The 57,671-nt window shown below is 33.0% G+C and carries 54 protein-coding genes (1 of these 54 running past the window's edge); 24 read left to right on the top strand and 30 right to left on the bottom strand.

The window, feature by feature from the left end; translation table 11 throughout:
* Positions 1-806, bottom strand: the 5' portion of a protein-coding gene (locus tag B0A65_RS22070) for a Na+/H+ antiporter (RefSeq protein ID WP_074657394.1). Its footprint begins 460 nt before the window's first position; only the first 806 of its 1,266 coding nucleotides appear in the window; it begins with the start codon at positions 804-806; the stop codon falls past the left edge of the window.
* Between the two features lie 382 nt (positions 807-1,188).
* Between B0A65_RS22070 and dnaK the strand changes: the two genes are divergently transcribed.
* The 13 genes from dnaK to B0A65_RS22005 all read left to right on the top strand — a co-directional run bounded on the left by dnaK (position 1,189) and on the right by B0A65_RS22005 (position 24,494).
* Positions 1,189-3,072 (top strand): molecular chaperone DnaK, encoded by a 1,884-nt coding sequence (gene dnaK, locus B0A65_RS22065; RefSeq protein ID WP_026982239.1) that lies wholly within the window; start codon positions 1,189-1,191, stop codon positions 3,070-3,072.
* 195 nt (positions 3,073-3,267) lie between these two features.
* Positions 3,268-4,338, top strand: coding sequence for a magnesium/cobalt transporter CorA (corA, locus tag B0A65_RS22060; protein ID WP_074657396.1), 1,071 nt, complete (start codon positions 3,268-3,270; stop codon positions 4,336-4,338).
* A 32-nt stretch (positions 4,339-4,370) separates the two neighbouring features.
* A complete protein-coding gene (gene pta, locus B0A65_RS22055; protein ID WP_074657398.1) occupies positions 4,371-6,464 on the top strand; it encodes a phosphate acetyltransferase in 2,094 nt (697 codons plus the stop codon).
* A 159-nt stretch (positions 6,465-6,623) separates the two neighbouring features.
* Entirely contained in the window at positions 6,624-7,808 is a 1,185-nt protein-coding gene (locus B0A65_RS22050; protein WP_074657400.1) for an acetate/propionate family kinase, read from the top strand.
* A 337-nt stretch (positions 7,809-8,145) separates the two neighbouring features.
* Positions 8,146-10,890, top strand: coding sequence for a helix-turn-helix and ligand-binding sensor domain-containing protein (locus B0A65_RS22045; protein ID WP_074658304.1), 2,745 nt, complete (start codon positions 8,146-8,148; stop codon positions 10,888-10,890).
* A 244-nt stretch (positions 10,891-11,134) separates the two neighbouring features.
* Positions 11,135-14,137 (top strand): SusC/RagA family TonB-linked outer membrane protein, encoded by a 3,003-nt coding sequence (locus B0A65_RS22040; RefSeq protein ID WP_074657402.1) that lies wholly within the window; start codon positions 11,135-11,137, stop codon positions 14,135-14,137.
* 4 nt (positions 14,138-14,141) lie between these two features.
* Complete coding sequence (locus B0A65_RS22035) at positions 14,142-15,605, top strand: RagB/SusD family nutrient uptake outer membrane protein (protein WP_074657405.1); 1,464 nt, start codon at positions 14,142-14,144, stop codon at positions 15,603-15,605.
* A 74-nt stretch (positions 15,606-15,679) separates the two neighbouring features.
* Complete coding sequence (locus B0A65_RS22030; protein WP_074657408.1) at positions 15,680-17,053, top strand: glucoamylase family protein; 1,374 nt, start codon at positions 15,680-15,682, stop codon at positions 17,051-17,053.
* Positions 17,054-17,064: 11 nt separating this feature from the next.
* Positions 17,065-17,778, top strand: coding sequence for a carboxylesterase family protein (locus B0A65_RS22025; RefSeq protein WP_074657410.1), 714 nt, complete (start codon positions 17,065-17,067; stop codon positions 17,776-17,778).
* Positions 17,779-17,878: 100 nt separating this feature from the next.
* Positions 17,879-20,179, top strand: coding sequence for a beta-glucosidase BglX (gene bglX, locus B0A65_RS22020; RefSeq protein ID WP_074657413.1), 2,301 nt, complete (start codon positions 17,879-17,881; stop codon positions 20,177-20,179).
* Positions 20,180-20,273: 94 nt separating this feature from the next.
* Positions 20,274-21,059: a glycerophosphodiester phosphodiesterase family protein gene (locus tag B0A65_RS22015; protein ID WP_074657415.1), complete on the top strand. Its 786-nt coding sequence runs from the start codon at positions 20,274-20,276 to the stop codon at positions 21,057-21,059.
* Positions 21,060-21,091: 32 nt separating this feature from the next.
* Positions 21,092-23,020, top strand: a complete 1,929-nt coding sequence (locus B0A65_RS22010) for a discoidin domain-containing protein (protein ID WP_074657418.1) — start codon at positions 21,092-21,094, stop codon at positions 23,018-23,020.
* Between the two features lie 85 nt (positions 23,021-23,105).
* Positions 23,106-24,494, top strand: a complete 1,389-nt coding sequence (locus B0A65_RS22005) for a M28 family peptidase (protein WP_074658306.1) — start codon at positions 23,106-23,108, stop codon at positions 24,492-24,494.
* Positions 24,495-24,601: 107 nt separating this feature from the next.
* On the opposite strand, the gene B0A65_RS22000 is transcribed toward B0A65_RS22005, so the two are convergent.
* The 21 genes from B0A65_RS22000 to B0A65_RS21910 form a co-directional block, all read right to left on the bottom strand.
* The gene (locus B0A65_RS22000) at positions 24,602-25,279 is read right to left on the bottom strand and encodes a YiiX family permuted papain-like enzyme (protein ID WP_074657420.1); all 678 of its coding nucleotides are present in this window, start codon (positions 25,277-25,279) and stop codon (positions 24,602-24,604) included.
* Between the two features lie 208 nt (positions 25,280-25,487).
* Positions 25,488-26,393 carry a hypothetical protein gene (locus B0A65_RS21995; RefSeq protein WP_074657423.1) on the bottom strand — a complete coding sequence of 302 codons (906 nt, stop codon included), beginning with the start codon at positions 26,391-26,393 and terminating at the stop codon, positions 25,488-25,490.
* A 17-nt stretch (positions 26,394-26,410) separates the two neighbouring features.
* The gene (gene kdsA / locus B0A65_RS21990) at positions 26,411-27,229 is read right to left on the bottom strand and encodes a 3-deoxy-8-phosphooctulonate synthase (RefSeq protein WP_074657426.1); all 819 of its coding nucleotides are present in this window, start codon (positions 27,227-27,229) and stop codon (positions 26,411-26,413) included.
* A gap of 263 nt (positions 27,230-27,492) precedes the next feature.
* Positions 27,493-28,293, bottom strand: a complete 801-nt coding sequence (locus B0A65_RS21985) for an arylamine N-acetyltransferase family protein (RefSeq protein ID WP_083370368.1) — start codon at positions 28,291-28,293, stop codon at positions 27,493-27,495.
* Positions 28,294-28,417: 124 nt separating this feature from the next.
* Positions 28,418-28,633 (bottom strand): DUF6169 family protein, encoded by a 216-nt coding sequence (locus B0A65_RS23705; RefSeq protein ID WP_394335687.1) that lies wholly within the window; start codon positions 28,631-28,633, stop codon positions 28,418-28,420.
* 136 nt (positions 28,634-28,769) lie between these two features.
* Positions 28,770-28,919 (bottom strand): hypothetical protein, encoded by a 150-nt coding sequence (locus B0A65_RS23380; protein ID WP_207556479.1) that lies wholly within the window; start codon positions 28,917-28,919, stop codon positions 28,770-28,772.
* Between the two features lie 44 nt (positions 28,920-28,963).
* On the bottom strand, positions 28,964-29,398 hold the full coding sequence (locus B0A65_RS21980; RefSeq protein WP_074657428.1) for a hypothetical protein: 435 nt from the start codon (positions 29,396-29,398) through the stop codon (positions 28,964-28,966).
* Positions 29,399-29,414: 16 nt separating this feature from the next.
* Complete coding sequence (locus B0A65_RS21975; protein ID WP_123890417.1) at positions 29,415-29,738, bottom strand: hypothetical protein; 324 nt, start codon at positions 29,736-29,738, stop codon at positions 29,415-29,417.
* Between the two features lie 3 nt (positions 29,739-29,741).
* On the bottom strand, positions 29,742-30,122 hold the full coding sequence (locus B0A65_RS21970; protein ID WP_089069665.1) for a hypothetical protein: 381 nt from the start codon (positions 30,120-30,122) through the stop codon (positions 29,742-29,744).
* 4 nt (positions 30,123-30,126) lie between these two features.
* A complete protein-coding gene (locus B0A65_RS21965) occupies positions 30,127-31,170 on the bottom strand; it encodes a leucine-rich repeat domain-containing protein (RefSeq protein WP_074657436.1) in 1,044 nt (347 codons plus the stop codon).
* Between the two features lie 39 nt (positions 31,171-31,209).
* A complete protein-coding gene (locus B0A65_RS21960; protein ID WP_074657438.1) occupies positions 31,210-31,662 on the bottom strand; it encodes a 2-dehydro-3-deoxyphosphooctonate aldolase in 453 nt (150 codons plus the stop codon).
* 116 nt (positions 31,663-31,778) lie between these two features.
* Positions 31,779-32,456 carry a lysoplasmalogenase gene (locus B0A65_RS21955; protein WP_074657441.1) on the bottom strand — a complete coding sequence of 226 codons (678 nt, stop codon included), beginning with the start codon at positions 32,454-32,456 and terminating at the stop codon, positions 31,779-31,781.
* 9 nt (positions 32,457-32,465) lie between these two features.
* Positions 32,466-33,737: a sterol desaturase family protein gene (locus tag B0A65_RS21950; RefSeq protein WP_074657443.1), complete on the bottom strand. Its 1,272-nt coding sequence runs from the start codon at positions 33,735-33,737 to the stop codon at positions 32,466-32,468.
* 57 nt (positions 33,738-33,794) lie between these two features.
* A complete protein-coding gene (locus B0A65_RS21945) occupies positions 33,795-34,070 on the bottom strand; it encodes an ATP-dependent Clp protease adaptor ClpS (protein ID WP_074657446.1) in 276 nt (91 codons plus the stop codon).
* A 35-nt stretch (positions 34,071-34,105) separates the two neighbouring features.
* The gene (gene prmA, locus B0A65_RS21940) at positions 34,106-34,939 is read right to left on the bottom strand and encodes a 50S ribosomal protein L11 methyltransferase (protein WP_074657449.1); all 834 of its coding nucleotides are present in this window, start codon (positions 34,937-34,939) and stop codon (positions 34,106-34,108) included.
* A 207-nt stretch (positions 34,940-35,146) separates the two neighbouring features.
* Positions 35,147-35,899 (bottom strand): triose-phosphate isomerase, encoded by a 753-nt coding sequence (gene tpiA / locus B0A65_RS21935; RefSeq protein ID WP_074657453.1) that lies wholly within the window; start codon positions 35,897-35,899, stop codon positions 35,147-35,149.
* Between the two features lie 58 nt (positions 35,900-35,957).
* The gene (locus B0A65_RS21930; RefSeq protein ID WP_074657456.1) at positions 35,958-36,458 is read right to left on the bottom strand and encodes a TlpA family protein disulfide reductase; all 501 of its coding nucleotides are present in this window, start codon (positions 36,456-36,458) and stop codon (positions 35,958-35,960) included.
* Positions 36,459-36,841: 383 nt separating this feature from the next.
* Positions 36,842-37,510 carry a dienelactone hydrolase family protein gene (locus B0A65_RS21925; protein WP_074657460.1) on the bottom strand — a complete coding sequence of 223 codons (669 nt, stop codon included), beginning with the start codon at positions 37,508-37,510 and terminating at the stop codon, positions 36,842-36,844.
* A gap of 62 nt (positions 37,511-37,572) precedes the next feature.
* The gene (locus B0A65_RS21920; RefSeq protein WP_123890415.1) at positions 37,573-39,045 is read right to left on the bottom strand and encodes a hypothetical protein; all 1,473 of its coding nucleotides are present in this window, start codon (positions 39,043-39,045) and stop codon (positions 37,573-37,575) included.
* 113 nt (positions 39,046-39,158) lie between these two features.
* Positions 39,159-40,259 carry a BT_3928 family protein gene (locus B0A65_RS21915; RefSeq protein ID WP_074657467.1) on the bottom strand — a complete coding sequence of 367 codons (1,101 nt, stop codon included), beginning with the start codon at positions 40,257-40,259 and terminating at the stop codon, positions 39,159-39,161.
* Between the two features lie 92 nt (positions 40,260-40,351).
* Entirely contained in the window at positions 40,352-40,894 is a 543-nt protein-coding gene (locus tag B0A65_RS21910) for a DUF1599 domain-containing protein (RefSeq protein WP_074657470.1), read from the bottom strand.
* A gap of 261 nt (positions 40,895-41,155) precedes the next feature.
* Between B0A65_RS21910 and folP the strand changes: the two genes are divergently transcribed.
* Together folP and B0A65_RS21900 are read left to right on the top strand one after the other, a co-directional pair.
* Positions 41,156-41,980 (top strand): dihydropteroate synthase, encoded by an 825-nt coding sequence (folP, locus tag B0A65_RS21905; RefSeq protein WP_074657474.1) that lies wholly within the window; start codon positions 41,156-41,158, stop codon positions 41,978-41,980.
* Positions 41,981-42,133: 153 nt separating this feature from the next.
* Positions 42,134-42,766: a hypothetical protein gene (locus tag B0A65_RS21900; protein WP_074657477.1), complete on the top strand. Its 633-nt coding sequence runs from the start codon at positions 42,134-42,136 to the stop codon at positions 42,764-42,766.
* A 34-nt stretch (positions 42,767-42,800) separates the two neighbouring features.
* Here the strand turns inward: B0A65_RS21900 and rlmH are convergent, their stop codons facing one another.
* The 7 genes from rlmH to B0A65_RS21865 all read right to left on the bottom strand — a co-directional run bounded on the left by rlmH (position 42,801) and on the right by B0A65_RS21865 (position 48,721).
* Positions 42,801-43,274, bottom strand: coding sequence for a 23S rRNA (pseudouridine(1915)-N(3))-methyltransferase RlmH (gene rlmH, locus B0A65_RS21895; RefSeq protein ID WP_074657480.1), 474 nt, complete (start codon positions 43,272-43,274; stop codon positions 42,801-42,803).
* A 90-nt stretch (positions 43,275-43,364) separates the two neighbouring features.
* Positions 43,365-43,667, bottom strand: coding sequence for an antibiotic biosynthesis monooxygenase family protein (locus tag B0A65_RS21890; RefSeq protein ID WP_074657483.1), 303 nt, complete (start codon positions 43,665-43,667; stop codon positions 43,365-43,367).
* 155 nt (positions 43,668-43,822) lie between these two features.
* Positions 43,823-45,238, bottom strand: a complete 1,416-nt coding sequence (locus B0A65_RS21885) for an amidohydrolase family protein (protein ID WP_074657487.1) — start codon at positions 45,236-45,238, stop codon at positions 43,823-43,825.
* Positions 45,239-45,472: 234 nt separating this feature from the next.
* On the bottom strand, positions 45,473-45,757 hold the full coding sequence (locus tag B0A65_RS21880) for a GNAT family N-acetyltransferase (protein ID WP_026982297.1): 285 nt from the start codon (positions 45,755-45,757) through the stop codon (positions 45,473-45,475).
* Between the two features lie 6 nt (positions 45,758-45,763).
* Positions 45,764-46,159, bottom strand: coding sequence for an OsmC family protein (locus tag B0A65_RS21875; RefSeq protein ID WP_074657490.1), 396 nt, complete (start codon positions 46,157-46,159; stop codon positions 45,764-45,766).
* A 2-nt stretch (positions 46,160-46,161) separates the two neighbouring features.
* Positions 46,162-47,043: a pirin family protein gene (locus tag B0A65_RS21870; protein ID WP_074657494.1), complete on the bottom strand. Its 882-nt coding sequence runs from the start codon at positions 47,041-47,043 to the stop codon at positions 46,162-46,164.
* Between the two features lie 577 nt (positions 47,044-47,620).
* Positions 47,621-48,721, bottom strand: a complete 1,101-nt coding sequence (locus B0A65_RS21865) for a DNA alkylation repair protein (RefSeq protein ID WP_074657497.1) — start codon at positions 48,719-48,721, stop codon at positions 47,621-47,623.
* A 338-nt stretch (positions 48,722-49,059) separates the two neighbouring features.
* Here B0A65_RS21865 and nadC point away from each other — a divergent pair, with 338 nt between their 5' ends.
* The 5 genes from nadC (at position 49,060) to priA (ending at position 54,574) form a co-directional block, all read left to right on the top strand.
* The gene (gene nadC, locus B0A65_RS21860; RefSeq protein ID WP_074657499.1) at positions 49,060-49,917 is read left to right on the top strand and encodes a carboxylating nicotinate-nucleotide diphosphorylase; all 858 of its coding nucleotides are present in this window, start codon (positions 49,060-49,062) and stop codon (positions 49,915-49,917) included.
* Between the two features lie 71 nt (positions 49,918-49,988).
* Positions 49,989-50,912, top strand: coding sequence for a YihY/virulence factor BrkB family protein (locus B0A65_RS21855; protein WP_074657502.1), 924 nt, complete (start codon positions 49,989-49,991; stop codon positions 50,910-50,912).
* Position 50,913: 1 nt separating this feature from the next.
* The gene (locus B0A65_RS21850) at positions 50,914-51,342 is read left to right on the top strand and encodes a DUF2147 domain-containing protein (RefSeq protein ID WP_074657505.1); all 429 of its coding nucleotides are present in this window, start codon (positions 50,914-50,916) and stop codon (positions 51,340-51,342) included.
* Positions 51,343-51,350: 8 nt separating this feature from the next.
* The gene (gene bla-B1-FLAV, locus B0A65_RS21845; protein ID WP_074657508.1) at positions 51,351-52,097 is read left to right on the top strand and encodes a subclass B1 metallo-beta-lactamase; all 747 of its coding nucleotides are present in this window, start codon (positions 51,351-51,353) and stop codon (positions 52,095-52,097) included.
* A 26-nt stretch (positions 52,098-52,123) separates the two neighbouring features.
* The gene (priA, locus tag B0A65_RS21840) at positions 52,124-54,574 is read left to right on the top strand and encodes a replication restart helicase PriA (protein ID WP_074657510.1); all 2,451 of its coding nucleotides are present in this window, start codon (positions 52,124-52,126) and stop codon (positions 54,572-54,574) included.
* Here priA and B0A65_RS21835 read toward each other — a convergent pair whose 3' ends face one another.
* Positions 54,575-55,273: a LytR/AlgR family response regulator transcription factor gene (locus B0A65_RS21835; protein WP_072971141.1), complete on the bottom strand. Its 699-nt coding sequence runs from the start codon at positions 55,271-55,273 to the stop codon at positions 54,575-54,577. It abuts the gene before it with no gap.
* A 177-nt stretch (positions 55,274-55,450) separates the two neighbouring features.
* Here B0A65_RS21835 and rpsF point away from each other — a divergent pair, with 177 nt between their 5' ends.
* The 4 genes from rpsF to B0A65_RS21815 all read left to right on the top strand — a co-directional run bounded on the left by rpsF (position 55,451) and on the right by B0A65_RS21815 (position 57,197).
* Positions 55,451-55,792 carry a 30S ribosomal protein S6 gene (rpsF, locus tag B0A65_RS21830; RefSeq protein WP_007810575.1) on the top strand — a complete coding sequence of 114 codons (342 nt, stop codon included), beginning with the start codon at positions 55,451-55,453 and terminating at the stop codon, positions 55,790-55,792.
* A gap of 5 nt (positions 55,793-55,797) precedes the next feature.
* On the top strand, positions 55,798-56,094 hold the full coding sequence (rpsR, locus tag B0A65_RS21825; protein ID WP_002987043.1) for a 30S ribosomal protein S18: 297 nt from the start codon (positions 55,798-55,800) through the stop codon (positions 56,092-56,094).
* 66 nt (positions 56,095-56,160) lie between these two features.
* Positions 56,161-56,601 (top strand): 50S ribosomal protein L9, encoded by a 441-nt coding sequence (gene rplI, locus B0A65_RS21820; RefSeq protein ID WP_007810573.1) that lies wholly within the window; start codon positions 56,161-56,163, stop codon positions 56,599-56,601.
* A gap of 122 nt (positions 56,602-56,723) precedes the next feature.
* Entirely contained in the window at positions 56,724-57,197 is a 474-nt protein-coding gene (locus tag B0A65_RS21815; RefSeq protein WP_074657512.1) for a DUF6495 family protein, read from the top strand.
* Positions 57,198-57,671 lie beyond the last annotated feature (474 nt).

Raw genomic sequence — 57,671 nt, 5'->3', positions numbered from 1 at the left:
ACGTCCCAAAGATTTTTGGAATTGTTTTTTAAACTCTCCGGAAAGATCTTTTTACTAAAACGCGATATCGATAAACCCAAGCAAACAACTGCAATTACGCCCGAAACATGCAAGTGTTCTGCAACGAGATAAGTGACAAAAGGCATTAAAAGCATGAAGCTAACGGTGACATTTATGTTTTTACGGACTTTGGTAAGAATGAACGCCAGAATTTTGGCCATTACAAAACCAACTAAAAACCCGCCTGCTAATAAAAGTACAAACTGAAATGTTGCTTTCCAGATGATAAAGGCAGAACCCATTGCGGTGGCCACTGCAAAACGATAAGCAACTAGTGCCGAAGCATCGTTAATTAGACTTTCGCCTTCGAGTATGGTAATGGTCTTTTCTGGTATTCCGAGGCCTTTTGTAACGTTTACTGCAGCAACTGCATCAGTAGCAGAAAGTATGGCTCCCAGTACAAAAGATAACGGCCAGGTCATACCGGGAATTAAATAATGAGAAACTACGGCAATCCAAAAGGTTGTTAGAAAAACAAGTGGTATAGCTAAAGTACTTATCGTACTAAGATTTGTTTTGAAATGTTTAGGCGAAATATTAAACGAAGCATCATACAATAGAGGAGGAAGAAATATCAGGAAGATAATCTCCGGATTGATTTCGATTTCTGCCATTGTTGGTATGAAACCAATGGCAACTCCAACTATTACCAAAAGAATAGGATAGGGAATTTTTGATTTGTCAGCAAATGCAGAAAGACCAATGACAATGGCCAGTATAAAAATGATGATGGTGTAATTTTCCATTAAATAGATTTAGTGAATTTAGGAATAGCTAATTTAATTAAAAAGATTTTGGTTTTAATGGCAATAAAATGTTCTTTTGAAAGAGAGTGCCCTAGCCCCGATAGAGGCGGTATCCTTTTTTGAGGCGATTTTTCTTCGCCTTAAAAAAGATATAGCCGAAAGCGGGAAACAGCTACTAAAAATAACAACAAAAGCTCTTGATAATGACACGTAAAGTACTGATATGCCACGTCTGTCAGGTTTTTAAAATGTCATGTTGTCAGATAATTTTTAATGTGCCGACATGAAAACTGACAATTTACTTTGGTTTTTTATATTGGCACAAAGATTGACTTATGCCACCTGAGTTATAAAATGTATATCAAAATTAAATATATAAAAAATGGGTAAAATAATCGGAATTGACTTAGGTACGACGAACTCTTGTGTTTCTGTAATGGAAGGTAACGAAGCAGTTGTTATTCCTAACGCAGAAGGAAAAAGAACAACTCCATCTATCATCGCTTTTGTTGAAGGTGGCGAAATTAAAGTAGGTGATCCTGCAAAAAGACAAGCAGTAACTAATCCAACAAAGACTATTGCTTCTATCAAACGTTTTATGGGACATTCTTTTGCTGAAATCACTGAGGAAGCAAAAAGAGTACCTTATTCAGTAGTAAAAGGTGACAACAATACTCCACGTGTGGATATTGATGGTCGTTTATATACTGCACAGGAATTGTCAGCAATGACTCTTCAAAAAATGAAAAAAACTGCTGAAGACTATTTAGGTCAAACAGTTACTGAAGCAGTTATTACTGTTCCTGCTTACTTTAACGATGCACAACGTCAGGCTACTAAAGAAGCTGGTGAAATTGCTGGTCTTAAAGTTATGCGTATCATCAACGAGCCAACTGCTGCTGCACTTGCTTACGGATTAGATAAAAAAGGAACTGATCAAAAAATTGCTGTTTACGATTTAGGTGGAGGTACTTTTGATATCTCTGTTCTTGAATTAGGAGACGGAGTTTTCGAAGTATTGTCTACAGATGGAGACACTCACTTAGGAGGAGATGATTTTGACCATACTATTATTGACTGGTTAGCTGACGAATTTAAAGCTGAAGAAGGTATCGATTTGCGTCTTGACCCAATGTCATTGCAACGTATCAAAGAAGCTGCTGAGAAAGCAAAAATTGAATTGTCATCTTCTGCAGAAACTGAAATCAACTTACCATACGTAACTGCTACAGCTTCAGGACCAAAACACTTAGTTAAAAAATTAACTAGAGCTCAATTTGAAAAATTAACTGATTCATTAGTAAAACGCTCTATGGCACCAGTTGCTAAAGCGTTGAAAAATGCAGGTTTATCTGTTTCTGATATTGACGAAGTTATCTTGGTTGGAGGTTCTACTCGTATCCCAAGAATTGTTGAAGAAGTTGAAAAATTCTTTGGTAAAAAAGCGTCTAAAGGAGTTAACCCTGATGAAGTTGTTGCAATTGGAGCAGCTATTCAAGGTGGAGTTCTTTCTGGAGATGTAAAAGATGTATTGTTACTTGACGTTACGCCTTTATCTTTAGGTATCGAAACTATGGGTGGTGTTATGACTATCTTAATTGAGGCTAATACAACTATCCCAACTAAAAAATCTCAAGTTTTCTCTACTGCTTCTGATTCTCAACCATCTGTTGAATTACACGTTCTTCAAGGTGCAAGAGCTATGGCTGTAGATAATAAAACTATCGGTCGTTTCCACTTAGATGGTATTCCACCAGCACCAAGAGGAGTTCCTCAAATCGAAGTTGCTTTTGATATTGATGCTAATGGTATCATCAAAGTAACTGCTACTGATAAAGGAACTGGTAAATCTCACGATATTCGTATCGAAGCTTCTTCTGGATTAACTTCTGAGGAAATCGAAAGAATGAAACAAGATGCTGAAGCTAACGCTGAATCTGACAAAATTGCAAGAGAAAGAGCTGAAAAAATAAATGAAGCAGACAGTACTATCTTCCAAACTGAAACTCAATTGAAAGAGTTAGGAGATAAAATTGCTGACGATCACAAAACAGCTATCGAGTTTGCTTTGACTGAATTAAGATTTGCTCACCAATCTCAAGATCTTGAGGCTATCCAAAAAGGATTAGACAATGTGAACGCTGCATGGAAAACTGCAACTGAAGCTATGTATGCTCAAGGTGATCAAGGTCAACAAGCAGCTCCACAACAAGAGCAATCGCAAGGTGACAATGTTGAAGACGTTGAATTCGAAGAAGTAAAATAATTATTTCTCGTAGAGGCGCGATTAATCGCGCCTCTACATTAATAAATTAAAAACCGGGTCAGAAATGACTCGGTTTTTTTTATGATTTTTATTGAATATGATTAGACGCGGCTAATCGCGTCTCTACTACAAAATGACATTTGTCATTTCCCGTTCAAAATCTTTTTCGTAATATTACTATATAAATCATTTTGAATGAGAAAGATAAAATACAAGAAAGGGCGCAAGCTACAACATATAACTTTAGAGTATACCGGCACGCAAAAAGAACATAAAACTGAAATGCAGCTTTTTGTTTATGATGATAATGATGTAATTGAATATGAGAAGTTTACAGTTGAATCACTGAATAGCTGTATTGATTATTCTAAAAACAACTGGCTTAATGTTCATGGACTGAACGATATTGGATTATTGAAAACAATAGGAGCTCATTTTAAATTAGATGATTTTCTTTTGGCAGATATTTTAAATACGACCAAAAGAACAAAATTAGAAGAACAACAAAATATCTTATTTTTTAATATTAAATCATTATTGCCTTCTGAATATTCAGATAATATAAGTGTTGAGCAAATTAGTTTTATTTTGAAAGACGGAATTCTGATTTCATTTCAGGAAAAGCGAAGTGATTTTTTTACACACATTCGGGAACGTCTTCGCACGCATGCAGGTATTGTGAGAACCAAAAAAGTGGATTATTTACTTTATTTATTATTGGATGCTGTAATGGAAAATTTCTATATTACAATTGAAGATGAGGAAGATAAAATTGAAGAACTAATCAATTTAACCAAAAGAGGTGCTGATCCCGTAATCTTGGAAAAAATTGAAAATCATCGGGATAATTTTAATTTTTTAAAGCGGTCAATCATTCCGCTTAGAGATTCTTTATACTATTTAAAAACTATAAAAGACGATGATACCTATAATGGAATTCAAAAAGAAACCTTTAGTTTTTTTGTTAGATTGCACCAAAAAAGTCTGGAACTTTTAGAGCAGATTGACTCGGATATGAGTTCGTTGGAAAGTGCTTCTAATTTTTATTTTTCGGAACAAAGCCGAAAAATGAATGAAATAATGAAAACGTTGACCATTATTTCGGCCATATTTATTCCGCTTACTTTTATTGTTGGGGTATATGGAATGAATTTTGAGTATATGCCGGAACTTAAAGAGAGAAACGGCTATTTTATCGTTATGGGAGCCATGTTTTTATTGGTTATAGCCCTGATTATCTATTTCAAAAAAAGACGTTGGTTTTAACGTTTATTAATTATTATTTCTAAATTTAAATTATGAGCAAAGCAGTATATATAGCCACCAGCGATCATAATAGCGGAAAATCTATTATTACATTAGGTTTGATGAGTATTTTAATTGGTAAAACGGCTAAGGTCGGGTATTTCAGACCTATTATAGAAGATTTTATCGATGGAGAGCAGGATAATCATATCGAAACAGTGCTGTCTTATTTTAACCTTGATATTAAGTTTGAAGAGGCTTACGCCATTACTAAAAGTAAATTAATTAAGAGAAAAAATAAAGGGAAAATAGGAGAGGTTCTTGATTTAATTATTGAGAAGTATAAAAAATTAGAAGAACGTTTTGATTTTGTTTTGGTTGAAGGAACCAGCTTTACAGGAGAAGGAACTTCAATTGAATTGGACCTAAATGTTTTAATTGCCAAAAATCTTGGAATTCCAACTATGATTATTGGTTCAGGAGTAGGGAAGACTCTAGAAGAATTAGTTGATAGTCTTTATTTGGTTTACGATTCATTTAAAGTAAAAGAGGTTGAAGTGTTATCGGTTTTTGCCAATAAAGTCCAGCCTGAAAATATTGAATTAGTTACCAAAAGTTTGCAGAAAAGTTTGCCAGCCAATGTTTTAGTAAATACTATTCCATTGATTTCAAGTTTAAATAATCCTACAATGCAGGAAATTGTTAATGAGCTTGGTGCAAAAGTAATGTTTGGAGAAAACTATTTAAACAATGAAATCGGACACTTTAGTGTAGGAGCAATGCAATTGCACAACTATCTGGTTCACTTGCATGATAATGCCCTGGTAATTACGCCTGGTGATCGTTCTGATATTATTCTTGGTGCTCTGCAGGCTAATGAATCAGTTAATTATCCAACCATTTCAGGAATCATCTTAACTGGAAATATTATTCCGGAAGAAAGTATCTTAAAACTTATTGAAGGGCTTTCGGCAATTGTTCCAATTATTGCTGTCGACGGAGGTACTTATAATATAACCAATAAAATAGGTTCGATAAAATCTGAAATCTATGCTAATAACACGCATAAAATCGAAACTTCAATTACCACTTTTGAAAAATATGTAGCAATTGAAGCTTTATCTGAAAGAGTAATTACTTTTGTTCCTGAAGGAATGACACCAAAAATGTTTCAGTACAATATGGTCAAAAGAGCCAAACAACACCGTAAACATATTGTTTTGCCTGAAGGAAATGACGATAGGATTATTACCGCTGCGTCGAGATTATTAGATATGGACGTGGTTGATATTTCAATTATTGGCGATAAAAAACAAATAGAAAGTAAAGTTGCTGAACTCGGAATTACTTTTGATTTTTCCAAAATAAAAATTATCAATCCAATTGAATCGGAATTTTATGAAGATTATGCCAATACCTATTATGAACTTCGAAAAGCCAAGAATGTAAGTATTACAATGGCAAGGGATTTAATGGAGGATGTTTCTTATTTTGGAACGATGATGGTTTATAAGGGCCACGCTGACGGAATGGTTTCAGGAGCTGCACATACCACGCAGCACACTATTTTACCAGCATTGCAATTCATAAAAACAAAACCTAATTCATCTGTAGTTTCCTCTGTGTTTTTTATGTGTTTAGAAGACAGGGTTTCTGTTTTTGGAGATTGTGCCATTAATCCAAACCCAACAGCAGAACAATTGGCAGAAATTGCGATTTCATCAGCAGATTCAAGTTCGGCTTTCGGAATTGAACCTAAAATTGCGATGCTTTCCTATTCTTCGGGTACTTCAGGAAAAGGTGATGAAGTAGAGAAAGTAAGAACGGCAACAGAAATAGTGAAACAAAAGCGTCCTGATTTAAAAATTGAAGGGCCAATTCAGTACGACGCCGCAGTAGACCGCGCCGTAGGAAAAAGTAAAATGCCAGATTCTGAAGTCGCAGGGCAGGCAAGTGTACTAATTTTCCCCGATTTAAATACCGGAAATAATACATATAAAGCCGTTCAAAGAGAGACGGGAGCATTGGCCATTGGACCAATGTTGCAAGGTTTAAACAAGCCGGTAAACGATTTAAGCCGTGGTTGTACTGTTGATGATATTATTAATACAGTGGTAATTACTGCAATTCAGGCACAAGGACTTTAATTAATTATTAGTTATGAATTATTAATGATAATTTGGAGAGTAAACTACTGTCAAAAAAAACTAACCCTATCTAAAATAAATTAAATATTGAAATGCTTTGAGCATTTGAAAAAAACTCAGAAACTTAGTGTCTTAGTACCTTAGCAACTTTAAAAAAAAATGAAAATACTAATCATAAACTCAGGAAGTTCATCAATAAAATATCAATTAATGGTCATGCCAACAAATGAAGTAATTTGTTCTGGTATGATCGATAGAATTGGATTGGAAACTTCAAATATTACGTTTAAAACGGCAATCGGTTCTCGTGAGGAAATGTTACCTATTCCAAATCATAAAGTGGGTTTGCAGAAAGTAGCTAATATGCTTTTGGATGCTGAAAAAGGAGTTATAAAATCGACTTCAGAAATTGCAGCGGTTGGTCATCGTGTCGTTCATGGAGGAAGTGACTTTAGTGACACAGTGAAAATTGACGAAAAGGTAAAAGCAAAAATCAAGCAGCTTTTTGAACTGGCTCCTTTACATAATCCCGCTAATTTAGAAGGAATTAATGTTGCAGAAGAAATCTTTAGCTCGGCTGTGCAAATTGCTGTTTTTGATACTGCTTTTCATCAAACAATGCCTGAAGTAGCGTATAAATATGCGATTCCTAATTATCTTTTGACAGAAAATAAAGTGCGTGTGTATGGTTTTCACGGAACGAGCCACAAATATGTTTCTGAAAAAGCAATTGATTTTTTAGAGCATAATTCTAAAATCATTACTATTCATTTAGGAAATGGCTGTAGTATGGCCGCGGTTAAAAACGGCAAATGCATCGACACCACAATGGGGTTTTCTCCATCAAATGGTTTAATTATGGGGACACGTTCCGGAGATATTGATCAGTCGGTGGTTTTTTATATGATTAAAAATCTTGGTTACACGGCTGACGAAGTAAATGCAGTTTTATTAAAACAAAGTGGTATGCTCGGACTTACTGGCTACAGTGACTTACGTGATATTGAAGCTGAAGCTGAAAAAGGAAATAAGGAATGTCAGTTGGCTTTGCAAATGAATGCTTATCGCATTAAAAAGTTTATAGGCGCCTATGCTGCAGTATTAAATGGCCTGGATGCCATTGTTTTTACAGCAGGAATTGGTGAAAACTCTTCGTATATGCGCAAATTAGTTTGTACGGACATGGAGTATTTCGGAATTGAAATAGATGAAGAAAAGAACCAAATTCGCTCGAAAGCGATTAGAGAAATCAATAAAGCAAACTCAAAAACTAAAGTTTTGGTTGTGCCAACAGATGAAGAATATGAAATTGCCAATCAGGTTTACCAATTGATTCAGAACTAGATTTTTAGAGTCTAACAGTTTTTTAAAAATATAAACTAAAGATGCCCCTAACTAAAATTTCGCTTACAAAAATATATATTGAATCCTTAAAAGGAAAAAAAGAGTAATTTGAAACTTAGAATTGGCGTATCGATTTTTTCTCTGTTGATTCTTTTAATAGTTACATAAGTGTTGGTTTGATACTTCGAATTCAAATTTTTATTTTTTTAAATAGTAGTTATTGTAATAAATGCATTTCTATTATTAGAAACACTTACAGATAGCAAGCTCCTCATTTGAGGAGCTTTTTTTACTTATTGAATATTTGTCAGTATCTTTGAATATAAATCCGAATATTTTGAAATCGATACTTTTAAAATCACTTTTCTTCTTTTTCATCGCTTCTCAAATTCAAGCACAAGAATTACTTCCTTTCGTTGAAAATTATAATAAATCAAATTATCAGGGTGACAACCAAATATGGAATGTTGTTCAGGGAAAAGATAATGCCATGTATTTTGCTAATAACCATTATTTACTGCGATATGATGGCGTAAAATGGGAGAAATATACCTTACCTAATAAAACTATTATTCGTTCGATTTTGATTGAAGGAGACCGAATTTATTCGGGTTCTTATAAGGAGTTTGGGTATTGGTATCGAAAAGACGGCAAAATGCAATATGTTTCAATTACCAAAAATCTACGTTTGTTTGATGAAAAAGATAATGAAGAGATCTGGAAAATATTCAGATTTAATGGTTCTTTATACTTTCAGTCTTTCAATGATGTTTTTATTTATAATGGAAAGCACATTCAAAAAATTAAATTCCCATTTTTAATCTCCTATTGTTTTGTAGTCGATCAAAACCTTTATGTTGCTTCTGTAGCGAAAGGTACTTTTAAAATGAATGGTCCAAGAATTGCAAATCCAAAAGGCTGGAATGTTCTAAAAAACTGTGTTGTTCATGCCATTGAAAAATATCAAAACAAGACTTATATTTTTACACAGAAAAAAGGAATTTTTACCGTAGAAAAAGAGGGTTTAAAGCCTTGGAATAATCCATTAAATGAAATTTTAAAAAGTTCTACAATTAATGTAGGCAAGTTCACTAAAAACAATAAACTTATTGTAGGTACCGGAAACCGGGGTGTTTTTATTTATGATTTTAAATCTGATACCTATAAAAATATTGACAGAAAAAATGTTTTAATGAATAACTCCATTCTGAGTGTTGGTTTTGACAAAGAAAATGATTTATGGTTAGGTTTAGATAATGGAATTGCGCATGTTGAAATCAATTCGCCTATTTCGATCTTTTATGATAATTCAGGTGTTCTAGGTTCTGTCTATTCAGTAGCAACAACAAACAAAGGTTATTTAATAGCAACAAATCATGGTGTTTTTGAATTTGATTCGGGCAAGTTTAAAATGATGCCCAATACTCAGGGACAGGCGTGGAATATTACAGAAATTAATAATAAATATATTATTGGTCACAACGATGGCACATTTTCATATGATAATGGTTCTTTGTTGAAAATAAATAATATTAGTGGCGGATGGAATTTGTCCAAAAGCAGCATTAATAATAATTATTTTCAATCAACTTATAGTGGTGTTGTTGTTTACGATAATCCTTCAGATTTAACCCAAAAGAAAGTAATAAAAGATCTTTCTAAGCCTATAAAATATGTAGCTCAGAACAAAAAAAATGAAATTTGGGCAGCAGATAATTATAGAGGGTTGTATCGAGTTGTATATGATGATAATTTTAAAACTAAAAAGGTTGAAAATATCACACAACAAAGCAAAATTAAAAACGATTTTGGGGTTAAGATATTTGAGTTCAGAAATGAAATTTTATTTCTGATCAATAATTCGTGGTACACTTATAATTCAATAAGCAACAAACTCGAGGAGAATGAATTATTCAATCAGAATTTTAAAAATGTTTCTGATATAATAAATATCGATGAAGACCATTTTATGGTACTTCAGGATGGAATTTTATACCATATTAAAGCTACCGGAAATAAATTTCTGTGGAATATTATTCAGGCAAAGTATTATAAAGGAAAATTAATCAACGATAACTTAAGGATTTTTAAACATGCCAACCACTATTTGCTAAATCTTGACGATGGCTTTATATCCTTACAGTTGAAATATGAGAATAAGCAAAATCCGTCCGTTAAGATTGAATCTTTTAATGAGGGAGATTTAGTACCAAATGATTCAAAAATCAAATACAATACAGAATTGCAGATCAATGTCATTTCTGGAATTTACGGAGCGAGTAAACCAAATTTGTTTTATAAATTGGATAATGACAAGGAATTTATTCCAGTTTTAAACGGATTAATTGTTTTAAATAATTTAAGCAGTGGAAGCCATACTGTAAAAGTATACAAACACGATGGTGCAAATTATGACACAGTTGCCAATTTTGATTTTAGTGTTGCAAAGCCCTGGTATTTTTCATTTTGGATGATTTTGTTGTACTTATTAATAATTGGAGCAGTATTGTTTTTCTATTACAAATGGAACAAACTTCGTTATATGCAAAAATTAAGATTGCAGGCAGAAGAATTGAAACATCAGAGGGAAATTCTTGAAATGGAATTAAAAGCAGAGAATGAACTAAATATGCAGGAATACCAGAAACATATTTTGGAACTTGAATTGCAGACTAAATCTTCTGAAGTTGCCGGAAAATCATTATCGATTGCGAAACAAAGTGAAATGATTGAAAACATCCAGAATATTCTGGATTCTGAAAAAGACTTTAACAAACTCAAAAGTGAAATTAAAAAGGCAATTAAGATTAATGAAGTGAATAAACATGAATGGGAGATTTTTGAAACCAATTTGAATCAGATCCATAACGAATTTATTATTAACCTCTCAAAAAAATATCCAAACCTTACACCAAAGGATATAAAACTGTGTGTTTATTTGAAAATGAACCTTTCTTCTAAAGAAATTGCGCCCATGATGAATATCTCTTTCAGGGGTGTAGAATTGCACAGATATCGCTTAAGAAAGAAATTAAGTCTCTCGCAGGAAGAAAACCTGTCCAAGTTTTTATTAAGTGTGTAAGATTTGTAGTTGATTTTTAAAGATTTTACATTTTTAAACCTCATTTTTTATATAATTCCAACACATCATTACTACATCATAACGTTGTGTTAAGGAAATTTATTTAACATTTATAGTGTTAATTTTCAATAGTATACAATTGTTTTTTAACATAATGATGTAGCTGTGTAGTAGTGGTATTTGATGTACTACAACGTTGTAATTGTTTAATTTGGCTCTACTAACTTAAACGATTACAAACTGTATGAAAAATTTTATTTTTAGCTTTTTAGCGCTCTTATTGCTGCCGGCTTATATGTCTGGGCAAGCAATTAAAGGAAAGGTAGTGGATGGCAGTGGAATGGGAGTTCCGGGGGCAGTTATTAGTGCTCCACAATCCCGAACCTCTGTTGATGCCGATTTCGACGGAAATTTTACAATTAATGCAAAAGCTGGTGAACTTTTAAAAGTTTCAATGCTTGGGTTTGATGCGGTTTCTGTACCAGCAACTTTAGCTCCAATGACCATAACATTAAAAGAGGCAGAAGATACTGCTTTGAAAGAAGTAGTAGTTATTGGATATGGTACCAGAAAGAAAATTGATAATACTTCAGCTGTAAGCTCAATTAAGTCTGAAGAAATCACAAAAATGAAAGTGTTAAATGCTTCTCAGGCTATTCAAGGTAAAGCTGCTGGGGTTCAGGTATCTACATCAGATGCACCTGGAAGCACACCTTCAGTTGTGATCAGGGGAGCTGGTACTGCATTAGGAGGAAGAAATCCTCTATATGTTGTAGACGGTATGCCTACTGAAAATATCAATAATATTAATACTAATGATATCACATCTTATGAGATTTTAAAAGATGCCTCCTCATTAGCTATTTATGGAACCAGAGGTGCGAATGGTGTAATAATGATTACAACAAAAGCAGGGAAAGGGAAACTTACTGTAGATGTTGAAAGTTTTGCAGGTATTAGAAGTCCTTTGAAAAAAGTAAAAATGGCTAATAGTGACGAATATGTTCGCTATAGCAATGCTGCTTACAGCAACGATTTCCCACAAGGAAGATTTTCTGCAAATCAGCCTTACAATACAGATTGGTTAGATGCGATTACAAGAACGGGAACTTATACCCAAAATAATATTGCAATCTCAGGATCTTCAGAAAATGTAAAATACTTTTTTAGTGTTGGAAATTACGAAGAAAAAGGAATTTTGAACGGATCTGATTATGGACGTACTACGATCAGAAACAATAATGAGTTTAAACTTTCAGAAAAAGTTAAAATAACTCAAAATTTAAGTGTAAGTACTATTAAGAATACACCAATGCCTTTGAGCGCATTTACGAATGCTTACAGACAATCGCCATTAGTTCCTGTACGCTACGCTGACGGAAAATATGGAGTGCCATTTGTGTCAAATGGAGTTGTAGCAGAAACAGGAGAATCATTTAACAATGTTGGAAATCCTGTAGCTCAATTGGATTATACAAATGAACAGCAACAAACGGTTATGTTGCAAGGTGGATTAAAATTAGATTACGATATTATCAAATCTTTAAAATTTACTTCACAATTTAATGGAGAATTTTTTACTTACAAACAGTATAATTATGTGGATAATCAAGCACTTTGGTTATCTGCAGATCCAACTCGTGTAGTATCAGGGTATCCATCAGATTTGAATACAAACACTTTGACAAGAGGCAGAGACCAATATTTTAATTGGAATTTGTCGAACTACCTGACTTATAATAAAGTTTTTGCTGATATCCATGATGTTGAAGTTACAGCAGGTATTGAAGCGAATGTACAAGGAACGAGAGAAAAGCTAACTATTGACAGAAAAAATGTAAATGCAAACTCCAATTACTGGTCTTTAAAAGATGTTAATGTTGCAGCTAATGTTACAGGTTTAAAAGATGAAGCTTTGAACCAAAGAAGGCTTGCATCTTATTTTGCACGTTTTCAATATAAATTGTTAGACAGATATTTGCTTACAGGTACTGTAAGACGTGACGGATCGTCACAATTTGCTGAAGACAAACGTTGGGGAACATTTCCTTCTGTTGGTTTAGGTTGGGTTGTATCTAAAGAAAGCTTCTTAAGCAATGTAGAGCCAATTAATTTATTAAAAATTAGAGGATCCTGGGGTAGATTAGGAAATCAAAATGTACCACTTAATACGCAGTTACTAACTTCTGGATTAGATTATTCAGGCCTAGGTTCAGGTACTACAATAAATTCTCAGGTAGATCCTAACTTATCATGGGAGATTGTTGAGGAACTTTCAGGAGGTTTTGATTTTGAAGTATTGAACAGCAGATTAAAAGGATCTTTTGATTTATATGACAAAAATACAACAAATACAATTTTGAATGTTAAGCCATATTCAACTTCTGGAATTACGGTAGCTACACCTGCACATGTTGGAGAAGTATCTAACAAAGGTTATGAAATTGCATTGCGTTGGGATGATAAAATAAATGATAATTTAAGCTATTGGGTAGGAGGAAATTTTTCTCATAATAAAAATGAACTTACAAGCCTTAAAAATGTTCAGTTGAATCCAATTATTGGAGGAAGTTTAGGAAATGGTCAAAATACCAAAATTCTTGATAATACTTCAGTAGGACAACCTTTAGGTAGCTTTTTTATGTATGAGTACGCAGGAGTTGACCCAACAAACGGGCAAATGTTATACTACAAAGCAGATGGTTCTAAAGTTGCTCAGTCAGGTTTAGATGAACTTAAAGACAAAAAATATGTAGGTTCACTTTTACCAACTTCTAACTACGGAGTTAGTTTAGGATTAAACTACAAAAACATCGATTTTTCTGTTGACGGTTACGGAACGGGAGGGGCAAAAGTATATAATGGAAAAAAAGCACAACGTTTTGGAGGTGAAAACATCGAAGCTTCAACAGCTCGTGATTTCTGGACACCAACTAATACTACAGCTTCAAATCCTGCACCTTCTAATTTAACTCCTTTTGCTTCAACTTATTACCTGGAGTCAGCAGATTTTTTTAGAATCAATAACATTACTTTAGGATACAAACTTCCTCTTAAAGATGATCAATTTATTAGTTTTTGCCGAATTTATGTAAATGCAATTAACCCATTTATTACACAAAAATTCTCTGGATTTTCACCAGATGTTGTGTCTGATGGTAAGTTAGTTGAAGGTACTCAGGGGGTTGAATTAGATGCTTACCCATCATTGAGATCATTTGTTATAGGCGCAAATTTAAAATTTTAATATTATGAAAAGATTATATATATCAATGTTTGTACTTTCTGGATTGTTATTATCCGGATGTTCAGATGATTTTTTGGATGTTGAACCGACAGAAGCTATTCCTGCAGATCCTGCTTTGGTGAACAGTGATGCTGGAGCTTCAGGTTTTGTAACTGCAATTTACAATCAATTTTTAGGATGGGAAATGTCCTCTTTTGGATGGAATGCGGTTTCAAGTATTATTACTGATGACGCTGATAAAGGATCTGATCCCGGAGATGCTGGGGGAGATAAAGATATTATTGATGCTTTAACTTATAATGCTTCAACACCATCATTCCAATCCACTTGGGAGGCTAATTATGCTGGGATAAACAGATGTAATCAGGCATTGGCAATGTTTCCTAAATTAGATCAGGCAACACCTGGTTTAAAAGCGAGATTAGTTGGTGAAACAAAGTTTATGAGAGCTTTTATGTATTTTACTTTAGTAAAAGGATATGGTGGAGTACCAATTATAGATCATTTAGCTACAGTGCCAATATCTGAAGAAGATAGAAAAATGCAATTGACACGTAAATCAGTAGCAGAAGTTTATGCTTTTATAGAACAAGACTTAAATGACGCTATCGAAGCTTTGCCTTTAAAATCAGCCTATACTGGTGCAGATGTGGTTAGAGTTTCCAAAGGATCAGCGTATGCTTTATTAGCAAAAGTAAATTTATATCAAAAAAACTGGCAAAAAGTAATTGACAATTGTGATAATGTAACGGGTTACTCTTTGGTTTCTGATTATGCCGCACAATTTAAAAAAGAAGGAGAATTTGGTCCGGAATCAATTTTCGAAATTAATGGAGTAGGTTCTACTTCTACGCCTGGATTTGGAATTGGGAATTACTCTGTTTCTCAAGCGCCACGTGGTGCTGGAGGATGGGGTTGGGGTTTCAATACACCAACAGAAGGTTTAGCAAATGCTTATGAAGCAGGTGATGTAAGAAGAGCTGCAACCATTATTTTCCGTGGTTCAGTTTTATATGATGGAAGAGTAATACCTTCTACTGTAGCGAACCCAAGATACAATTATAAAGCGTATTCATCATCTTTTTATAATCAGGAATTTACAGATACAAATCTTAGATACTTAAGATATGCAGAAGTATTACTAATGAAAGCGGAAGCTTTGAACGAACTAGGACAAACGTCTGCAGCTATTCCATTAGTAAATATGATTCGTAAAAGAGCAGGTTTAGGCGATACTCCTTTTGTTTCTCAGGCTGACATTAGAAAAGCAATCTGGAAAGAAAGAAGATTAGAATTGGCTTTTGAGCATGACAGATGGTTTGATCTTGTTAGAACAGGACAAGCAGCAGCAGCTATGGCAGCAGATGGTAAAACTTTTGTTGTTGGAAAACATGAATTATGGCCTATTCCAACTTCATTCCTTAGAGAAGCAGGAGGACTTTCACAACAAAACCCTGGTGGTTACTAAGTAAAACTTCAAAAATCACTCTCTTCTTTTTGAAGGGAGTGATTTTTTAAATATGAATTTTTTAAAATTTTGCAATGATTAGATTATCAATTCTATTTAGTGTTATCACCCTTTTTGGCTGTGGTAAGCAAGAAAGTAAATCAAAGGAGGTTGCTGTCGAAAAGACTTCTGGCAAGCAATTGACAGACGACAAGCTTTTGGATGTAGTCGAAAAACAAACTTTTGCTTATTTCTGGAACTATGCTGAACCAAATTCAGGTTTAGCCAGAGAGCGTTTTCATCCTGATGGGAATTATCCTGAAAATGATGCCCATATTGTTACAACAGGAGGTTCAGGTTTTGGATTAATGGCTCTCGTTTCTGGTATGTCACGTGGTTATGTGACCAAAGAGAAAGGTGTTGAAAGACTAAATAAAATTGCCGATTTTCTTGCAAAAGCTGATCGTTTTCACGGTGCCTGGCCGCATTGGATGGATGGAAATACAGGAAAAGTAAAGCCATTTGGAATGAAAGATAACGGAGGAGATTTAGTTGAAACTTCGTTTTTAGTAGCAGGAATGATTACAGTTCGCGAATATTTAAAAACAGGTTCTGAGAAAGAAAAAGCAGTAGCTAAAAAATACGATGAACTTTGGAAAGGAGTAGAGTGGAGTTGGTTTACTAACAATAAAAATGTATTGTACTGGCATTGGTCGCCAACTTACGACTGGCAAATGAATTTTCCTTTGCAAGGGTACAATGAATGTTTGATTACTTATGTAATGGCAGCCTCTTCGCCAACGCATACAATTGATGCAAAAGTATATCACGAAGGTTGGGCTAGAAGTGGCGGAATCGTTTCTTCTAAAACCAAATATAATTTCCCTCTAATTTTAAAACACAATGGAGCAGAAGAATTCGGCGGACCTTTATTTTGGACTCATTATTCTTATTTAGGCTTAGATCCGAATCAATTAAGCGACAAATATGCGAATTATTGGGATCTAAATTCAAATCAGGTAAAAATTGACTATCAATATTGTATCGAAAATCCAAAGAAGTTTAAAGGTTATGGAGCTGATTATTGGGGACTAACAGCTTCCTATTCCAGAAATCCTGACGGTTCAGTAGGCTATGATGCACATATGCCAAGCAATGATAAAGGTGTTATTTCGCCAACAGCAGCAATTAGTTCAATTGTATATACGCCAAAAGAATCGATGGCTGTTATTCGAAATTTATACGAGAATCATAAAAAAGAAACTTGGGGTGAAGCTGGTTTTTATGATGCAGTAAGTTTGCAAAATAATTGGACAGCAAAAAGATATCTTGCAATTGATCAGGGGCCTGAAGTGGTTATGATTGAAAATTATCGTTCAGGTTTACTATGGAAATTATTCATGAATGCTCCTGAAGTTAAACAAGGTTTAGTAAAACTTGGATTTAAGTCTGAAAAATACGGATACTAATCAGTCATTTAATGAAATATAAAATAACGCTATTCATATTACTATTTTCCGTTTTGGGCTTCGCCCAAAGTGAAACGGTGGGATCAATAAAAACGGTTGCAGTTGTTAAACATGAATTAGGATATGCATTGCACAAACCGGCCAATTTAAAAGACAAAAAGCCTTTAATAGTTTTTATTTCCGGTGATGGAGAAAAAGGAACAGATATAGAAAAAGTAAAAATTCATGGACCTTTAAAATATTTGAAGACACATCAATTGGATGCGTATATTTTGGCTCCTCAATGTAAAGAAGACGAGAATTGGGACATTGAATCTATTAACGAATTGATTCTTAAAATTCAAAGAGAAAACAAAATAGACGCTGACAGAATATACATTACCGGTTTAAGTTCAGGTGGCTGGGCAGCATGGAATTTAGCGCTTTCTTATCCTGATAAGTTTGCGGCAATTGTCCCAATTTCAGGGTTTGTAGATTTAATTGACTTAGAAAGCGCTTGTAAAATTGCCAATATTCCAACGAGAATTTTTCATGGATTATTAGATGATGTAGTAAAGGTTGATTACGCTATAACCATTTACAAAGAATTAAAAAAATGCAATGCTAAAGATGTTCAATTGACCATTTTTGATGATGCAGGCCACGACAGCTGGTCAAGAGTTTATGACAATCCTGAAATTTATGACTGGATGTTTAAACAAATAAAAACGAATTCGAAGAAATAAAGAATAAAGAATATAGAATGAAATTACTGTGTTTCAAATTAGAAATAAAATGAAGAAAAGTGATTCCATTTTCCATTATAAATGCAAATATTAAATACACATGAAAAACAAATTAGTCTTGCTTTTTTTAGGATGTGCTGTTTTGGGTTATGCTCAAAAAAAGAACACTAAGAATACAGTAACAATTAAACCAAAATCAGAGTTTGTAGCTGAACTTTTGTCAAAAATGACATTAGACGAAAAATTGGGTCAGCTTAATTTACCAACTTCTGGAGATATTACGACAGGACAAGCAAACAGTTCTGATGTGGCTAAAAAAATTGCTGAAGGTAAAGTAGGTGGTTTATTCAATATTAAATCTGTTCAAAAAATTAAAGAAGTGCAAAAAATTGCTGTTGAAAAAAGCCGTTTAAAAATTCCATTGATTTTTGGTATGGATGTTATTCACGGTTACGAAACAACATTCCCAATTCCGTTAGGATTATCTTGTACATGGGATATGAATTTGATCGAAAGAAGTGCGCAAATTGCAGCTCAGGAAGCAAGTGCCGATGGGATTAACTGGACATTTTCTCCAATGGTAGATATCTCTCGTGATCCACGTTGGGGAAGAATTTCTGAAGGTTCAGGTGAAGATCCTTATTTAGGAAGTCAAATTGCAAAAGCAATGGTAAACGGATATCAGCAACATGATCTGTCGAAAAATAATTCGATTATGGCGTGTGTTAAACACTTTGCTTTGTATGGAGCACCAGAAGCAGGTCGTGATTACAATACTGTCGATATGAGTCATATCAAAATGTTCAATGATTATTTTCCTCCTTACAAAGCTGCAGTTGATGCTGGTGTAGGTACTGTAATGGCTTCTTTTAATGAAGTAGACGGAATTCCTGCGACAGGAAACAAATGGCTAATGACAGATGTTTTAAGAAAACAATGGGGTTTTAAAGGTTTCGTGGTAACTGATTTTACAGGAATAAACGAAATGATTGAACACGGAATGGGCGATTTACAAACTGTTTCAGCTCTATCTCTTAATGCCGGTGTTGAAATGGATATGGTTGGTGAAGGTTTCTTAACAACATTGAAAAAATCTTTAGAGGAGAAAAAAGTAACTATCGCGCAAATTGATAATGCTGTTAAACTTATTTTGGAAGCAAAATACGATTTAGGATTATTCCACGATCCATACAAATATTGCGATGAAAAAAGAGCTAAGACAGAGATTTTTACATCAGCAAGCAGAAAAGAAGCACGCCAGATTGCAGCGCAATCTTTGGTTTTATTAAAAAATCAAAATCAGGTATTGCCTCTTAAAAAGTCTGGAACGATTGCACTTATCGGACCATTGGCAGATGCAAAAGAAAACATGCCGGGAACCTGGAGTGTAGCTACTAAAATGGAAAATGCTATATCATTATTAGCGGGAATTAAAGAAGTAGCAGGATCTTCTACAAAAGTATTGTATGCAAAAGGAAGCAATTTAGATTACAATGAAACTTTCGAAACTAATGCAACAATGTTTGGTAAAACTTTGCACCGCGATGGCCGCTCTAAAGAAGAATTATTGGCAGAAGCTCTAAAAGTAGCGAACCAATCTGATGTAATTGTAGCAGCTCTTGGAGAATCTGCAGAAATGAGTGGAGAATCCAGCAGTCGTACAAATCTGGAAATTCCACAAGCTCAAAAAGATTTATTGAACGCTTTATTAAAAACAGGAAAACCAGTTGTTTTAGTTTTATTTGACGGTCGTCCGTTAGTGCTAAAAGAAGAAAACGAAACTGTTCCTGCTATTTTAAATGCTTGGTTTGCCGGTACTGAAGCTGGTTATGCAATTGCTGATGTTTTGTTTGGTGATGTAAACCCATCTGGGAAATTGACAACGACTTTTCCAAGAAGTGTTGGACAGGTGCCAATTTATTATGCACACAAAAATACAGGAAGACCATTGGCAAATACCGAAGGTAAATTCGAAAAATTCAGATCTAATTATTTAGATGAAAGAAATGAGCCATTGTTCCCATTTGGTTTCGGATTAAGCTATACCAATTTTGACTATTCAAACCTGAAAATTTCATCAGATAAGATGAGTGAAAGTGGAAAATTGAAGGTAACGGTTGATGTGACAAATACTGGAAATTATGATGGAAAAGAAACCGTTCAATTATATATTAGAGATATAGTAGGTTCAGTAACAAGACCCGTTAGAGAATTGAAAAATTTCCAAAAAATAACCCTTAAAAAAGGGGAGAAACAAACTGTGACATTTGATATCACGGTTGAAGAATTAAAATTTTATAATTCTGACTTACAATTCGTAGCAGAACCTGGACAGTTTGATGTTTTCGTTGGAGGAAACTCAGCTGCAGATAAGAAAGTTAGTTTTGAGTTAACTAAATAGTTGGTTTGTTAGATTAGTAATTAGCCCTTCGTCTGGTTAACGAAGGGCTTTTTCATAAAATGAACTTTTTTAAAAATGATAAAAATTTAAAACAATGAAAATTTCTAACGTATTTCAAGTATTTGTTTTATTAATAATTACAATTATTTTTCATTCTTGTGGGGTGGAAAAAAACGCTATTGTCGCACATCGTGGAGCCTGGAAAAAAAATAATCTTCCTGAAAATTCTATAGCTTCTTTGAGACATGCGATCGATTTAAAACTTCAGGGTTCTGAATTTGATGTCTGGAGAACTGCTGATGATTCGCTTGTAATCAATCACGATGCGCATTATAACAAATTACTTATCGAAGAAACAAATTATGCAGATTTAATAACGTTTAAACTTGCAAACGGAGAAAAGCTTCCAACGCTGCACGAGTATATTACTGAGGGAAAGAAAAACAATAAACATACGCTCTTGGTTTGTGAAATAAAACCTTCAGAAATAAGCAAGGAAAGAGGAAAGAAGACAGCTTTATTAACTGTTGAAACTATTAAGAAACTTAAAGCAGATAAAATTACCTGTTACATAAGTTTTGATTATGATATTCTAAAAAAAATTAGAGAAGTGGATCAGAAAACAGTTTTACAATATCTGGAAGGGAATAAATCTCCAAAAGAGGTAAAATTAGATCAAATTTCGGGAGTTGATTATCATTTTTCTGTTTTTAAAAAACATCCTGAATGGATTAAGGAAGCAAAAGAAAATAATATAATACTGAATGCCTGGACTGTTAACGAAGCTTCTGATATGGATTGGATTATTGATCATAAATTCAATTACATAACGACAAATGAACCAGAACTATTAAAAGAAAGATTAAAAGGGAAAAAGTAATCTTTTTAAGCTTTACAAATAAATATCAAATCATGAAAAAAGCATATCAATTCACACTGCCAATTCTATTGTTTTTGATGATTTTCAATAACAATGTTTATGCACAGAAACCAAATATTACTGGTAAAACAGAATGGTTCGATCCGAATAAACCGGCAACAACTTATTGCAATCCAATAAACATAGGATATAATTATACGACAAACAATCACAACGGAATTCCTGAATCTCGCCGTTCCAGTGCAGATCCGGTTATTATTACATATAAAAATGAATATTATTTATTCGCAACAAATCAGGCAGGATTCTTTTGGAGCAAGGACATGTCTGATTGGAAATTTGTTTACGGAAGTTTTCAAAGAAAACCAGGAGATGATGATCAATGTGCACCAGCGGCATGGGTTGTAAATGATACTTTGTTTTATGTAGGTTCTACCTGGAAAAGAGATCATCCAATCTGGAAAACGGCCGATCCAAAATCTGGACAATGGTTAAGACACGTTGATAAAGCAATGTTGCCAACCTGGGACCCTGCCATCTTTCAGGATGACGATAAAAAAGTATATATGTATTACGGTTCAAGCGGAAAATTACCCCTGGTTGGTGTAGAGGTGGATTATAATACCTGGCTTCCAAAAGGTAATCAGGCTGATTACGATAAATTATACAAAGCGACAGAAGTTGAAGATATTCAGCGTCCATATGGTCAGATAAAAGAAGTGGCTATTCTGGATCCTTCCAATCATGGGTGGGAGCGTTTTGGACCTAATAATGATATGGAACCTGCACCTTGGGGAAATTTTATTGAAGGTGCGTGGATGACCAAACATAATGGTAAATATTATATGCAATATGGTGCGCCGGCGACTGAATTTAAAGGTTATGCCAATGGTGTTCATGTTGGAGATAATCCTTTGGGACCATTTACGTATCAAAAACACAATCCGATGTCATACAAACCTGGTGGTTTTGTTATTGGAGCCGGACACGGAAATACGTTTGCAGATAATTATGGAAATTATTGGAATACCGGAACTTGTAAAATATCAATTAAAGACCGTTTTGAGCGTCGTATTGATATGTTTCCTGCAGGTTTTGATAAGGATGATGTAATGTATTCCATTACAGCGTATGGCGATTTCCCAATTGTGTTGCCAACAAGTCAGAGAAATCAGGAAAAAGGAGCTTCTTCAGGATGGATGTTACTTTCTTATAAAAAGCCAGTTACAACTTCTTCTTCTGAGGAATGCATGGAAGTAGAAACACACAGAATGGATAATGGTGGTAAAAAAGTCTATGAAAAATTCTGTTACGGTGCTGAAAATTTAACCGATGAAAACATTCAAACCTATTGGTCAGCGAAAACGGATGCACCTGGCGAGTGGTTACAACTTGATTTGGGTAGGTCAATGGAAATAAAAGCTTTGCAAATCAATTATGCAGATCATAAAGCAACACAGTTTAACAAGGCTATGGATATTTATTATCAATATAAAATCTTAATGTCTGATGATGCTCAGAACTGGACGTTAGTAGTAGATAAATCTCAAAATGCAAAAGACGTTCCGCATGATTATGTAGAGTTGACAAGGGCAATTAAAGCGCGTTATATTAAAATGATAAACATTCATAATGCTTCAGGATTATTTGCAGTTTCAGATTTCAGAGTTTTCGGAAATGGATTGGCGGTAAAACCAAAAGCCGTTTCAAGTTTTAAAGTCGCCAGAAATGTAAAAGATTCCCGAAATGCAATGTTTAGCTGGAAAAAACAGCCAGATGCAGTAGGTTATAACATTTATTACGGCATAAGTCCTGATAAATTATACAACAGTATTATGGTGTATGATCAGGCTTCATACGATTTTAGAGGTTTAGATAAAGGCACAAAATATTACTTTACAATTGAGGCATTTAATGAAAATGGAATTGGTGCGCAAAACAAGTTAATAGAGGTAAAATAATTTGATAAAAGTTGCAATGAAATCTGTGGCAGTTCTAAAGAATTTTGTTCCTTTGTGCAACAACCCAAAAAACATAATTAAACCTATGAAAAAAACGATTCTTTTAACTGTTTTAGTTTTAAACGGATTGACATCTTTTGCACAGTCAAATGATGAAAAAAACATCAAATTATTCTATAAAAAGGCTTTAACCGAGTCAAAATGCTATACCTGGCTAGAGTATTTATCTAATGATATCGGAAGCCGTTTATCAGGTTCTCCAAGTGCAGCAGCTGCAATACAATACACAAAACATCAATTAGAAACGCTGGGACTTGATAAAGTATATCTTCAGGAAGTGATGGTGCCTCATTGGGTTCGTGGCGAAAAAGAAGCCGCTTACATTTTAGATAATAAAATTAAAACTGTAGTGCCAATTTGCGCTTTAGGAGGATCTGTTGCAACTGCAAAAACAGGACTTACAGCTGAAGTAGTTGAAGTACAGGGTATTGATGAGTTAAAAACTTTAGGAGATAAAGTAAAAGGGAAAATTGTGTTTTTTAACAGACCAATGAATCCAGAAAATATCGAAACTTTTACATCATACGGTGCTTGTGTAGATCAAAGATTTGCGGGAGCAAAAGAGGCAGCTAAATTTGGAGCTGTAGGAACTATTGTTCGTTCAATGAACTTGCGTTTAGACGATTTTCCACATACTGGCGCGCAAAGTTATGGTGATTTGCCAAAAGAGCAATATATTCCAACTGCTGCAATAAGTACAAATGGAGCCGAATTATTAAGTAAATCTCTAAAAGTTAATCCTGCTTTAAAGTTTTATTTTAAACAATCTTGTGAGACTTTACCAGATGTATTGTCTTATAATGTAATTGGTGAATTGACAGGAACAGTTACTCCGGAGAATATTATAGTTGTTGGTGGCCACTTAGATTCCTGGGATCTTGCAGATGGTTCTCATGACGATGGAGCAGGAGTAGTACAAAGTATGGAAGTTGTTCGTATTCTTAAAAACTTAAATTACAAACCAAAAAATACAATTCGTGCTGTATTATTCATGAACGAAGAAAACGGTGGAAAAGGCGGTGCTAAATATGAAGAAGTGGCCAAACAAAATAAAGAAAATCATATTTTGGCTGTAGAAAGTGATTCAGGCGGATTTACTCCAAGAGGATTTTCAATACAAGCTGATGATGCTAATTTTAAAAAAATACAAGGATTTAAAGACTTTTTTGAGCCTTATCTTGTACACAGTTTCACTATTGGTCATGCAGGTTCAGATATTGATCATTTAACGTCTAAAACAATCGTTAAAGCAGGTTTAAAACCAGATTCACAACGTTATTTTGATTATCATCATGCAGCAAATGATAAATTTGATGCCATTAACAAAAGAGAGTTAGAACTTGGAGCGGCAACGATGACATCATTAATTTATTTAATTGATCAAACCGGAATTATTCTTCCGACAGCAAATTAAGATTCAAAAAAATAGAATGAAAAAAAGCGATGAGTAATCATCGCTTTTTTTATTTGAAAAATAGCTGTGTAAATCAGTTCTATCTGCACAATCGGTAGACTAAAATATTAGTAAGTATCAATTACAGTTTTCAATAAATCAGAAGCAACAAGATCAGAAGGCGCAACGACTTTCTCGTCAAGCGGAATATCATTTCCATATCGCTCTTTCAATATTTTCTGCACTCTTTCATCAGTTAAATTAAAATCCTCCAATTGTTTTAATTTTGATAATTCTATTCCGGCGCCGTTTTTATAGATTTTCCAGACTAATTCTGAACAATAGATTCGATTGTCGGTCCATTCAAAATAGGCATCGTATTCCTTGCCCAGAAGTTTTTTACCATACGTTTTCATTTTATCAAGTGTTTCGGTATTCAAAACAGTTTCGGCATTTTTGAGTCTCTTTACCACATATTTATGATCTTTTCCGTGAGCAATCCATTCTTCAAGAGGTGTTATTTTTACAGGCTGTACCGCTTCTAAAACAAATTTTCCGCCATTAACAAAGAAAATAATTCCGCAGTGCGAAAACTTAGAATTGGTAGCAATTCTTACTGCTTCACACTGTTTAGATTCTGATGTTTGAAAAATGATATCTCCATCCTGAATTTTATTAGCTAGATTATTTTCTGTTTTTGTTCCTGAAAAAGGATTGTTTGGAAAAACCTTCATCGCTACAAACAAAGCACATCCAAAACTGAGCAAAAAGGTAATTATGGGAAATAGATATTTTGATTTTTTCATCTTATGGTATTAACTTGTTTTAATAAAAGTATCAATTAAAGTTTTTTACAAAATAGTAAAACTTAAATTTATATAGCTAAAGCTTAAAAAAACTTTGCAACTTTGCGTCTTTGCTGGATTCTTTTCTCATGCAAAGCTTAGCAAATAAAAAGCAAAAAAAAATAGTTACCAAAATGATAACTATTTTTTAAATATGTTTTATGAAATATTAGATTCTAAAAATTCCACCAACAGCAATAATTCTTTGAAAAAAGAAAAAGTCTTGCGAAGCTTTGTCTTCATTACTTACTGTCGTTCTAATGTCCTGCATATTGATGTAACCACCTTTTAACTCCCCTTGCAAGTAAAAATACTTGAAGAAAGTAAAGTTGATTCCGGCTTTTGCAGAAAGTCCGTAACCAGAAATGTGAAAATCGTCATGACGTTCCATTCCTAATAAGGTTGTATTAGTTTTTGGGTATAAAACTCCGGCACCTAATCCTTCTGTTAAGTTAATCTGAACTTTATCTGTATTTGGCAAACCAAACCATTTCGAAATATCGTCATGTCTGGAAACCTCTGTATTAATATAGTTCAAACCATCTGTATGTTCGTACATTAAAAAAGCAGGAGGAGTTCCCTGAGCAACACCTTTATCATAGCCACCTTCGATAGCACCATATAGAGACATATCTACAGGTGTATTATTGTAAACTCCGTTGTAATAGGATCCAGCTTGATCTGCTGGTAAATTTATAGTACCAGTAACATTAGCTATTTGATTCTGAGTCATTACATATTTCATGTGATCCCAACCAATCGACACGCTGTAATGGTCGTTAAAGAAATATCCCATTCTAAAATTAGTTTGGGGAATAGTCATGTTAGCTGGATTTACATAATCAATATGATATCCTTTTGGCTTGTCGTGAGCTTTCATATCAGCAACCGTAAAGTTGTAATCTTTTCCTCTGAAGTTTACATCAGATTCAGTATAACTGTCTCTGTTACCACCCCATGAAACGAAGAATTTCCCTTTATTATGTGCTGTGTATCTTTCTACTGCGATTTCTTGCTGAGCAAAAGTGTTTAATGAAAAACACACCAGGAAGAAAAATAAAATATTTGTTTTCAATGAACGTGTATTAAAAATTAGAATGAATTAACTGTTTTTCTAATGGCAACCAATTTGGTCATTAAACCTTCAAAATAGTCTAAATGAAGCATATTAGCGCCATCACTTTTTGCGTTAGCAGGGTCAAAATGAGTTTCGATAAAAATACCATCAACACCCACGGCAATACCCGCTTTGGCAACAGTTTCAATCATGTCAGGTCTTCCGCCCGTAACACCGGCAGTTTGGTTAGGTTGTTGTAATGAATGGGTAACATCCAAAACTGTACTTGCATATTGTTGCATAGTAGGAATTCCTCTAAAATCAACAATCATGTCCTGGTAACCAAACATAGTACCACGATCTGTAACGATAACATTTTCATTATTACAGTCTAATACTTTTTGAACGGCATGTTTCATGCTCTCCGGACTCATAAATTGTCCTTTTTTCAGGTTCACCACTTTTCCTGTGTTAGCCGCAGCAACAACAAGATCAGTCTGGCGTACTAAGAAGGCCGGAATTTGCAATACATCAACAAATTGCGCCGCCATTTCAGCATCTTCATTGGTATGAATATCTGTTACAGTCGGAACGTGAAAAGTCTCCGAAACTTTTCTTAAAATTTTTAATGCTTTTTCGTCACCAATTCCAGAAAAACTATCGATTCTTGAACGGTTGGCTTTTTTAAAAGATCCTTTAAATACATAAGGGATCTGAAGTTTGTCGGTAATACCAACTAATTTTTCAGCAATTCTCATAGCCATTTCTTCTCCTTCAATAGCGCAAGGTCCCGCCAACAAAAAGAAATTACCACTATCTGTATGCTTAATTTGTGGAATATGTTGTATGTTCATAATATGATTTTTTGACAGTGCAAAGGTAGTTATGATTTATGAATAGCGGATGAGGATTTAAGATTATTTTAAGAAGCTGATCCTGCTATGCACTCCAATCTTTTTCTCCAAATCCTTTTTTTATTGGTCTTTGCAGGAGCTTCCGTTGGTCGCTCTGCAAAAACCATAAATAATAGGCTTTCTCAAAAAAGGATTTCCATTGCTATCAGGGCTAATGGTTTAGTGGAATTTTGAGTTTTTAAGAAGTTTTGAATTAGTAAGTATTAAGATTTTTCCAGTCTCAAATTAAATTCAGTTTCCAGGATAGTATTCAATTGACTATCCTCAAAAGAAAAAATTTCAGAGACCCCATTTGTCATTACTTTTAAGGAATTTTTAGATACTATTTTTTTTCCCAACGGATTTTGTAAAACCACAATTAATTTTTGGGTAAAAACCGAATCCGGATGCGAGTAATTGTAATAATTGGCAGGCTTAAAATCGATCCATCTTTGTGGTGCCAAATCAAACGAATATAAATTAGTCCATTCTTGTCCTATTAGTATTTGCAGTAGATAATCATTATCTTCTGTTTTAACCAACGTAAAAGTGTCAGAATCATGCTGAATCTCAGTTGCAACTTCACTCAGTTTTAAAGGCTTTCTAATACTATTTCCTCCAAAACCTAAATCAATCAGAAAATCTTCATTTTCGATAGTGGCAATAATTCCTAAATGTGTTTTAGCATTTTGCCCCGGATTTACCAAAGGACGTGCCGCAACATAATAATGGGGAATCCCAATTTCCTGCAAAGCCAAAGAAAACAAACCATTGATCTGATAGCAATAACCACCTCGTTTTAGATTCACAATTTGATTTACAATATCATCTCCATTAAGCGATATTACTTTTCCGGCCTGAACATCAATATTTTCAAAAGGAACGCTGAACAATTGAGAGCGCATTAATTTTGTAATGCCTTCAATATTCAATTCAATTTCACCTGAAAATTTAATTCTGTCTAAGTATTGCTGTAAATTGAAATTTTCTGCTTCAATTTTATATTGATTTTTTGATGGTGTCATTATTTCTCGTTTAAAATTTCTTGAATTGTATTAAATACTTCAAGTATGGTTTCTTTGTTCTGATTGTCCTGATGATATAAGAGAGAAGAGTAAATTATAAAATTCTGGTCATTAGAAAAACAAGTTATAATGTTGTCTTTTTTACAATAGTGGTCATAAGACCACTATTTTTGTACCATCTGTTGAAAGTATTAAATCGTTTAATTCCTTTTTTATCCTTATCATCACAAACGTAAATCATTGCGTTCTGTGAATTTATAAAAAATGCACTAATTATAGCTTGTATAGTTGACGAAACTTTAGCATCAAATCGTTCAGTTTCATCATTAACTTTTTCAATTACAATTTGAAAAACATTGTTGATTTCAAATCCTTATACAGTACTAAACGTTTCATCTTGTATAAATGCAATACGATACTCTATTGCATTTTTTGTAGAAAAATAGAAGAATTGAGAATCTTCATTAAAATAATAATTATAGGGGATTGGCAAGTTTAATTCCTTTTTCTTTTAATGATTCTATGGAAGCTTTACCTTTCAAAAAAGAACGCACGGCATTTTTATCAGCAACCATTTTAGCTACAGATTCAATTACCGTTTGTTTATTTGTTGTAATCTTTTTCATACTGCAAATTTAAAAAGAATGTTTTAATTAAAGCAAAAAATCAATTATTTTTTTAGAAATCTCACATAAAATATCCAAAAGAGAATTTGTCCAACAAAAAATAAAACATTCATAAAAATATGAATAAAGACCACAATTTGAATTTGATGGATAACGTATTCTGGATTGAAGGTAAGCAGGTCATAAAGATTTATTTTACCAAATAATACTCCAGGAAAAGTTAACGAAAAATGGATTAAGAATTTCTTATAACTAATCTCTTTACTTAATTTTGAAAGCTTCCAATAATGAAATGTTACAATGCTTAAAATTATAAACTTGATCAAATTTGAAATTATTTGACCTGGAATAATAGTAGTATGCCATCCCGGAATTATCGAATAGAAAAAATCAGAATTTATAGTTAGAATAGCAATGTAATAAGGAAATACTGCCAGTGATAAAAGGGTGAAAATTATAAAAGCTGATTTTGTTTTCATTATAATTTATGTAGGCTTAGCTTATTAGCTTTCGCTGTTTTATAAAATATTGTACGGCGATAGTCACTAGTAACACAATAGTCAAAAATAGTAGAAGAAATATAAGACCCGCTATAGCAGTCAGACATCTGGCTTTGTCTGGATGCTCATCAAAATATTTTGAAAAATTATAATAAGCAACGCCAAAAATAGCACTTGAAAAAAGTATTTGCAAAATGAAACTTGTCAAAGACACTTTTCCAAACGTCATCGGCGTAGTTTTTCGAATGGCTTTTGTTCCATATACAAATTGAAACAATAAAGGTAGTATCATTAAGATTAGAGATAGTAGTCCTAACATAAATTAGTTTTTTATAATGGTTTCTATCAGCTTTTTCTTTTTTAGTTTCATGATTTTTTCGAAACTTAATGTTTTAATTTTTAATTCCTTTTCACTTCTAAAAACTTCATATTTATTCTCTTTTTGATTTACATAAATTAATTCATATAAATCTAAAGTGTCATTTTCCTTTGTAATAACATCAGCTCTTTTCCAACCTTTTGTAATTATACCAAACTTTTGAGTTTGTTTATTTACAATAATATCGCCACTTTTTGAATCAAAATAAACTTCTTGTAAATCGCCATAATGATCGTCAATTTCCATAGCATATAAGCCGTAAGCAACAAGCCCGCAAATAATAAGTAATAATATCGAAGTAATTAGAAGAATTTTTTTCAGCATCGTTTTATGATTTTGGAGCTAAATCATCTATGTCGTCTTTGGTAATTTTAATTTTCGACAATGATACTTTATCACAGAAAACCCTTGTTAGTTTACCATTTTTTATATTTAGGGTTTTTATAGGATTATAATGAATGTACAAGATTTGGGGCTGTGTAGCTTCAGAATCTTTAACACCAATCCAATTGCTCAGGTCAAGTTCAGTTAATTTGTTTTTTTCTAAAAAAATGCTCGCTAACTTGTTGTTATTTTCTGTTTTGAATGACGTTAAATTGTTTTGAGTTAATTCTAAATAAACAAGATCATTCAGTTTTGAGATGTCTATTTTGTCAATCTGATTTTCTGATAATCGCAGTTTTTTCAGATTAGGAACATGTTGCAAACCAATAGAACTTAACTGATTCGTATTTAAACTTACCGTTTCAAGCACAGTTGAATTTGGTAAAATTATGTTTGAAATGCGATTTCCGTCTAAATATAAATATTTCAAATTGAGCAAAGAATCTACAGAAATTTCATAAAGCATACTATTGTAAATCTGAATATCTTCGGCTTTTTGTAATGAATTTAGATTTAGAGAACCTAAATTTCCTTTGTTAATAAAGATATTTTGAATGTTGACGGACTTATCTATTTTTAAAACTTCTATAGGACTGTCTATTATTTTAATTTGAGAAAGAGTAGCTAAATCATGCGCCATTAGATTTTTTAAATTAAAATTTGATGCCAGATAAAGACTCTTTAAATTCTTGAAACTTGATAAATCCAGTGTTTCAAGTTTACTGCTCGTCAAAGACAAACTTTCAATATTTGAGAATTTTAATAATTCGGTTGAACTAATTTCTCCATTTATTTTTAAGTCTACAACATTTTTTTTCTCATCATCATCTAATGCGCCATTTTTATTACGGTCATATTTTTCCAGTATATTGGAGAGATTTTTTAACTCGAAGTTTTTTTGATTTGATATTAAGCGATCATTATCTTCTGTTTGTGAGAAAACGCTAAAAGTAATAGTTAGTAATAGTATACAGCTGTAAAATTTCATGTATTTCTTTTGGTTATATTTTTAGAATGGCTTGTTTTTTTACTCCTTCTTCAAACTCAATCCCATCGGAACCATCAAGATTCCTTTTTCATAAACATTCAAATAAAGTTTGATTGGTTTTTTCTGACCTTGCCAGGTTAATTCGTAAACATTTAAAAATCCAGCACCCATATCACTTCTTTTGGTTGGAAAAGGGCAACAGGTTTCTAATCTTTTATAAGTTATTTTTTCACCATTTGGTCCGGCAAGAGCATTTAGAAAACGAGTTTCATTTAAGGTTTCGTTTCTGGTATTTTGGTAAAAAATATTCACAGGATAATCGGGATCATAGCCGTATTTTTTGTCTTTGCTAAAAAGAGTTATAGCAAAAGTATTATCTTTCTTCAAAACCAAATCGGGAGCATTGTCATCAACATTTTTCAATGTCGATTTTGAGCTCACGCAGGAAGTTGCCGTAATTAGTAAAATGATAAAAAAAGCTATTTTTTTCATGGTTTAAGAGTATTGGTCTTACAAATGTAAAGAGTAAAATAGTTTTGCTACAGATTAAAGGATTAAAAGATTAAAAAAATCGGGAAAGACCTGTCCTGCCCTTGTGCCATTATAAGCTATTCTGCCTTTTTGGGATTCAGTTTTAATATTCCAACTACAATCAGATATTGTGCCACAAGATAAGTCAACATAATAAAAAAGGAACTTCTTTCAATTGGTGTATAAAATTTGTTTATTGCCAAAATGCTATCTGAAATTACGAAGACAATTGCACCCACAAAAATGTACTTGTTTCCTGGATTTTCCCAAACTAAAAATCCGTTAAAAGAGAATAAAAGCATAATGGAGATCACACTTGCATAAACGATAACAGGTATTTTTAAATCGCCCAAAGAAGGTAATAAAACTAAAAGCATTCCAATGAGATAAAACGCTACAAGAAGGCTTCCAATTCCGAAAGCAACTTTATTTTTATGAACTCTGGCCTTTATTTGTTTGTTAAACAACACACAATAAATAATATGCGCGGTTAGAAAAGAAACAAGTCCAATTATGAAATAGATCTCAGCAATATCAGCAAAAAGTAAAATTACATCTCCAATCCATGAAAATAACAAAGCAGCTAAAAGCGTTTTTTTAGTGGGGAAATCTCGATAAAAATAAGTTCCGAAAGCTAATAAGGGAATTAAAACAGGTTTTAAAAACAAATCTAAATTTTCATATCCTGCTAGCAAAATAAGCAGGTAAAGTGCGCTGAAGGCAATGTAGGTTTTAAAAATGGTGGCGTTTCTCATAATTTGGGGTTATGAATTTATTAATTGATTTTGAGTGGTTTTAAAGTCTTTAGTAATAAAATAAGCGCTAGCGAGAAATGACAGGCTTAAATAACTTAAAATAATATAATTTGAGAAAGAGAAAACCTGGTTTAAGCCAAACCAATCTCCGTAATACGTTATAATAGCAATCGCAGTGATAAAACGTAATCCTTCCCAAAAAAGGGCATATTTACTTTTATCCATCAATTCAGAATAACTATAAATCGTTATTAAAATAAAAAAGCCGTAGATAAAGATATTGGGCAAACCAATTTTGGCAATATTATCAAATAAATAAGTTACAAATAATAATGTTATTAATACTTGGGCTACTGACCAATAAATAAGCTTTTGAGAATTTTGGGTGCCGTATTTTTCAAAATTGTAGACATTCTCGATTTTGTGTACAGGATATTTTTCTTCAAAATTTTCCGGACGCCAACCAGTTGGTTTAAACCAGATGGTGAGTTTGTCTTTCCAGTTTTCTGCGCGCCAGGCATCTTTGATTAACAAGGTTAGATGCTGAAAATTTATCTTAATCGGATTCCATGTATTAGCAGGTCTCGTGATTCCGAAAACGGGCGGTACATCATCTAATTCAGCTTGAAAAGTGCCAAAAAGTTTATCCCAAAAAATAAAGATTTGCGAATGGTTTTTGTCCAAATATTCTGGATTTATGGCGTGATGTACACGATGATGCGAAGGCGTTACGAGAATATTTTCAAGAATCCCCATTTTTTTAATGTGCTTGGTATGGTACCAAAATTGTAAAAACAAATGGAGAGGAAGTGTAATGGCAATTACCGAAGCCGGAACACCTAATAATGCTGCGGGAATTAATAAAAAAGTAAACAAATTAGCTAAACTGGCAATAGGCTGGCGCAAAGCGCAGGCCAGGTTAAATTCTTCACTACTGTGATGAATGGCATGTTTGTTCCACAAGAAATTAATTTGATGTGCCAGTCGATGGCTCCAATAACCATAAAAATCGATAACGAAAAAAGCAATGCAATAGGAGAGGACATTGGCTTCAAGATGATAAATCGCAATGTTAGAAACCAACCATTCGTACGAAATAAAAGTAAGACTCAGGCCTAAAACATCTTTTACCGAGTTGGTAATTCCTGAACTTATACTCGATACACTGTCTATTAAAGGAGCGGTATCTTCTTTTTTATAGATGCCGTATATTTTTTCAATTATGATAAGAACCAAAAAAATAGGCGTGGCAATAATTAATATTTTTCCGTATTCTTCCATAAAAAAAACATTCTATTTTATTCCAATAAAATAGAATGTTTTTTAAATTATTTGCAATTAAACAATCTCGGCGCTAAGTCCAGCTTCCAAAAGTTGTGTGCATTGGGGTTTTAACTTGTCCATTGGTCCGGTTTTTACGGTACATTTTCCGTTGTAATGTACAATTAGGGAACATTGTTCTGCCTGTTCAGCCGTATGACTGCAAACACGCATTAAAGTGTCAATTACGTGATCAAAAGTGTTTACATCGTCGTTATAAACAATGATTTCGTTATTGAAACCAACTGCTTCTTTTACCTGAACTCTTTCTCTTACTTTTTCTTTAGTACTCATGTTTTTAGGTTTTTGTACTGTTGTAATTACTAAAACTAATTTACGTATTTTAATGAAACCCAGTTGTTTCTTTCAAATTTTTTAACATATGTCAGTCCTTTTTCAGTGCAGGAAGCATCTATAAAAGGAACATCTTGTTCATAAAAACCACTAAAAAGAATAGTTCCTTTTGGGTTTAAAGAATCAACATAACTTTGCATATCATTCAACAAAATATTTCGGTTGATGTTAGCAATAATTAAATCGTATTTTTTACCGGCTAATAAAGCCGCATCACCTTCATAAACGCTAATATGTTTACAGTTGTTGCGTTCTGCATTTTCAATAGAATTCAAATAACACCAATTGTCAATATCAATAGCATCGATTGGTAAAGCACCTTTCATTTCGGCTAAAATGGCCAAAATAGCAGTACCACAACCCATGTCTAAAGTTTTTAAGCCTGTGACATCCATTTCCAGTAAATGCTGAATCATCATATGTGTTGTTTCATGATGACCTGTTCCGAAACTCATTTTTGGTTCAATTACAATATCAAATTCGGCATCTGTTTTTGGATGAAAAGGAGCACGAACATGACATTTTCCGTCTACATCAATCGCTTCAAAGTTCTTTTCCCATTCTTCGTTCCAGTTTACCTGATCGATTTCTTCAACAGTATATTCAATTTTAAATTCTTCTGATTGTAAAATATAAATGTCATCCAGAATGTTTTCATCCCATAAATCTTTCTTCACATAAGCAGAAATACCGTTCTCTGTTTCTGTAAAAGTCTCAAACGCTTTTTCGCCTAATTCAGCAATTAAAATTTCTGATCCCGGTTCTTTCGGCTCAATCGTAAAATGATATCCTAAATATATATTCGACATAAATAATTTTTTTGCAAAGGTAACAATAGAAAGCAGAAGTTGCTTATAAAACTGGGAGAAGGTTATTGTTTTAAATATAATTTTATAAACATAAAAAAAACGATACCGTTAAGTATCGTTCTATATTTAATTTATGCCACAGATTAAAAGATTAAAATGATTTTTGAAAATCTGTGCAAATCTATGCAATCTGTGGCAAAATAATTTTTAGATTGCTGTAACAATTGCAAGGAAATCATCTGCTTTTAAAGCAGCTCCTCCAATTAAACCACCGTCTACGTCTGGTTTAGAGAAAATTTCTTTTGCGTTGTCTGGTTTTACAGAACCACCGTATAAAATAGAAACTTCGTCAGCGATATCAGCACCAAATGCTTTACGTACAACTTCTCTAATAAATTCGTGCATTTCCTGCGCTTGCTCTGGCGAAGCAGTTTCTCCAGTTCCAATTGCCCAAACTGGCTCATAAGCTAAAACAACATTTGTCCAGGATTCTTTTGCAATGTGGAATAATCCGTCACGCAATTGATTTTCTACAATATTAAAGTGATTTCCTGATTGGCGATCTTTTAATTCTTCTCCAAAACAAAAAATTACAGTCATTTCATGTTTCAAGGCAGTATCGACTTTGCTAGCGATTAAAGCATCTGTTTCATGAAAAATAGCACGACGCTCAGAGTGACCAAGAATTACGGTATTTACTCCAATGCTTGTTAACATGTCTGCAGAAATTTCTCCTGTAAATGCACCACCTTCAGCCTGGTGAACGTTTTGAGCAGCAACACCAATCGTTGTGTTTTTTACTTTTGCAACTCCAGCCTGCAAGTTTACAAATGTTGGAGCAACAATTACCTGTGCAGTAGTTTGTGCTGGTATTTTTGTAATTAATTCACTTAATAATTCCTCAGTTTGTGCGGCGTTTTTATGCATTTTCCAGTTTCCTGCAACAATCTTTTTTCTCATTTTGGTAGTTTTTATTATTCTTTTATTTTTTGTTTTTTGTGGTAATTTGTGAAGCCGTTTAAGCTTGTTTTAAACTTTTCAGGGTTTCATTGATTTTATCAAAATCAGTTTCAATAGCACGGTATAAAACGATTTTTCCTGTTTTGTCAATGATTATGTATCTCGGAATCCAGTCTAAATCAATTGCTTTTCCAAAAACACCTTTCATTCCGTCGTTCATCATAAAATGATCGCCTTTTAATTCGTGTTTTTCAATTCCGATTTTCCATTTTTCAGCCGTTTTATCAGCAGAAAGGAATAAATAAGAAACGTCAGGATTGCTGGCTTGTAATTCTTTTACTTTTGGCATTGCTTTTACACAATCGCCACACCACGAAGCCCAAACTTCAATAACCAAAGTTTTTCCTTTGTATTTTTTTAAAATGTTTTTGAAAGAAGTCTGACCTCCATCAACTGTTAATAATTTTTCAGATAAAGCTTCTTTAGAAAAACTTGTTTTCTGTGCTTGAGAACATGAAAAAGTAATCAATGCAATAACAACTAAGGCTATTTGTTTCATATTATAATATTAGTTTAAAAATAGTATGAATTGTCTTTTCTGAACTGAATCTGCAAATTCAAATCAGAGCAATTTCATAAATTAAGGTTCCCAACAAAGTTAAACAAACAAATTGAATGCCAAATGGAGATTAACAAAATTTGAAGAGTCGTTTATTTTGTAACAAAAGTGGAAATTTGGGTTAGAAAAACGCGATTGAAATCGTAATAGTTCACTTGAAAAAGGGAAAATTGTTTTGATTATTTCTAAATGAATTAAAAATTGGAGTAATATTTTTGTTTTTAGAAGGATTTTAAGAGCTAAAAAACGTCAGAATTCAAGAAAAAAGTCTTCAATAAAAATAAAATTATTGAAGACTTGTAAAAAGTTTTATTACTAAAATATTACTTTAAATCGTAATTACCATTTGCCCATTTTTTGCAAGGAGCAATCCATAAATCTGAAGCTTTGTACAAAAAGCCATGTTTAAGGTTAGTATGCAATTCGATTTGTTTAAAATGATTTATTTTTAATTTTGATGTTTCTTTTCGTTTTGTAGCATCAACACCTAAAACATCAGATTCTTCGTAAATGGTTAAGATGTTTCCGCAGAAGTTAATATCCGGAATTTCTTCGATATCGATGTCTCTAAAAGATCCAATAAAGACAAAATTCATATCAGGATTTGCTAAAAATGTAGAAACATATTGTGCGATATAACCACCTTTTGATGTTCCAATTACAGTAATTTTGTTTGGAGAAATGCCTTTGTTAAGTAGTTTTTTAACCTGTTTTGCTATTTTTTGAGCATAATCATATGCGTTTGTGTTTTTCTTTCTGATTTCGCTGTAAACAATAAAATTATCTTTTCTAAACGAAGCTAAGATTTCGTTATATTCTGCTTTTCCATATTCGGGATGAGCAACACTCAGATCATTTTGTTCGATAAATGCGTTGTGAAGAAAAAAGATGTAAGCCTGGTCTTTGTTTGGAGTTTTTGATTGGCAAAAGCCTGTAAAACTTAAAGGTAGAGTCAATAAAAAGGCAAAGAATAACTTTTTAAATTGTTTCATAGATTAGATTATTTTAGTGTCGTTTTAACAAATGTACAAAAGAGATACTTTACTCAAATTCACTATTCTACAATTAGCGGTTGAGGAGCAGAATTATAAAAACTTAAAACTTCCTCTGCCTGTTTTTTAGAAAGGTATTTTAAATTAGAGTTTTCAATGGCTTCTTCAGAATTCATCATGGATCGGGATAAAATCAGTCTAAAAATTTCTTTCTTTTCATTCAGATTCTTTTTGTTTTTACTAAGGTATGCTTCATAAGCTTTAGCCATCTGCATCCAAATTTCAATTTCGTCCTGGGGATGTAAATCTCTTTTAAAATCGGTTATAGTCTGCTCTAAACTGCTTTTGTCAACTTCTGCAAAAGTTGCATGAATATTTTTTATTTTTTCAATTTGTTCCGAAGTTAAATCCGAAACAACTTCATTTTGTTTGATATTGTTGGGATTTATTTTTTCAATTTTTTCTGCTTTATTATTGCAGGATATAAATAGAAAAAGAAGTAGGAGATAAGCATAATTTTTCTTTCCGATAAGATGATTGTAAATAGTGAAAAGAAAAGGAAAGGTTACAAATGCCATCCAAATTAAAAATTGTTTAGGAACAATTTGATGATAATAGTTTAAAGAGAAAATTGTTCCTACAAAGAGAATACAAATTAAGGAATGGAGAGGAGATACCTGCTGATCTGAATAGCGATAAATATGATCATCTTTTAGATCTCTTACCTTATCGAAATATTTTGAATTGAAAAAATTCCACGGGAGTGGTAAAAAACGAAATAGCAGAATGAAGTTTTGAATAATATAAATACTTGAGATGCCTAATAGAAAATATTGCAGGCCAAGATAGAGGATCTCTTGTAAGTTCTCAATATTTTCGACTGGTTCAGACTGATCAATTAGATGAAGATTATCTAAAGCAAAAAGCAGCATAATTATAGAACTCCAGATACTTAAAATAAGTTTGTGTGTATGTGATAAATGAGTATTTGTAAAGGCATGAAAAATGGAATACAATGAAAATAGTAAGCCAATTATCAGAAAAGTCTGGATGAAAATGGTATCGCTGTTAATTAATCTATAATCAACGACCCAATATATTACGGCTATAGATTGAAGTAAAGTTATACCTTCGGTTAGTTTTGGAATTATTCTATACTTATAAAATAATAGTGAAAAGATAAAATATAATACCAGAAAAATAGGAGGCCAGATGGTAATACTGCTATTAAGCATTAAAACAATTCCTTGTCTTCTGTTCAAACTTTCACCGATTAGATTTAAAAAGGCATAAGCAATAAAAAAAGATACTATTGCGATAATCACTACCATTATCCATCTGTTCGTTATTCTTTTACTCTCAAAAATGACACCAGCTAGTAATGCAAAAACATTTATTGGAATTAAATGACTGCCCGATGTTACTTTTATATAGGTATCGTAAACAATGTAAAAAAGCAGTCCTGATACAAATAAATACAATAAGGGATTGGAAAAAAAATGCCTGCTTAATGCTCTTGATATTGTTGAAATCATGATTGTAGCGTTTTTACTTAGGATGTGGTATTTATTTTACTGCCAAAAAAACGCCAATTTTCTAAATGAATAGATAGATTGGCGTTTTTAAAATTTTTAGCTATTGGAACATATTACAATTTCAAATCTCCAATATCATTGTAATGAACCTTCTGAATAACCGTTCCGTTGTGTAAAACAACTATGCTTGGATTTGCTCTTTCTATTGTTTTTAAAGCTGTTGCATCGCAGAAATAAAAATCAACATTAAGACCATATTCTTTTTTAGCTTTTGCAATTTCTTCAGTCCCTGAAGCTGTAATGGCAACTACTTTGTAACCTTTAGCCTGAGCTTCTTTGTTTAAAGCCTCTAATTTTTTCATTCCCGCTGGTTCCGATAAAGCTAAATCGTAAGTAACAAAAAGTAATAATTTAGGCTCTTTTAAAAGTTCCGCTTTATAATCAGAATCGTCTTTTGTCATAGTAAAATCGTGAATTGGCGGAACATAACCTTCTGTAATTACTTTGTCTTTTCTATCTACGAAAGTCGCACCAGCCGGAATATTCATTAAATCTTTTTCACCAAATTCTTTATCAACGCCATTTACTTTGTAAATGAAAATCATTTCAACAACAGATTTTGGAGCGCCTTCCGGAATTTCCATTCCTTTCTCAATATTGGTTCCTACTTTATAAGGACGGAAATCTTTTATCGGATTGTGATTCAAAACCCAAACTGCCATAAAAGCACACAAAACAACGCTTACATAAACAGCAAAATTAGTTTGTGGAGTTGAAAATAATGGTTTTATTAATTTTTGATTGAAGAATAAAATTAAAATGAAGAAAAGCAATACCACATCTTTTGTAAACGATTGCCAAGGTGTTAAATGCAAAGCATCTCCAAAACAGCCACAATCTTTTACCACATCAAAATAAGCAGAGTAGAAGGTAAGGAAGGTGAAGAAAATAATTAAAAGCAATAAAGCCCAAATCGTTTGTTTTGCTTTATAACCCACCAATAACATTACGCCTAAAACTACTTCCAGAATCACTAAAAAGATAGCTAATCCTAAAGCCAATGGCTCTAAAAAGGGCATATTAAAAACCGGCTCGCTAAAATATTCAGCCAGTTTATAAGAGAAACCAACCGGATCATTTAGTTTTATTAATCCTGAAATGATAAATAATACGCCGACAAATATTCGGGAAAATTGAGTAATGATGTTTTTCATGGGAAATTTTAATTTTAAATTCCATTTTTTTTAAATCCAAAATTCCAAAATCTTGTGGGAAAATTGGAATTTAGAATTTATTTTTTGGAATTTTATTTATTTATAGGTTCAAGAATTAGTGCAAAAACGGCATAATTAATCATATCCTGATAATTAGCGTCAATGCCTTCAGAAACTAAAGTTTTACCTTTGTTATCTTCAATTTGCTTTACGCGAAGTATTTTTTGCAGAATCAAATCAGTCAATGAACTCACACGCATATCGCGCCAAGCTTCGCCATAATCGTGATTTTTGGCTTCCATTAATTCTTTGGTCAGTTTAATTTTAGCATCATATAATTCGGTTGCTTTTTCAACATCGAGATCGGGCTGATCAGCAACACCCAATTCTAACTGAATCAAGGCCATAATCGAATAATTGATGATTCCGATGAATTCTCCTTTTTCGTCTTCATCCACTTTACGGATTTCGTTTTCCTGTAAACTTCTGATTCTTTGCGCTTTTATGAATATCTGATCGGTTAGCGAAGGCAGTCTTAAAATTCTCCATGCACTACCATAATCTGTCATTTTATTGATAAATAAAGTACGACAAACCGTAACTACATTATCATATTCAAGGGAAGTATTCTTCATTTATTGCTGTATATTTGCTAAAATTTCTTCAAAAATAAGGAATTTTTCAAGAGTTTCAAGTTTCAGGTTTTCTTTGTTTCAAGTTTTTTCTAAACAAATTGTTAATGCCGCAACTTAAAACTAAAAATACAAAAGTTTCAAGTTTCAAGTTTCAGGTTTCAGGTGGAAGTAGATTGCGTGTGGCGAGTAACTTGAAACATGAAACAAAAAAAACTTGAAACAATATTCGTGAAACTTGAAACAAATAAAACTTGAAACAAAATGTTAATTAACTGCAAAGGCCAACTTATAGATTTGTCAGTTCCCAAAGTAATGGGGATTATGAATGTGACGCCGAATTCCTTTTTTGATGGAGGAAAGTATAAAAATGAAGAGGAGATAATCGTTCAGGTAGATAAAATGCTTTCTGAAGGTGCGACATTTATAGATATTGGTGCTTATTCAAGCAAACCAAGTGCCGAGTTTGTAACCGAAACCGAAGAAATTGAGCGTATTGTTCCCGCAATTGAATTGATTTTAAAACATTTTCCGGAAGCGTTATTATCAATAGATACTTTTAGAGCCGAAGTAGCGAAAGTAAGTATAGAAAGTGGCGCAGCGATTATAAATGATATTGCCGCCGGAGAATTAGATGATAAAATGTTTGATGTAATTGCAGAATACAATGTTCCGTATATTATGATGCACATGCGCGGAAATCCACAAACCATGCAGACTTTGACGCAATACGATGATATTGTAAAAGAAATGCTTATCTACTTTTCTGAAAAAGTAAAAAAGGCGAGAAGCCTCGGAATTAATGATTTGATTCTGGATCCAGGTTTCGGATTTGCAAAAACAACCGATCAGAATTATGAAGTTTTGCAAAAAATGGAACTTTTTAATTTATTAGAATTGCCAGTTTTAGCCGGAGTTTCAAGAAAATCAATGATTTATAAAACGCTTGGTAATTCTGCGCAAGAAGCTTTAAACGGAACGACAGTTCTGAACACCATTGCTTTGACTAAAGGCGCGAAGATTCTGCGTGTGCATGATGTAAAAGAGGCAATGGAATGTGTGATTTTGTTTAGGAAGATGAGCGTTTAGGCTGACTAAAACGTTAGATTTGTCATTCCGAGGAACGAGGAATCTCCACGAGTAGCTCTACAAAGATTGACGAATTTCTATACGGAGTTTCTTGCGGAGATTCCTCGTTCCTAGGAATGACATACATTGTGTTTAAAATTTAAATTTTAGTTTATGAAATACTTAAGTTTACTGTTAGTGGTTTTTCTTTTCTCCTGCGGAGAAAAAAAAGATGTTTTGCTCCCAAAAGCTAATGTTTCAATTGTAAAAGACGTTCAGGATCACTCGCCAATTTACATCTTTTTCAAAACTGAAGGCAAAGATACAATCGCCGAAGTAAACAGAAAAAACAGCATCATCTCCACCAATTGGATTTTCAATATTGACAAACGTTTACCTTTGAGACTTTTGATTCCTGAAATAATGAAATTGCAGGAAAAAAAGCGAGCTGAAAAAGCCCATAAAAACGAAAAAGCCGAAAATTATTATTCGTATGCCGATTCGATTGGGAAAAATTTAGCTTTTTTGCCTTTCACGAAAGTGTATTATAAAATGGGAAAACCAATCCGGAAAGACGAAATTACTATTCAGTTTAAAAAAGGAAGTGAGAATGTTTGGATTGACAATACAGAAATAAAAAAGACGGAAATTTTAAATCACATTCATAGAATGGATTATAATATTCAACCCAAAATAATATTGTTATTTGATAAGAATATGAATTATCAGGAATATATCGAAAATAAAATTTTGGTTCATGAACTGAATACTTCTAATAATGAACTCCCAAATGAATTCATTTTCTAAAACTGAATACTAAAAACTGCGACTGAATACTTTATCATTGATGATGATAAGGTTCATTTCGTAAAATAGTAAATCCACGATACAATTGTTCGATAAAAAATAGACGCACCATTTGATGTGAAAATGTCATCAGCGAAAGCGAAATTTTCCCCTGTGCTTTGCTGTAAACTGTGTCTGAAAAACCATAAGGACCGCCGATTACAAAAACCAGTGTTTTGATTCCCGAATTCATTTTCTTTTGTAATTCTTCAGAAAAACCTACGCTGGAGAAGTTTTTTCCGTTTTCATCTAATAAAATCAACTGATCTGTAGGAGCAAGTTTTGACAATATTAGTTCGCCTTCTTTTTCTTTCTGCTGACTTTCAGATAAATTCTTCACGTTTTTGATATCCGGAATAATCTCCAAATCAAATTTGATATAGAACGACAAACGTTTGGTATAATCGTCGATTAGAGTCTGCAACGATTTATTGTCGGTTTTGCCAATGGCGATAAGTTTGATATTCATCTTTTATTTTTGTTTTTTTGCCACAGATTAAACAATTAAAATGATTTCTAATCTGTGGAAATCTGTGAAATCTGTGGCAAAATAAAATCTTTATTTTTTATTCTCAAAAACGGTTTCAAAATGCTCTACAATCGGAAAAGGCTCGTAATAATGATGCAAAATCTTTTTCCATTCTAAGTATGCTTCAGAAGTTCTAAAACCTATTGTGTGATCTTCCAATGTATTCCAATCAACCAATAAAAGATATTTGCTTTCGACTTCGAGACATTTTTCCAGTCGATGTCCTAAATAGCCATCAATTGATGAAATATACTGACTTGCGTTAGCAAAATCAACTTCGAATTGAGTTGCTAAATCAGGCTTTACAAATAGAAAAACTGCTTCTAGAATCATATAATTTAAATGAATTTATCTGCTTGATCTGCTAAATTTGCGAGAAAAAATTCTCTCGCAGATTTAGCAGATTCGGTAGATTTTTTTAAAATATTAGCGACTAAAAATCTGCGCTAATCTGCTTTAATTTGTGTAAATCTGCGTGAAATCTTTGTTTAGTTTTTAGAAAATTTCTCTTCAAAAGTTTTAAATCTTGAATCCAAATCTTTCAATAATTGCTTTTTTACCGATGCATCCTGAATAAAACTATAATTGATACTGTTGTAAACATATTGCTTTATAGTCGCATACGAAACATCAGGATATCTTTTGGCTAATAAAACATATTGTTCCGTCATATTGGTTCTCAAAATTCCAGCATCGTCAGTACTGATTACGATTGGCACATTAAATTCTTTATAAAGCGTAAACGGATGACGGCCGTCTTTTACTTTCAAAATGAATTCGTTACTTGCTAAATTGATTTCGATTGGAATATTATTTTTAGCCATATATTTCAATAAATCATAGGAGTTTGCTTCGTAAGCGATGTCAACTCCATGACCAATTCTGTTCGCGCCCGCAATGTGAATCGCATCATTAATATGCCACGTTAAATCTTCAGGCTGAACCAAGCCTAAAGTCAGTTCGCCAGCATGAAGCGTGTATTTTACCTCAGGAAATCTAGAGTGACAATATTTAAACATGACCATGTGTAGCCAATAATCTTTCATTGAATTTTCGCCATGCTCTGGAGAAACAATGTTTACACCGGCAACCAATTTACTGTCATTTGCAGAGATAAAAGCAATTGTCAAATTCTTAAATAGATCAACCGGATCCATAAAACGAAGCACAAAATTTTGATAGCGCATCGTAAATTTCTCATCGTCAATTTTTAAGTCTTTTTGCAGTTTTGCTATGAAATTAGTATTGAAATCGGTCGCATATTTTTTGGCATCTTTCTGCTGAATAGTTTTATACAATTCATCTAAAAGTTTCAGTACCGCTTTTTCATCTTTTTGAGCAGAAGCCTGACGCAATTTCGAATTAAAATCGATTAAATCAGAAACATTCATATCGCACGGAATGATGTTTAATTGCGTTTCGATATAACTTACATTTTCTGCAATAGCACGTTTTTTTAATTCGAGCATTCCTTCTGCAAAATGGCCTTGAATAGTAGGTTCGAATTTTTGAAAAGAGTCGAAAAACAAATCATCAGAAGGTACAGAGCCATTATAATCTTTCGCCGACCAGGTTTGCATTATTTGTTGTTGATAGAAAGATAATTTTCCTTCGTCTTTAAGAGAAGAGAAAGTTTGCCAATTTCCTGTTGAAGGTTTTGTTTTAGCAACTGCCATCGTTTCTAAATTCAGATAAAAATCTTCTGCAATAGCTCTTTCCAAAAGCGGTTCTGCATAAACTGATCCCGAAAAATGATGATGTAAATCGCCTCCTTTAGGCATTTGTTGAAAAAAAGCTGTTGAGAGAGCTTCGTTGTTTCTGATTTTATCTAAATAGTCGCCAGCTGTTTGAGAAAAGCCGATTTGCGCTATAAAAAAACAGAAAAGTGTAATTATCCTCGTCATACTCTAAGTTTAAATTACATGCAAATGTAAGGCTTTTCGAGGAGATTTTAAAATTGATTTTTCTTGGTGTTGATTTAACCGCAAAGAACGCAAGGTTTAGTTATATGCTAAAACTGAATATAAACACAAAGTTCGCAAAGCTTTACCTAAAACTTTGCGAACTTTGCGTAATTCTTTGCTTGCTTTGCGGTTAAAAAAATCTTAGAACCTTAGCAACTTAGAATCTTAGCATCTTTAAGAAAAAAGTACATCACGAATTTCCTCCGTTTTATCAAAAACACTTTTTGCAAAAGGACAAAGCGGAATAATTTTCAGGTTATTATTTCGGGCATATTCTACGGCTTTCATTACCAGTTTTTTGCCAACGCCTTTTCCGTTGAATCCTTCATTTACTTCGGTATGATCGATGATGAATTTTGAATCTCCTGCCCAGGTATACGTCATTTTTCCGGCTTCTTTTCCGTCTTCTATGGCTTCAAAATAACCTTTTCTAATATCGTTGATTTGATTTATTTCCATGATAAATTATATTAATGTGGTTTTAATTTCGATTGAGTGTGTCAGTGTTTTATGAATTGGACAGCTGTTGGCAATGGTTTCTAATCTTTGTCTTTGTGTGTCGTCAACTTCGCCAATTACTTCTATTTTTCTTGTGAAAACGGATACGCTTCGCTCAGAATCTCTCTCAAAATCAATTTTGACATTGATTTCTGATACGTCCCATTGTTTACGATTGATATACATTCGCAAAGTAATTACAGTGCAGGAAGCTAATGAAGCTGCCAACAGCTCTGTCGGATTTAAACCTAAATTTTTTCCGCCCAGTTCTTGTGGTTCATCTGAGATTAAAACATTATCACTCGCTGATTTTACTTCTGTTCGATACAGACGTGTATCTATTTTTGCTGAGATCGTATCCATATTTATTTGATTCTAGGTTCTGGTAAAGGCACAAATTCTGTTTCGCCCGGAACTTTCGGGAAAGTTTGTTCTTTCCAGTCTTTTTTTGCTTTTTCGAGTATTTCTTTGTCCGAAGAAACAAAATTCCAAAAGATAAAATGTTCTTCAGGAAACGGCTGCCCTCCAAAAATATAAACGGTACTGTTTTCGCTAATTTCAAACTCACATAAAGTGCTGTCATTGGTAATCAGAATCTGTTTTGGATCGTAAACATGTTCGCCACTTTTAATGCTTCCTTCCAAAATATACAATCCGCTTTCGCCGAATAAATCTTTTCCGATATTGATTTTTTTAGCTTCTTTGCTTTTAATTTCAATAAAATAAAGCGGACTATAAACCGGAACTGGCGATTTTTTACCAAAAGCTTCTCCGGCAATTAGTTTATACGAAACACCATCTTCTTCCCATTTCGGGATATCATCTGCTTCAACATGTGCAAAATTCGGATCCATTTGCTCCAATTCTTTTGGAAGCGCTACCCAAATTTGCAAACCATGCAGCATTTTATCAGAATGTCTTAAATACTCTGGCGTTCTTTCTGAATGTACAATTCCTTTTCCGGCTGTCATCCAGTTTACTGCGCCTGGTTTTATTTCTAATTCGGTTCCCAAACTATCGCGGTGCATGATGCTTCCTTCAAATAAAAAAGTCAATGTTGAAAGTCCGATATGTGGATGCGGTGGAACATCCATATTTTCATGATCACTTAAATGAGCCGGTCCCATATGGTCGATAAAAACAAATGGTCCGACAGCTCTTTTTTCACGGAAAGGCAATAATCTCCCTACCATAAAATTGCCAATATTGGCAGCACGTTCTTCGATAATTAAACTAATATTTGACATGGTTATATTTGATTTGAAAACAAAATTACACTGATAACGGAGATCTGTAACTTAATTTAGATTAAGATTTCTTTTGTACTTATAAAAGTAGGGAAAATGGTTGAGTTTGTTTTTATGGTGTTGATTAAATTTTAATTTATCCACGAAAAGTCTCGCGCACACGAAATGTTAATAGAAAATTTAGATACCAATTGTATCAACCGCAGTGGGGCGAAATAAGGGTGACAAGATATCGCTCCGCTGGAGCTTTTTGTTGGTACGTTTTCTCTTTGCTATAAACATGATACTCCTATGGAGTATTAATATTAAATTGAAATTATTCAACTAATTCAAATTCTAATTTTTTGTATTTATAAAAGTTGAAAAAAAATTTAGGTTTGTTTTTATGATGTTGATTAATCCACAAAAAGCCCCGGAGGCACGATATAATTATAGAAAATGTTGATATCAAAATTACATAAGCCCAGCGAGGCGAAATAATTGTGTCAAGATATCGCTCCGCTGGAGCTTTTTGTTTGCACGTTTTCTCTTGGTTATAAACATGATACTCCTATGGAATATTACTAGCGCATTGAAATTATTTAACTAATTCAAATTCCAAAGCCTCACTTTCTGTCCCGTTAATAATAATCGACAATTGATGCATTCCTGTATGAAAAACACGAGTCGTAATTAGTTTAAAAGATTGATTTCTTTCGACTTTCGTCACTTGATGTGGCTGGTAGATTTTCTCACTGATTTTAAAGACTTTTTTAGCCAAATGACCTTTTGATTTTTTGTAATGAACGGCATATTCTAAACGGATGGTTTTGGCCTCATTATTTTTGTTATTTAACTGAAATTGAAACTGCAGATAATCTCCAATTTTCACTTTTGGCGTTTTAATTTCGAAATTAGAAAGTTCAACATTAGTACTTTCTAAACCGTAATGACTCAGGATTTGAGGATGTCCTTGTTTTAACAAGGTACGACAGCCGTGTTTGATGATTGCATCTGTTTCTTTGCTGATGCCTTTCCATTTTTGAGCAATTTCAAGCACAATTTCCGGATTATCTTTTACAATATCATTTAAATTATTAGCTACGCTTCGACGAACATATTCGGAAGAATCATTTTTAAGGTTTTCCAAAATTGGCAAAATTGAAGTTGGATCTTTCTTTAAAAACGGAATCGCCATTGCCCACGGTAATCTCGGGCGGGAACCTTCGCTGGCTAGTCTGCGGACATGATGATTTTCATGCAAAGACCATTTTGTCATTTCATTGATCATCTTTTCTTTGTACTTTAAAATGAAAGGACGAACAGCAAATTCGCAACTAATAAATTGCGTTATTGAAACAAAGGCTTTTGCCGAAGTTTTAAAATCATCCAAACCATATTTTTCGATATAATCTGCAAAGAAAATGAACGTAAGATTTCCCTCTGTAAAACTATTTTTCTTTAAATTTTTGATGATTTTATCAATTAAAACAACGGCTTCCGGAAAATTTTCAGGCATAAATTGGTGCAGAACAACTGTCGTATGTTTCATGCGGTCTTTCCATTCCTTTTGGGCAAAATCGCCTTCGTAAATGGCGCTAATAAATTTTTGTTTGTCGAAAGCAGGATGTACTTCGGCAACAGCCTGACCAAATTTTTCGTAGAAAGAAACCGAATAAATATCTTTAATTAATCCCATGATTTTATTTGAATGAACCTCAAAGATATTTAATGTTTTCGTTTAAAGGTGTACATTTTTAATGGAAATTTAAACACATAGAAAACATAGAATAAAATTGAAAAAAAGGGGAGCTTTGAAAAAATCTAGATTTTAACACATAGCTCACTAATGTTTTTTTATGAAAGTGAAACGCCTTTCAACTCAATCAAATTCTATGTGTCTATGTGTTAAGGAATTTTAATACTTTTCTTCCAAATATTTTTAGATATTTTGATGTTTCGACATTTTTAGGGGAACTGAAACTTTCAAATCCCCAAAATAAGTCCTATTTTAGCATCTTATAAAATTTAAGAAAAATGATTAGCGAAGCACAATTTCAAACCGAATTACAATTATTGATCAGCAATGCAATTCGAGAAGATGTAGGCCCGGGAGATTATAGTTCATTGGCTTGTATTCCTGATACAGCCCACGGACAAGCTAAATTATTGGTAAAAGACCAGGGAATTATTGCAGGTGTTGCATTGGCAAAAATGATTTTTGAATATGTAGATCCAAAATTAAAAATAAAGACTTTTATAGAAGACGGAACACATGTAGAATACGGCGATGTTGTTTTTGAAGTTTCAGGAAGTTCGCAGTCTATTTTAAAGTCGGAAAGAGTGGTTTTGAATACCATGCAACGTATGTCTGCAATTGCTACCAAAACCAGCCAAATGATGCAACTTCTGGAAGGAACAGGTGCTAAAATATTAGATACGCGCAAAACAACTCCAAATTTCAGGGTGGCCGAAAAATGGGCCGTAAAAATTGGAGGAGGTGAAAACCATCGTTATGCTTTGTATGATATGATCATGCTGAAAGACAATCATATTGATTTCGCTGGCGGAATTACACTTGCCATAAAGAAAACAAAAGACTATTTGAAGGCCAATAATCTTGATTTAAAGATCATTGTTGAAGCCAGAAATTTAGATGAAATTCGTGAAATTCTATTAAGCGATGGTGTTCATAGAATTCTGATAGACAACTTCAATTATGAAGATACTAAAAAAGCTGTGGCTTTAATTGGTAAAAAATGCCAAACAGAATCGTCTGGAAATATCAATGAAAAAACCATTCGCGAATACGGACTCTGCGGCGTAAATTATATTTCTTCGGGCGCATTGACGCATTCGATTTATAATATGGATTTGAGCTTGAAAGCATTTTAAGTTATGAGTTTTGAGTTATAAGTTTTGAGTTTGTAATCTAAAATCTGAAGTCTAAAATCTAAAATAAATATATGTCTCAGGAAATTGAAGATCGGATTGAAAAAGTCCCGGTTGTGCGTTCTGTAGCTCGTCTTTTCAAGAGAATAAAATTTCCTTGGCTTGAAGGGTTTTCATTGTACGATTTACTCGAAATGTATACAATCGGAATTTTGGAAGGCGCTTTTTCATATCATGCGAGTGCGGTTTCTTTTAGTTTTTTCATGGCTTTGTTTCCTTTTGCTTTATTTATTTTGAACTTAATTCCGTTTATTCCTATTGAGGGATTTCAGGATGATTTTCTTCAGTTTGTGCAACAAGGAGTTCCGCCAAATACTTATGATGCTATTAGCAAAATCATTAGCGATATTTTAAATAATAGTCATTCTGGATTACTTTCTTCAGGATTTTTGCTTTCGATTTTTTTGATGGCAAATGGTATTAACGGAATCTTAAGTGGTTTTGAATCTTCTAAACATGTATTTGATAAACGCGGATGGTTTAGTCAATATTTAGTGGCGTTAGCGATTTCGCTTGTCATGACTATTATTTTATTTGTTACGGTGGCAACCATTGTTGTTTTTGAGGTATTTATCCAAAAAACAATCATTCAGGATGTGTTGAGTGATCGCATTCCACTCATTATTTTAGGACGATATTTGTTTGTTATTTTGATGATTTTGATAACATCTTCAATATTATTGCGTTATGGTACAAAACAGTACAATAAAGTGCCTTTTATTAGCATTGGATCTGTTTTTACAACCATATTAATTGTTATATCTTCGTTCTTTTTTGGGATTTGGGTTATAAAATTCTCAAAATATAACGAACTTTATGGTTCTATTGGGACATTATTAATTCTAATGTTCTACATTTGGATTAACTGTATGATTCTGCTTTTAGGATTCGAACTGAATGCTACTATCAGAAAATTAAAACAAAAAAAAAATAAATAATATGAAAAATTGGATGTTAGCAATTGGTGTTTTTTTTCTAACAATGAGCACAATTCAGGCGCAAAGCGTTATTGGAAAATGGAAAACGATTGATGATGAAACTGGTGAAGCAAAATCTATAGTAGAGGTTTACGAAAAATCAGGAAAAATATACGGTAAGGTCGTAGAAATACTTCGTGCTGATCATAAAAAAGATGTATGTGCTAAATGTGACGGAGCAGAGAAAAACAAGCCAATTTTAGGGATGGTTATCATCAACGGACTTAAAAAAGATGGTTCTGAATACAACGGGGGAACAATTTTAGATCCAACAAATGGTAAAAAATACAAATGTTATATTGAATTAGATTCTGCTGATAAATTAAAACTTCGTGGTTATGTTGGAATTTCTATCATGGGAAGAACACAATACTGGACGCGAGTGAAATAAAAATAAATATGCGAAAATTAGCTTCGATAATTTTATTCTTAGCGATATTATCCAATAGCTTTGGACAATCTAAGAATGCACCATTACAAATAAGTCATCTTACAGGTGACTTTTATGTTTATAAGACATTTCATGATTACAAAGGAACTATGATTTCTGCTAATGCCTTGTATCTTGTTACAGATAAAGGCGTTGTTCTGTTTGATGCGCCTTGGGATCAAACGCAATTTCAACCCTTGTTAGATACTATAAAAGCAAGGCATAATAAAGAAGTTATTATGTGTTTTGCTACGCATTCTCATGATGATCGTGCAGGAGGGCTGGGCTTTTACAGGCAAAAAGGAATTAAAACTTATACTATAAAGACAACGGATCAAATCCTGAAGCAGAAGAACGAAAAACGAGCTGAATTTGTAATTCCGAATGATACAACATTTACAGTTGGACAACATACTTTTCATGTTTATTACCCAGGAAAAGGACATGCGCCAGACAATATTGTAGTTTGGTTTAATAAAGAAAAAGTGCTTTACGGAGGTTGTTTTATCAAGAGTGCAGAAGCAAAAGATTTAGGATATTTGGGTGATGCCGATGTGAAAGAATGGGAAAAATCGATTCAAAAAGTGCAGTCTAAATTTAAGAATCCTAAATATATTATTACCGGTCATGATGACTGGAAAGACCTGAGTTCTTTAAAACATACTTTGAAATTGGTTCAGGAATATAATGCTGAAAAAATTTCAAATAAAAAATAATTCTTTCAATCCCATAAAAAAATCGCATGTTTTTTGTTGAAGTTATTTTACCACTTTCCTTAGCTAAAACCTTTACTTATCGTGTTTCTGAGGCTGAATTCCATTTTATAAAAAAAGGAATGCGGGTGGCGGTTCCTTTTGGTAAAAGTAAAATTTATACAGCTTTGGTAATCGATATGCACCAGAATGCACCAAGTTTATATGATGCCAAAGAAATTCATCAAATATTAGACGAAAGACCAATTGCAACAGAAACCCAGATTAAACACTGGCTTTGGGTGGCAAACTATTATATGTGTGGTATTGGTGACGTATATCGTGGTGCTTTTCCGAGTGGATTATTACTTGAAAGTGAAACTATTATTTCGCTTAAAGTAGACGTTGTTGTCAATCAAAACGAACTTTCGGATGACGAGTTTTTGGTTTATGAAGCGTTACAGCAACAAAGTTCCTTAAAAGTCCAGGAGATAATTTCGATTTTGAACAAAAAGAATATTTTTCCGGTCCTTCAGAAATTGATGGATAGGGATATTATTGTTTTAGAAGAGGAAATAAAAGAAAGTTATAAGCCAAAACTGGTTCGATATGTAAAATTGCATTCAAAATACGAATCAGATAATGGTTTAAGCGAATTGTTAGAAGAACTAAAAAGTGCTAAGAAGCAAAAAGAAATTGTTTTGGCTTACTTTCAGATTAGTGCTTCGGAGAAAAAGCCTATTACAGTTAAGAAATTGACTGAAGTTTCAAATTCAACTTCGACGATTGTAAAAACATTAATTGAAAAAGAAATTTTTGAAGAGTATTATCTGCAACACGATAGGGTGTCTTTTGATGGAAAAGCTTCAGAGAAACAATTACAATTGAGTGCTGCTCAGGAAGCTGCTTTCAATGAAATTAAAAATAGTTTATCAGAAAAAGAAGTTTGTCTGCTTCATGGTGTAACATCAAGCGGAAAAACGGAAATTTACATTAAGTTAATTGAGGAATATTTAGAAACAGGAAAACAGGTTTTGTATCTGTTGCCTGAAATTGCGTTGACTACTCAGTTGGTTTCTCGTCTTAGAAATCATTTTGGGGATAAAGTGGCTGTCTTTCATTCTAAATACAGCAATAACGAAAGAGTAGAAGTTTGGCGGCAGACATTAGAAAATTCGGATAAAGCTCAAATTGTAATAGGGGCGAGGTCGGCTTTGTTTTTACCGTTTAACAATCTCGGATTGTTGATTGTTGACGAAGAACACGAACAGACTTTTAAACAAACAGATCCTGCGCCGAGATATCATGCTCGCGATTCGGCAATTGTTTTGGCAAATTTTCATAATGCCAAAGTACTTTTAGGATCAGCAACGCCAAGTATTGAAACTTATTTTAATACTCAAATCGAGAAGTTTGGTTTGGTTACGATTACCGAACGTTATAACAATGTTAGAATGCCGGAAGTTGTGTTGGTTGATTTAAAAGACAAGCATTTCAGGAAAAGAATGACGGGGCATTTTAGTGATCATTTAATAGAAGAAATTGCAGAAGCTTTGTCTTTGGGTGAACAGGTCATTTTGTTTCAAAACAGAAGAGGATATTCTCCTATAATAGAATGTATGACGTGTGGCCACGTTCCGCATTGCCAGCAATGTGATGTGAGTTTGACTTACCATAAACACAAAAACCAATTAAGATGTCATTATTGTGGCTATTCAATTTCAAAACCAACGCATTGTCATAGCTGTTCAAGTATTGATTTGACCACAAAAGGTTTTGGAACAGAACAAATCGAACAAGAACTGATTTCTCTTTTTCCGAAAGCTAAAACCGGGAGAATGGACCAGGATACCACGCGTGGGAAATTTGGTTTTGAGAAGATTATTGATACTTTTAAAAATAGAGAAATTGATATTTTAGTCGGAACTCAAATGCTGGCTAAAGGTTTGGATTTCGATAATGTAAGTCTGGTCGGAATTATGAATGCCGATAATATGTTGCATCATCCGGATTTTAGAGCTTTTGAACGCAGTTTTCAGATGATGACACAGGTTGCAGGACGAGCCGGAAGGTCAGAAAAGCAAGGGAAAGTTGTCATTCAGACTTATAATCCGAATCATAATACGATTCAGCAAGTTACAACACATAACTATTTAGGTATGTATAAGGAGCAATTATACGATCGACAAATTTATAAATACCCACCTTATTTCAGGATTATAAAACTGACTTTAAAGCACAAGGATTTTGAAAAATTAAAAGAAGGATCGATGTGGTTGTATCAGGTTTTGAGTCAGAATTTACAAATGCCGGTCTTAGGTCCTGAAGAACCTGCAATCAGTAGAATCAGAAATGAATATATCAGAACGATTTTGATTAAAATTCCGCAAAACCTGAATTTAGGAGGCACAAAAAAAACTATTCAGAAAATGTTGAATAGTTTTGAAGCTGTTGCTCAATACAGAGCTATAAAAGTAATTGCCAACGTCGATTTTTATTAATTACGACGATGTTGACAATGCTTTGACTAAATCTTCTTTTTTGTTTCGGCTTAAAGGAATTTTTGTGATTCCAATTTCGGCAAATTTACTATTGAAGCGTTCTACTTTATCAATGTTAATAATATAGGACTTGTGTACACGAATGAATTTGTCTTTTGATAAATCATTTTCAAAAGATTTCATTGTCGAAAGAACTAAGTTGCTGTCATCTTCTGTAACTACTCTTACGTAATCCCCAAAAGCTTCAATCCATTTAATTTTCGACGTGAAAATTTTAAGCTTTTTAAGATTACTTTTAATAAAGATATGTTCGCCTTCTTCTTCTTTTACTTCTTTTTTAAGCAAATGCATGTCGATTGCCCTTTTTACAGAAGCATTAAAACGGTCAACGGCAATAGGCTTCTGAAGATAATCAGTAGCATCGTAGTCAAAGGCTTTTAAGGCATATTCGGCTTTAGAAGTAATAAATATAATCTGAGGTTTAGATTTTAGTCCATCAAGGAAATCAAAACCATTGATAACAGGCATTTCAATATCTAGAAAAATTAGATCGATATTATTTAAAGAGATACAACTTTTTGCTTCTATTGCATTAGAAAAGTCCCCGATTAAGTGCAAACCTGGGTGATTATTAACTAATTTTGCAATAATTGTCCTCTGTATAGAACTATCATCTACAACAACACAGTTTAGTTTCATAACATTTAAATTTAGAATAAATTCAGGATAGCAGTAGTAAATGTATTATTTTTCTAGGAAAAAAACTAAACTTAAGCTGTATTTTTTACATTACAACGAATAAAGATAAAAAAGTGTTGTATATATAAAAATAATGGTTACTTTTGCACCCAATTTTAACAAATAAATATTGTATTTATGAATCATTATGAAACTGTTTTCATTTTAAATCCCGTTTTATCTGAGGTTCAGGTGAAGGAAACAGTAACGAAATTTGAAGAATTTCTTACTAGTAGAGGAGCTGAAATGGTATCGAAAGAGGATTGGGGTCTGAAAAAAATGGCTTACGAAATCCAAAACAAAAAAAGTGGTTTTTACCATTTATTCGAATTCAAAGTAGCTGGAGAAGTTCTAATTGCTTTTGAAACTGAATTTAGACGTGACGAAAGAGTTATGCGTTTCTTAACTGTAAGTTTAGACAAACATGCTATTTCATGGGCTGAAAGAAGAAGAGCCAAATTAAAATCTACTAAAGCTTAATTATTATGTCTACAATAGAGCAATCTGCAAAAGGAAAAAAAGACGGAGATATCAGATATTTAACGCCTTTAAACATTGAAACTAACAAAACTAAAAAGTACTGTCGTTTCAAAAAATCAGGAATCAAATATATCGATTATAAAGATGCTGATTTCTTATTGAAATTCGTTAATGAGCAAGGAAAAATTCTTCCTCGTCGTTTAACGGGAACTTCATTAAAATACCAAAGAAAAGTTTCTGTAGCTGTAAAAAGAGCTCGTCACTTAGCTTTAATGCCATACGTGGCCGATTTATTAAAATAATTAAAAACTCTAGTCGCTGGTTTCTGTTGAAGCAGAACCTAACTTCTAAAATATAAGGACAACAACATGGAACTTATTTTAAAACAAGACGTACAAAACTTAGGATTTAAAGATGATGTAGTATCTGTAAAACCTGGTTACGGTCGTAACTTTTTAATTCCTCAAGGTTTTGCTGCATTAGCAACTCCTTCTGCTAAAAAAGTTTTAGCTGAAAATCTAAAACAAAGAGCACATAAAGAAGCTAAAGTTGTTGCTGATGCTAAAGCATTAGCTGAAACTTTAAAAGCTCTTGAAATTAAACTTACTGCAAAAGCTGGTGGAGAGAAACTTTTTGGTTCTATCACAAACATCGACATTGCTGAAGCATTAGAGAAATCAGGTAACGCTATTGATAGAAAATTCATCACTAGTGGTATCGTAAAACGTACTGGAAAATATTCTGCTAGCATCCGTTTACACAGAGATGTTATCGTTGATTTACCATACGAGATTATCGCTGAAAAATAATAGTTTATATTACTATATGAGAATCCCGATGTAAATCGGGATTTTTTTTGTTTAAAGAAATAATAATAGACTTAAAGTTATTTGCTTACAGCTTATAGTGTAATGCATAAAGCCAGATAAAAATGAAATACGCAAGACTAACAAAAGAGCAATTTGATGAATTGCACGCAGAATTCGCCAGTTTTTTGGCAACACAAGCTATTGATAAAGCAGAGTGGGATTCTCTTAAAATAAACAAGCCAGAAGTTGCTGAGCAGGAATTGGACGTTTTTTCAGACTTGATTTGGGAAGGTGTCTTATCCAGAGCAGAATTCCTGGAGCATTTTTCGAAAAACCATATTTTCTTGTTCCAGTGTTTTGAAACACACGTGCAGTCAATAGTATTAAAATCGTTGGTTCCTGAGACAGACTTTTTAACTAAAGATGGTTTACAATGGTTAAGTGATAATATGTTTACAGAAACGATTGAAATGAAAGTTGGAAAAAAAGTATTCACTGAAGATCGAAATACTTCTATTTTTGAATTGATTCAGCAAGGTGCTTTTTTAAGCGACGGACAATTGTTTAAGCAGATTAATACCATTTTGGAGTCTTAAACTTAAAAAAGGAGAAAATAAACTAAATTCGAGGCAAACAATAAATGTTAAATTGTTTGCCTTTTTTTATTTTTTTAACTTTTGTTTAAACTTTTTTATTTTTTTTACCCCGTATTTCTACGTGTTTATTTTGGATAATTCAATAAAGAGTGTTGTTATTTGATAATCAGTACTTTACTGAATGTTTCGGGTTTGTTTAATTATTATTTAATAGATTATTTACCGTTATTTGTAAGTATAAACCTTCTTTTTTATGGTTTGCTTAAAATAAATGAATTTTTTTTACGACATCTAGAGCACTTATTTCTTTCATAAAAGTGCTGCTTTTTCTGATGATACAGCCCTTATTTTAACATTTTGTTTTTTTAGAATTAAAAAAAATAAGAATTTTATTCTTGTTTTATATTTTCATTTTAATTAATTTTAGGGAAAGAAAGATTAAACAAAATCTTTTACACAAAATGCTTTTAAGGC

The sequence above is a fragment of the Flavobacterium frigidimaris genome (assembly GCF_002217275.1).
GTDB classification, from domain to species: Bacteria; Bacteroidota; Bacteroidia; order Flavobacteriales; family Flavobacteriaceae; genus Flavobacterium; species Flavobacterium aquidurense.
This window is presented reverse-complemented; position numbering and strand designations above follow the sequence as displayed.

Coding starts and splice junctions, on each gene's coding strand:
- B0A65_RS21920 (WP_123890415.1), bottom strand. CDS start 39,045: ATGATTTCAACAATATCAAGAGCATTAAGCAGGCATTTTTTTTCCAAT.
- B0A65_RS22015 (WP_074657415.1), top strand. CDS start 20,274: ATGAAAATTTCTAACGTATTTCAAGTATTTGTTTTATTAATAATTACA.
- B0A65_RS21955 (WP_074657441.1), bottom strand. CDS start 32,456: ATGAGAAACGCCACCATTTTTAAAACCTACATTGCCTTCAGCGCACTT.
- nadC (WP_074657499.1), top strand. CDS start 49,060: ATGATTAGCGAAGCACAATTTCAAACCGAATTACAATTATTGATCAGC.
- B0A65_RS21970 (WP_089069665.1), bottom strand. CDS start 30,122: ATGCTGAAAAAAATTCTTCTAATTACTTCGATATTATTACTTATTATT.
- B0A65_RS21850 (WP_074657505.1), top strand. CDS start 50,914: ATGAAAAATTGGATGTTAGCAATTGGTGTTTTTTTTCTAACAATGAGC.
- B0A65_RS21975 (WP_123890417.1), bottom strand. CDS start 29,738: ATGTTAGGACTACTATCTCTAATCTTAATGATACTACCTTTATTGTTT.
- bla-B1-FLAV (WP_074657508.1), top strand. CDS start 51,351: ATGCGAAAATTAGCTTCGATAATTTTATTCTTAGCGATATTATCCAAT.
- B0A65_RS21855 (WP_074657502.1), top strand. CDS start 49,989: ATGTCTCAGGAAATTGAAGATCGGATTGAAAAAGTCCCGGTTGTGCGT.
- B0A65_RS22050 (WP_074657400.1), top strand. CDS start 6,624: ATGAAAATACTAATCATAAACTCAGGAAGTTCATCAATAAAATATCAA.
- folP (WP_074657474.1), top strand. CDS start 41,156: ATGTTAATTAACTGCAAAGGCCAACTTATAGATTTGTCAGTTCCCAAA.
- B0A65_RS22030 (WP_074657408.1), top strand. CDS start 15,680: ATGATTAGATTATCAATTCTATTTAGTGTTATCACCCTTTTTGGCTGT.
- rplI (WP_007810573.1), top strand. CDS start 56,161: ATGGAACTTATTTTAAAACAAGACGTACAAAACTTAGGATTTAAAGAT.
- priA (WP_074657510.1), top strand. CDS start 52,124: ATGTTTTTTGTTGAAGTTATTTTACCACTTTCCTTAGCTAAAACCTTT.
- bglX (WP_074657413.1), top strand. CDS start 17,879: ATGAAAAACAAATTAGTCTTGCTTTTTTTAGGATGTGCTGTTTTGGGT.
- B0A65_RS21930 (WP_074657456.1), bottom strand. CDS start 36,458: ATGAAACAAATAGCCTTAGTTGTTATTGCATTGATTACTTTTTCATGT.
- B0A65_RS22035 (WP_074657405.1), top strand. CDS start 14,142: ATGAAAAGATTATATATATCAATGTTTGTACTTTCTGGATTGTTATTA.
- B0A65_RS21870 (WP_074657494.1), bottom strand. CDS start 47,043: ATGTCAAATATTAGTTTAATTATCGAAGAACGTGCTGCCAATATTGGC.
- B0A65_RS21950 (WP_074657443.1), bottom strand. CDS start 33,737: ATGGAAGAATACGGAAAAATATTAATTATTGCCACGCCTATTTTTTTG.
- B0A65_RS21965 (WP_074657436.1), bottom strand. CDS start 31,170: ATGAAATTTTACAGCTGTATACTATTACTAACTATTACTTTTAGCGTT.
- B0A65_RS22010 (WP_074657418.1), top strand. CDS start 21,092: ATGAAAAAAGCATATCAATTCACACTGCCAATTCTATTGTTTTTGATG.
- rpsR (WP_002987043.1), top strand. CDS start 55,798: ATGTCTACAATAGAGCAATCTGCAAAAGGAAAAAAAGACGGAGATATC.
- B0A65_RS21880 (WP_026982297.1), bottom strand. CDS start 45,757: ATGGAAATAAATCAAATCAACGATATTAGAAAAGGTTATTTTGAAGCC.
- B0A65_RS21960 (WP_074657438.1), bottom strand. CDS start 31,662: ATGAAAAAAATAGCTTTTTTTATCATTTTACTAATTACGGCAACTTCC.
- pta (WP_074657398.1), top strand. CDS start 4,371: ATGAGCAAAGCAGTATATATAGCCACCAGCGATCATAATAGCGGAAAA.
- B0A65_RS22025 (WP_074657410.1), top strand. CDS start 17,065: ATGAAATATAAAATAACGCTATTCATATTACTATTTTCCGTTTTGGGC.
- B0A65_RS21980 (WP_074657428.1), bottom strand. CDS start 29,398: ATGAAAACAAAATCAGCTTTTATAATTTTCACCCTTTTATCACTGGCA.
- B0A65_RS21890 (WP_074657483.1), bottom strand. CDS start 43,667: ATGATTCTAGAAGCAGTTTTTCTATTTGTAAAGCCTGATTTAGCAACT.
- kdsA (WP_074657426.1), bottom strand. CDS start 27,229: ATGAACATACAACATATTCCACAAATTAAGCATACAGATAGTGGTAAT.
- B0A65_RS21815 (WP_074657512.1), top strand. CDS start 56,724: ATGAAATACGCAAGACTAACAAAAGAGCAATTTGATGAATTGCACGCA.
- B0A65_RS21875 (WP_074657490.1), bottom strand. CDS start 46,159: ATGGATACGATCTCAGCAAAAATAGATACACGTCTGTATCGAACAGAA.
- B0A65_RS21900 (WP_074657477.1), top strand. CDS start 42,134: ATGAAATACTTAAGTTTACTGTTAGTGGTTTTTCTTTTCTCCTGCGGA.
- tpiA (WP_074657453.1), bottom strand. CDS start 35,899: ATGAGAAAAAAGATTGTTGCAGGAAACTGGAAAATGCATAAAAACGCC.
- B0A65_RS21915 (WP_074657467.1), bottom strand. CDS start 40,259: ATGAAAAACATCATTACTCAATTTTCCCGAATATTTGTCGGCGTATTA.
- B0A65_RS21835 (WP_072971141.1), bottom strand. CDS start 55,273: ATGAAACTAAACTGTGTTGTTGTAGATGATAGTTCTATACAGAGGACA.
- B0A65_RS21985 (WP_083370368.1), bottom strand. CDS start 28,293: ATGACACCATCAAAAAATCAATATAAAATTGAAGCAGAAAATTTCAAT.
- prmA (WP_074657449.1), bottom strand. CDS start 34,939: ATGTCGAATATATATTTAGGATATCATTTTACGATTGAGCCGAAAGAA.
- B0A65_RS22040 (WP_074657402.1), top strand. CDS start 11,135: ATGAAAAATTTTATTTTTAGCTTTTTAGCGCTCTTATTGCTGCCGGCT.
- B0A65_RS21945 (WP_074657446.1), bottom strand. CDS start 34,070: ATGAGTACTAAAGAAAAAGTAAGAGAAAGAGTTCAGGTAAAAGAAGCA.
- B0A65_RS21925 (WP_074657460.1), bottom strand. CDS start 37,510: ATGAAACAATTTAAAAAGTTATTCTTTGCCTTTTTATTGACTCTACCT.
- corA (WP_074657396.1), top strand. CDS start 3,268: ATGAGAAAGATAAAATACAAGAAAGGGCGCAAGCTACAACATATAACT.
- dnaK (WP_026982239.1), top strand. CDS start 1,189: ATGGGTAAAATAATCGGAATTGACTTAGGTACGACGAACTCTTGTGTT.
- B0A65_RS21865 (WP_074657497.1), bottom strand. CDS start 48,721: ATGGGATTAATTAAAGATATTTATTCGGTTTCTTTCTACGAAAAATTT.
- rpsF (WP_007810575.1), top strand. CDS start 55,451: ATGAATCATTATGAAACTGTTTTCATTTTAAATCCCGTTTTATCTGAG.
- B0A65_RS22000 (WP_074657420.1), bottom strand. CDS start 25,279: ATGAAAAAATCAAAATATCTATTTCCCATAATTACCTTTTTGCTCAGT.
- rlmH (WP_074657480.1), bottom strand. CDS start 43,274: ATGAATATCAAACTTATCGCCATTGGCAAAACCGACAATAAATCGTTG.
- B0A65_RS21910 (WP_074657470.1), bottom strand. CDS start 40,894: ATGAAGAATACTTCCCTTGAATATGATAATGTAGTTACGGTTTGTCGT.
- B0A65_RS22005 (WP_074658306.1), top strand. CDS start 23,106: ATGAAAAAAACGATTCTTTTAACTGTTTTAGTTTTAAACGGATTGACA.
- B0A65_RS23380 (WP_207556479.1), bottom strand. CDS start 28,919: ATGAAAAAGATTACAACAAATAAACAAACGGTAATTGAATCTGTAGCT.
- B0A65_RS21885 (WP_074657487.1), bottom strand. CDS start 45,238: ATGACGAGGATAATTACACTTTTCTGTTTTTTTATAGCGCAAATCGGC.